The organism is Sphingobium sp. C100, assembly GCF_000508185.1.
Classification (GTDB): domain Bacteria; phylum Pseudomonadota; class Alphaproteobacteria; order Sphingomonadales; family Sphingomonadaceae; genus Sphingobium.
The window spans coordinates 1-54,582 of sequence record NZ_AYOY01000139.1 but is presented as its reverse complement, the minus strand read 5'-3'; the positions used below and the strand labels follow the sequence as shown (position 1 = coordinate 54,582).

Genomic DNA, 54,582 nt, shown 5'->3' with positions numbered 1-54,582 from the left:
CGCCACAGCTTGCGGCGGGCCGCCACGTCCGGCCGATCCTGTTCGGCCGCGCGCAGGGCTTTTTTTGAAAGACAGGCCGAGCCGCCTGGCCGCCTTCCACATCGCGCCGGTGCAGAGCGACACGCCATGTTCCGCCAGCAACCAGCTCTGCGCCTGCGCCAGGGTGATGCCCGGCCGCGAGCGGATATGCGCCCCAAGCGCCAGTTCCTGCTGGGGCGAAAGCTTGCGTGGCGGGCGGCCACGGTTCGAGCTGACACCAGCGTTCCCGGTCAGTCGGCGCCGGATCAGCGCCTTGTAGATATAGGCGATGCTCACCTTGAAGGTCGTGGCCGCCTCCCGCACGGCCATGCCACCATCGACCGCCCCGATCACCCGATCCCGCAAATCCTGCGAATAACTCTGTCCTGATCGCCAACCCATCGCCGCCTCCTTCGTGACGGCTCCCTATGAATCACACGATCAACAAAAAAGGAATCCCCCCACGATTCCGCTCATCATGAAAATGCTCTAACGCTCCCGCATAACCACCCGGAGCACCGCAGAATGTTTGCTTGATTACACTTTGCGGCGCGCCTGCAATTCATTAGCTACAAAATTGTGACACATAGGATGAATCTGTATGGAGATTCTTTGTCTTTTTCTGTAGCTGAATTGCCAGATCATGAGAGCATCGCGCATCCAATATCAGCAATGCCATGGTAGCCGCATTAAATTCTTCCGCATCTTTCGCATTAAGCGCCTTCGTCTCTAGATATGAAACGCCATGAGGTCCAAAGCGGCGGAATGTCTTCGCTACGTCGAGCATCGGCGGACTCGTCCCCTTATAGGTCGCCACATAAAATTCGTATGATTCCGTTAAGTCCATCTCCTGGGATGCTTTTAGTGCTTCGTCGCCATCCATTCCTTTATATTTATATCCGTCGCACGATGACAGGCCGACTAATGCTACTAGAGTCGCCAGAATCAAAACAGCTTGCCGCATGGAGACCCCGCTGCATTATACTTCTTAATTAAGCCAGCGCGATAAGCATTGGCCGCCTTTTCGGCTCCAATGGCATCATGCCAACCTTTTTCCCAGACTTCACCTGGACTGGTGAAGAGCGTCGAAACGGTTTGCCCTACGTATCCGGGTAATGACAAGTTGCCAGCGGTGTAATCATGGACGTGACCAAATTCATGAAACAACGTGAACCAACTCACACCCCCGTCGTAGTCGCCCGAAGGAACAGAAATTCCCGTAGCGCTCCAAGTCGTATAGTTATTTGGGATGTTCCCCCCTCGAATGAGGTTTACTCCGCCCCAATCAACACTGGAATCTGCCCCATTCAAGAAATTCACAACGCATTGTGAAAGCTTTTGGGTTTGTGGTCCGCATGATCCCATGCCGCACCTATTTTGCGGCATTTCTCCGAAGATGGGCCCTTTTACCAAGTTCGCGGGCGGGCGTCGCAAGTTACGGAGAATCGCAGCCAAAGCACCCCGACCGCCAAAATCTTGCTGCCCCGGCAACGGTCCATTATATCCGCCTTTGCCGCTCCCTCCGCCAGTAGAATTGGGTATATCTGTGCCAGCACAGATGTCAGCATTGGCCGGGCATTGTTGCAAGCCAAGTGGATCGGTAAAATTGATGGGGTCATTCCCGACGTAGGCATAAAGGTTCATGTTGCCGGCATATCCGATCGGGTCAGTCTGCATGAACCGTCCCCAACGAGGATCATACATCCGTGTTTTGTAATAATAAAGATTAATATCTGGTAGCCAGATTTGTCCGGTATATTGAATGGCTCCCTCATTACTTGTCTGCGGAGTACCCCATTCGTCATAGCGGTTGATAGCAATGCTTGTACCGGCGCTGTTAGATATCGCGACAACGCTTCCGCGCTCATCGGTATGATACCAGCGCCGATCTATCGTTCCACTCCCCTCGTACCACACCAATGGTTCATCTGTGCCGGGCGCGGAAACATATCGGCGCTGGATCACGTTGGAGCCGTTATACTCCGCCACTAGTGCCATGCCATCATAGGCCCGACGTAATGTCCCGCTGCCGCTACTCTGATAAAGGCGGCCAAGTGGATCATAATTCATAGTGAATCCAGGCGCCGACAGCATATAATTTTCTGAACTGTAGCTGTAGCTCTTGCCGTAACTGACGATCAAATTGCCTCGCTTATCATAATCAGGTGCTGCGCCGCCAGCAGTGGTATACTGGTTCAGAATATTTGCCGTATAGGTGCGTCGGGCGTTATATTGTTGGGTAAATACGTAGCTATCGTTTGACGAAGTGCGGGTGGTTATCTGGCTAGCCGGATTATAGTAGAAGCCTAAAGTCTGATCGTTGGCCGTCCCAGACAAATTCTGCGTCAACGAAGTCAGCTGCGAACCGGGGTTATAACCATAGCTCGTCGATGTGCCATTGCCCCGCACAATTCCCGTCCGCCTCCCCAAATTGTCATAGCCATAGGTCACCAATATGCCGACGCCGCTGGTCGCGCCGTTCTCACGGACCGCCGTCACCGCATTGGTCCAATCCCAGTCATAGTTTACATAAAAGCCATCGGGCCATTCCAAGCGCGTGCGTCGGCTGGCAGCGTCATAGTCATATTTCATTTCGCCCTGCGGTCCAATCTGCTTCCGGTTCCGATTGAGCGCGTCATAAGTAAAAGACAGAGCATTGCCGCTCTGTCTTGCTGAAGTCATTCGGCCAAGCAGATCATATTCATATGTGACGTCGAGTTCGCTTCCAGGCAAATTCTTCAATGTCAGGCGGTTCAGATCGTCGTAGCGAAGAGCGATATTTTGACCATCCCGAAGTCGCAGATTTGTGACATTGCCGTTGGGGTCGTAGGTGCGCTGCACATAGTCGGTGGCCGATGTGCAGCCGGTTATTCCGGTGGCCGGATAGCATGTCTTCAACAACCGATCATGTCCATCATATTGGTAGGTCGTCTCGTTGCCTTTCGCGTCAGAAATCGACGCGAGTTGGCCATTGCCTGTATAATTATTCGTCACCTCATCCCGCTGCAAAGTGGCCGGGAATCCGTTCGCAGTCGTAACGCCATAGGCGCTTTGCAACACGGAGACGCGCCCCACAGCATCATACCATGTCCGAGAAATCCGATCCGGGACGGAAGGCGGCGTGGTAGGCTGTTCACAAGCAGCTGAGATAGATGTCGGAAGCGAGTTCCAGGCGCTGCTGGTCATCCGATCGGCGGTACACATCAGTCTCCCGACACTGTCATAACTGAACTGACGGACAGAATAGGGCTGGCCTCCGGCGGCGTATGTCTGCTTGATGAGATCGGCGCCGGGATTGTAATCGAGTGTCACCTCGTCCAGGGGCGAGAAACCAGACCAGTCGCTCGCCGTTTGCCCTTCTGTGGTGCCGGACTCGACTTTCGACACCAATCCGTTGGTGCCATAAGTGTATCGCATTGCTCTGTAGAGCAACGTGCCCACGCCATCGGGATCCGGACCAACTTGGCCGATGCGCCGTTGCGCGACATCATAGAAAAAGCGAGTCGTATCGGCACTTCCAGCCAGGGGGCCGTTCACCTCCATAATATTGCCCGCAACATCGTAAGCAAAGCTGGTGGATGCCGAGATGCTGCTATCACCCGCAGATGAAGTCGCGGATACCAGCGCCAAATTATTGGCTGTGCCCGCCGTCTGAGGACCATAATTCATGGTTGTCCTACTCTCGGTCGCGCTCCCAACACAGGAGGGCGCGCTCCCGGTGGAACAGGAGGAAATGGATGTGAGCATACTGATCGAATGGCCCGACGGCGAAATCGTACCTCCAGTGTTCCAATAGGCCTGATAGCTAGTGTAGTCGTAACGCGTCTGTGGAAACCCAGCGCTCGTGGCAGGTTCGGGTAGGGTCACACTCTTTACTTGACCCGTTATATCGTCATATTCATAAAGAGTCTTTTTGAGGTTCGCATCCTTTGACCAGATCGGTTTGTTACATTTCACGACCGATGTGCACGTGTCCTCAAAATCCCACTCTGTGACGATATCTGGTGGAGTTCCGGGCGTTTTTGATATGGCTCGCCGCTCGGTCAGGTTGCCTCGTGCGTCGTAGGTGAATTCTACTGCATTCTGTTCTGGGAAAGTTACCTTCTTAAGCAGTCCTGTGTCATAATACTCATAAGATGTTAAATTATTGGACGAATTTAAAACAGATTGCGGACTCAAGCGTGTGGCAATGTAATTAAAAGTAGTCTTATTATTCGATGGATCGTAAATCTCTGTCTTCGTCGTAGAAGATCCACTGAAAGTCCTGTCAAAGCGCCACTTCCGATCACTTTGGTCCATCTGCTCGGTGACCCGGCCGCTAAGATAGGTGTTGGTATAAGCGGGCGACTGCCCGGAGAGAGCCGTCGATACCAGATTCTGCACCGACCAAGTCAGATTGAATGTCAGCCCGCCCTTGGAAACCGTATCCAACCGGAGCAACGAAGTTTCGGATCTGTTAGTGTAGGCATAGTTTACCGAAGGGAGTGTGCCGGTCGTGCACCCTTCGCTTGAATTGCCGATGCAGGCGCTGTTGAATGCAGAAACCGAAGCGATCGTTACCTTCTTGGTGTACTGGATGGTTGGATCGCCGCCAGCGGTACCTCCTGCAGGCGAGAGATAAGAAAAGTTCAAACCGTTCCCGTAGCTGTCTATAACCCTTGCGAGGCGCCTTTGCGCAGGCCAACCGCCTGATTTATTGTAGGCCACCTCATAGCTGTAGGTTAGAATATTGCCGTTAGGTCGTTTGACTGTAGAAATCAGCAGGCACGTCCCCATGCCGCACCAGTTTGATGACGCCTTCGTGAAGTTATATTCGATGCCGTCAGCCGTAGCGAAAATGAAACCAGTATCACTTTCGACAAGGGACGAGCCATCCGCATAAAATGGCACGAAAGAGCCCGACACCCTGTTGAACGGATACCATTCGCCAGCAATCTGCACGGACATACCCTGTCCTCGGCACAATGGGTAGCCTGTCCCTGGCTGATTATTATAGTTAGCACCCCAACAATTTACAAAAATTGATTGCGAAGAATGAAAGTCACCAACGTTTACAGCTTCGGCATCAGGTCGCAGACCACTTCGATAAACTCTTGAAAATACTAGAGGATCATCGCTTGCTCCAATAGAAATGTCCTGCACGGTTTCTGCGAAATACCCCCGGTTCAGATCGACGCCTCGGAAATTGCTATCATAGCGCCCGTCAGGATCTTGAGCGATCTGCGCGGACGTGGCAGCAGGAAATGATAGGGCTGCAAGCAAGGCAAGCGGAGAAATCGCCGCTTGCAAAGGCTGTTTTGCAGCATGTCCACATACAGACATGAAATTATCCCCTAATTTTTTAATATTTCAAATGTAAAATTTCCGAAGCACTAGTCGTCCAAGATCGGAATGACCGTCAACCCATTGATCGGGACCACGACCACTTTGCTGGTCGATCCCGTCACCCGATAGGTGGTGCGGTTGTCGGCAGCGTCGTAGGTGGTGCTCATCTGCACGCCATTGTTGGCAGTGCCGGTCGTGCTGGCCTGCACCAGCCTTCCCAATGCATCATAGGTGTAGGTGGTCGTGCTGGCGGCCTGGACACTGGCTGGTGTCAGCGCCACAAGCGCCCACGATAATCTGTTCGCGATCTTCATCGGCGCTCTCCCCAGGTTCAAGGCTGCTGCTTTTGCCACACATAGGAAATGGTGCAGCCCGACGACCCTTCCACGATCCTGATGCGCTCGAGCTTGCCGGCGGCTGCCGTAAGGGAGGTCAGCAACGTCGCGTAAATCCAGTCGGAATTCGTGTCGCTGCGGAGCAGGGTCATATATTCCGAATTGAGCGGAGTGCAGTCGAGCGGGGCAAGGCTGTCGGAAATTTGCACATAAACCTTACCCTCCGTGCCCGCCCAGAGACGGGTTATGGTCACATTGCCACAGGCATTGGTCCCGCAGGCCGCCCATGCTGGAGAAGAGAGACCGGCAAGAAAAGCGCAAGCAATTCGACGAAGCTTCATCTCATCCTCCGATACTGTGGCAGGCAGGCGCGACGGATCGCGTCCTGCCAAACAAGGCAAGACAGTTCAGCTCATCTTTCGCTTTCGAAAGATGATATCCATTATTGTTGCGATCCTGTTATGCCTGAACGATGACCGGTAAAATCCTACATTGCAACCCAATAATTGGCGCCGATTTGGTCATGCCGGAGTCCTGATCCGGTTATCATTCCATTAACTCGATTCGGTTATCGCCCATGGCGCATCGATCTCGCGTCAATGGACCCGTCGATCGCCAGCTCACCCAGGCTTGGTATGCAGGATGATATTTCATCCAATATTACAAGCAGCGTTCAATCCATTATCGGACCAGAATCCATGCTTGTTTTCGCTTTCCTACACCTCCCTTATTTGCCATCCTGATATTCATCGGCCACTTTATGACCGAGGCCCGCTGGACGTCGTGGCGATCGAAACGGACAGCGTCGCTCCAACCGCCGACATGATATGCTTGCTTGTGTTTTTCGATCATTGTCCTTGGACCAGCTGCATTGCCGTGATGGACGACTGGTGGGTGCAAGGCAGATTTCAGCCATTTTTCTGAACAGGAAGTCGAGATGAAGAAACTGTTATGCTCTGTCGCCTGCGCATTTCTTTTTACCTCGCCCGCCTGGGCCGTGATCGACGCTAACAGGACCATCTCCAGAGTCGGCGTCCAGAACACAAATAGCACCGCCTATGTGCAGTTCACCGTCGCTCCCAGTGGCGGTTGTAATTATGACATTCTCTATGTCTCGCTGACGACCGATGCGGGGCGCGCCAATTATGCCTTGCTTTTGACCGCGCAAGCCAATCGAAGCACCATAAAAAGGGTCGATTACAGCGTCTCCAGCGGAACCTGCACCATCAATCTGATCGAGATTTGACGGAAATGGGGGGCAGCACCCCTCAGCCTGTTTCCGCGCCCACTGCGACAGTGCAATTCACCGGCTCTTTTGCCTTGGCGGCCGCCTTTTCGCATGCCGCGATCGTTTCGCGATTGCCCCGCCGCATCTGCGCAGCGGCAACGATCGCCTGCCACGCTTGCGGGTCTCCAGCCCGCATGAGGCGGATACCCGCTTCCCATAAGGACGGCTCGCCCAGGGTGCGGCGCGCGACCCGCTCTGGCCAGAGCCAGCCTTGCGGCCCGATGCCTGCGGCCCAACCGGGATAGATGAGCCACAGCAGCGATAGGACGAGCGCAGTGCCGCCGATCGCTTGAAGAAGGCGCCAGCGCTGTTGCTCCTTGCTCCGGACGGCGCCGATCGCATTTGTCAGGTCCGCATGTGTCTGGCGATGAAGCTGCTGCGATATCCTGATCGTCGCCTGGTCCGTTTCGCGAGCCTGGTTTGCCGCTTGCCTCATCTGTTCGGCCATGCCCCGCGGCGTCAGCTTCAAGGCAGGGGCATCGGCCAGTTTCCCGACCTCTCCCGCCAGCCTGGCGAGAACCTCACCCATGCTGGCGAGCGTCGAGCCATAATCGGGTATCTCGATATCCTGCTTCTCGATGGCGACATGCTCAACCGCGCGCGTCAATAGGACCATGCGCCGCTCGATGCGATCCTCGATCCCGGCAATGCGCGCCTCGAGCCGCGCGAATGCCTCGGCCGCCGCGTCGGGCGGTGGTTCCTGTTCGTTCAAGAGATCCTGTTCGTCGTCCATCGCGTCATGCTCCATGTCAGTGGCTGATCCCCATGCCGCGTCCAGGGGTGCGGCCATGGTCGAAGGGAATGGAATCGGCGAGCTGGCGCGACAGGGTGCGGCTGATCTCGCGACTAATCTCCAGGCCAAGTTCGCGGCTGCGCCCGCCCAGCACCGATTCAAGCTGGGGGTCGCGTTCCAGGCTCTTGGCCATGCCGGCCATATCCTGCGCTACGCGCTTTGCGCCGCGATGGTCGCCATCGCGCAGCATCTCCTCTCGATGGCGCTGCAATTGCTGCCAGCCCTCGACGAACCGGTCGGCGCGTTGGAAGGGATCGATGCGGATGTCCGTCTCCCGCTGCATCGCGCGCAGCGCTGCCTGGCTGCGCCCTTCCGCCGCCTCGCGCACCAGCTCTGGCTGACGCTGGAAGGCCGCGCCAAGATCGGTGGACGCCTCGGGACGGACCGCATCGAGCGACGCCCCGGCGCGCGCCAGCGCCTCGCGCTGGTGCGGCATGGGAACCATGCCCTGCGCGCGGGCCTCTCGCATCTCGTCCAGCGCCGTCGCATAGCGCTCCACCGCGCCGCGCAGACCGCCTGTGCGGATCGGCTGCCGATCCGGGATCGGGTCATGGCTTTGGGGCGCCAGGTCGGCGCGAGGGATGGGCCGGAAACCGGCAAATAGGCCCTGATCACGATCGGGCTGCGCCTTCGGGCGGAAATTGTCGAACATCCCGCGCGCTTTTCCGGGCAGCTTGCGGACCATCTCGGCAATCCGGTCCCCAAAGCTGATCCCGCGCCGTTCGGCGAATGCCTGGGCAAGATCACGCCGGTCATAGTCGCTTGCCATATCCTTGGCGCGCGCGCGGCTGAGCGTGCGGACAAGCCTGCCCTGATCGCGAAAATCGTCCCGGCCATAATGGAGCGCCAGGCCGTCGCGATGACGGGACAGCCCGACATAGGCGCCATGGCGGTCCATGCCGGGGGTGGCGAGGACATGCGTCCTGCCCACGGTCATGCCCTGCGCCTTGTGTATGGTGGCCGCATAGCCATGATCGACATGGGCATAGTCCTTCGTGTCGAAGGCGACGGAGCGGCCGTCATCGGTCCTGACGGCGATATGGTCCGGGCTGACCTTCTCGACGGTGCCCAAGGTGCCGTTCTTCACCTCGAGACTGCGCTCGTTCCTCAGGAACATGATGCGGTCACCGGGCGCGAACAGCCGGTCACCGCGCTCCACCCTCACGCGCATGTCCTCGCCAAGCGCATCGCTCGCCCGCATCCGGTCGCGGGCCGCTTCGTTGAGTGCGCGCACCTCGTCATTGGTGTGCGTGAGAATGATCCGCGATTGATCGGGCGCGGCGATGCGTTCGCGGTCCCATCGCTCGACAAGATCGCTGCGCGCCTGTTCCCGCATCTCGGCCGCGTGAACCATGCCGCGCGCGTCATAGGCCCCGATCGCCTCGCCGGTGCGGCCGGTCGCCAGGTGCCGGGTGGCCTCGCGCTGCCAGTCCTCCTGCTGGCGGCGCACCTGTGTGATCTCGACGCCGCCATGCCGCTCATGGATCGCGCGGAACGCCGCGCCCGCCTCGATCGCCTGCAACTGTTGCGGATCGCCGACCAGCACGACCTTTGCGCCGGCGTGGGCGGCGTGGGACAGAACGCGCTCCATCTGGCGTGTGCCGACCATGCCCGCCTCATCGATCACCAGCACGTCGCGGGCGGTCAGAAGATCGCGCCCCTGCGCCCAGCCATGTTCAAGTGCAGCGATGGTCCGCGAGGCGATGCCCGAACCATTTTCCAGCCCCTCCGCCGCGATCCCCGACAATGCCGCGCCGCGCACCTTGAACCCGGCATTCTCCCACGCCTCACGCGCCACGCCAAGCATCGCGCTCTTGCCGGTGCCCGCATAGCCCACCACCACGCCCAAGCCGCGCTCGCCCGTCACATGATCCAACGCCGCGCGCTGCTCGCCCGTCAACGCAAGCCCGCCCGCTTCCGCGCGGGCAAGGGCGGCGGCGCGGTCCTTCTCGTCCACGCGATGCCGTTCGCTTGTCGCCATCAACTCCGATGCTTGGTTTAACCGCTGTTCGGTCTCGATCATGTTGCGGCTGGTGAACCGATCCTCGCCGCGCCCGTCCTTGCCCAGCGCGACAAGTTCGGGAGACGCGCGAACGGCGCTCATCGCCTGGTCGAACTGCTCCTTTCCGTCCGTGTGGCGATGGACGAACATCGCCATGTCGCGGCGCGTGAATGTAGCCTGTTGGTGAGTGATCGCATTGAGCGCCACGGACGGGTCGGCAATGATGCGCTCGCCGTTGCGCTGGGCGAGAGCGCAGTGATCCTCGATGCGTTCGGACTCAAGCCCGCGCTCGCCCATCCGCGACGCTGCGGGGCCGACCTTGTCCTGCGGCTCAAGCCCGATCCCCTGCGCCTCAAGGCTGCGGTGATCGATCTGCGCGTCGATGTCGAGTTCGGCCAGGCGCTGATTGACATGCTCCGCCCAACGTTCGCGCCATTGCTCGACACGTTCGGTCCGGTTCCAGTCGCGTACTTTCGCCCCGAAGCCAGCGGTGCCATCTTCGCGCTGCACAACCTCCCGCATGGTGAGCATGACATGGGCATGGGGCTTGGCCATGCCGTCCGCGCCGATATCCCAATGCACATTGAGATCCGCGATCATGCCGCGATCCACGAATTCTCGTGACGTGAAGTCGCGGGCGAGCTCAATGCCCTGCGCCTGGGTCATCTCGCGCGGGATGGAAAACTCCACCTCGCGGACAAGCTGCGCATCCTTGCGCTTCTCGCATCCCTCGACCTCGTTCCAGAGCTTTTCGCGATCGGAGAAGCGTTCGGGCGCGCCTTCGGGCAGGAGGATTTCCGAATGGACGACGCCCGACTTGTTCGTGAAGTCGTGATCACGATCGATCCGTTCGTCATGCAGCCGCTCGCCCGCGCGATAGGCGGCCGCCGCCACGGCGCTGCGGCCGGAGGCGCGGCTGATGACCTGGACGGAGAAATGGAAGATCGCCATGACGATCATCCATCTACTGCAACAACGTGCACGTCGTAACGACGTATAAGCGCGCCCTTCTCGAAAATTTCTCGGACGGGACTAGGCGGTGTCAGGCTGTCCCGGCGACTCTACTGCGCGGTGGGTGAGATCATCTTATCATAGCGCCATCGTCACTCAATGGAGACTTTGCGATGCGAAAGCCCCGCGATTTTGATTCGGAACTCAAAGCCCTGGCCGACAAGGCCAAGGCGCTCAAGGAACGGCGTGTGAGGCAGCTTGGCGAACTGGTGACCGCTACCGGGGCCGACGCGCTCGACGCCGATCTGCTGGCCGGGGCGTTGCTTCATGCCGCGACGGTGAAGGACGCCGCCACAAAGGAGGGTTGGCGCAAGACGGGCGCGGCCTTCTTTCTGGGCAAGGGCGACAAGCCTGCGAGCGGACCTGCTGGCCAGCAGAGCGGCGCTCTTCCGCAGGGCGGCGGCGCGGCATCGGCTTGAGGCTCGGAAGGCGCGAACCGACATGCGGGACTGGGCCGTTGCACGCCGCGAACGCACGCGGCACCTGATCGAACTGGGCGGCCTCGTCATTAAGGCGGGACTGGTCGATCTGACCGACGATGACCGCGCTACGCTCTACGGCGCGTTCCTCACGGTTGCCGACAGACTGCGCGGAGAGGAACGCGCCAACGCGCTTGCCCTCTGGAAGCGTAAGGGCAAGCGGGCGTTTGAAGCGGAACTGGACGGCAGTTAGCGCGAAACTGACAAGCGCACATTGCCGCCCGGTTCTGCCTGATACTCGACCATCGCCGCTATTGGTGGGCTGTTCTTGTCGCAATAGCGCACGGTGATGAAGTCTTCTCGGATAGCGGGACACAGACCGGAACCATAGAGAATGTCTGCCAGCGCGTCGAAGGTCGTCGCCTTGGCGCGATAGGCTCCGGTCCACCGCACGGTCCAAATATCTTCATTGGCCTCGACCCGGTAGCCCGCCCTCTGCGCAACGTCCATGACCGCGCCCAGCACCGTGTCCGCGCGCACATCGAAGTCCAGGACGGCGGAGAGGTCGGCGGGTTCGGAGCGGACGGCCTGCGCGGACTTTACCCGCCATAGCGTTGCCTCGGCCCCCGCCATGAAGAAGCACAGGCAGACAATCGCCAAGGGCAGATGGTCAACCCAGTCCCTGCACCTGTCGGAGCGCCAAAACCGGCGAACGGAAACGAGCGGATTCCATCGGCCCTGTTGCGGGGCAACTCGTCGCACGATCCGCCATGTCCGTTGCAGCATATTGGCGCGGCAAGCAGGCTGGGAAAGCGCCACCGCCGTTGTCGGTCCTGCGGGCGGCGGAAGCATCGGCGCTGATAGGCTTGCGGCGAGCGAAGCTTGATGATCTGCGACCGCGCACGCCGCACGTTCCGCCAGTATCTCCACCCGCGCGAACGCCCATGCCAGTTCCTCGTTCGAAATACGGTAGGATCGCCCATAGCGCGCTTCGACATAGGCGCGGCGGATACAGCCGAATGCGCGCCGCTCGAAGCGGCTATCTCGCGGCCATGCCGAATGCAGGTGTGGGTCCAGCGCTTCCGCCCCCTCGCGCAGTTCATCCAACGCATGGGTGCGCGGGGCGTGGAGGCTGATGGATCGCAAGACGCACAGATAGAAATGTTCGCACGCCTGATGCAGCATCATCGCCGCCATCGGCGCATCGCCTCGGTCCCGATAGAAAGCCGCGCCTGCCAGAAATCCGGTTCCGCGCTCATGCCACCTGATGAACTCCGCCACCCCCCGAATAGCCCGTTCCCGCACCGGAAGGCGGCGCGGCTCACTCAGCCGCAATCCCTCCATCTGGTAAAGCGCGATTCCCTGCTCGGCGATAGTGACGAAATGCGGGACGCCTTCGACAAGAGCGCCGTTGACCCCCTCAAGGCTTTCCACCGCCAGCCGCACCGGGCGGGTAATTTCGCCATGCTCCCACGCGCGGCGGAGCCGATCACGCACCAGCCGCCAGTCGCGTTCGCTGCGGGCAAGGCGGGAATAGTTGACGATCGCCAGCAGGCGGAACGCTTCCCCCGCCGCGATCTCATCCCAATCTTTCTCGGCGTGGGGGCCGTGCAGGATCAGGGTGAGGACGCGGCCCGCCCTGAAATGTTCTGAGCATCGGCCCTTGGTCGTTTCTTCGAACGCCTCGAACAGGATCGTGGTGACATGGAGAAGCTCGTCCCGGATCAGCGCGGGCAGATGATCTGCATCGGTGCGCAGCATCATGATCGCGCCTCCTGCGGGCGGCGTTGGCAACCCCTCGGGCGCGGGTGGCCAGTCACGTCATGGACGCGGTCCACCAAGGCACGCACAAGGGGCGTAATCATGGCGGGAATGAAGCCGCCCGTGCGGGGCCGGTCTTCCTCCCAATCATGATAATGATAGCCCCATTTCCAGTAGGGCGAGAGGACTGTCGCCAACCGCGCCATGTCAGGGCAGTCATGGCCAAAGCCGCAAGCATTGGAGTAGGCAAGCGCCTTGGCGATGTCCTGTTTGATGTGGCTGGCGTTCCACGTATCGGCAAAGCCCATGTCCAGCAGATAGGCGCACAGGGCCTGCTGAGTCACGAAACCGGCCTGATGCAGCGCTTCCTTTGCATGTCGCGGATCGGCTAGGAAATCTGCTTCGAGCGTGGTCATCCACCGTTCGGCGTTGTGATAGCGGAAGCGGCTTAGGCTTCGCCCCTCCTTCGTCCGAGCAAGCGTCGCGCGTTCGTCTTCATAGCGTTGGTGAAGCGCCGCCAGTGCGCCCTCCCAGGGCGAGGCAATTGCCGACGCGGCAACTGGCGCGATGGTCAATGCGCGCAGCAGGGCGCGGCGCGACGTGGCGATCTTCGAATCACCCAAGAGAGAATCGGATAAAGTCATGGGCCTGCCTTCCTCACTTCACTGTCACGGCCGCACCAAAATGCGTTCGCAGCACTAAGCGGCACCGCTTATAACATAAAAGGAAAGCAATATTCAATAACCGGCACCGGTTACTCTGGTTCTGATTGAACGGGTGTCACACGCGGTTACGACGCAATTATGGGAAGGCCACCGCTCAACGTGAAATCAACCAACATCCGATTGCCCGAAGGTCTCGGCGAGCGGATTGATAAGCTGGTCGGGCGGCAGCGCCGCGCAGCCTTCATTCGGGAAGTGCTGGAACGGGAAGTCGAGCGGCGCGAGAACCAGCAGGGTAAGGCTGGCTAATTAGGCGGCCACTAATCCCTGACCAAAATCCGAAACGGCCCTGGTCGAACACTCGGCGATGGCGAGTTTCCGTCACAAAGATTTACTGGACCACCGCGAACGTGTGAGGTTTATGGCCGAAACGTCTGTCAGGCGGCAATGCGCCCCTTGTCGCCGCTCGATGGGATTTCCGGGTCGCCTAGAAGCGGACGTTCCCGAACATACGATTTTGTCCAGCTGTCGACAGCCCGTGGGCCATTTGCGACGGTCTGTTTGTGATAAGAAAATTACAAAGCCGCCATTGATCGAAATTTGGACCAAAGCAAACTTTGACACGCAAACGATCGTGCCAATCGCCGAACATCGCATAGACGCAACCGTCGCATCGCCAGATAATACTAAATCGCAAAGACGAAAGTTGCGATATCACCGGACGAAATGCTGATTGGGAAAACACAAAAAAAAAAGGCGACGCCGGAGCATCGCCCTTATCTGGTGCGTACTGACACTTGTTAACTGCCAGACCGCGATCTCTGAGTGCCTCATCTGGCGCATCTGAAGATCACGGTCAAGCCAGAAGCGCGATCCTGATCATTATGGGGACGAATTGATCTTGACCGCGATCGCCGAGCCTGACCCTCTGTAATTCTACTTAAGGGCGGAATGACATGACAGCACGTACACACAAAATCTGGCGGCTGGGCGCCGATCTTGGGGCGAACTCATTGGGCTGGGCGGCCATCGAACTGAGCGCGCCCGTCGATGGCAAACCGATCGCCATCCTCCACGCCGGATCGCGTATTTTCAGCGATGGCCGCGATCCCAAGTCTGGCGCATCACTCGCGGTGGATCGACGCGATGCGCGGGCGATGCGGCGGCGGCGGGACCGGTTGCAGCAGCGGCAAAGGGCGCTGATCAAATATCTGATCGCTGACGGGCTGTTCCCGGCGGACGAGAACGAGCGCAAGGCCATGGCCACGATCGATCCCTATGCGGTGCGCGCAAGGGCGCTGGACGAGGCGCTGACCCTGCCGGAAGTGGGCCGGGCGCTATTCCATCTTAACCAGCGGCGCGGCTTCAAATCGAACCGCAAGGCCGACCGCAAGGCGGATGAAGATGCGGGCAAAATCGCCATCGGCATCGACCGAACCCGCGACGCCATTCGCCAGGCCGAAGAGGAAGCGGGCGCGGAACCGGGCAGCTGGACCTATGGCAAATGGCTGTATGAGCGCCGCGCCAGCGCGACCGACGCAAATGCCATCCCCAGCGTGCGTACCCGGTTGCGCCCGGAAACGGATGAGCATGCCAAGGGTGACGGCTATGACTTCTATCCCGGCCGCGCGCTGATGGAGGCGGAGTTTGCCGCCATCTGGGAAGCGCAGGCCGCCCATCACCCCGATGCGCTGACCAATGAGGTCCATGACCGGCTGCACGAGATCATTTTCTACCAGCGCCCGCTCAAAGCACCGCAGATCGGCGTGTGCACGCTGATCAGGGGCGACCAGCGCCTGCCCAAGGCCCATCCCCTGTTTCAGAAACGTCGCCTGCTAGAAGAACTCAACGCACTGACGATCGTGCGGCCCGGCGAAATGGCGCAGCGGTTGACGCGGGAGGAACGGGACACCCTGTTCCTGAAACTCAAGGACAAGGCAAAGGTGAGTTTTGTGAGCCTGCGCAAGACGCTGAAGCTCGATCCTGACGCGCGCTTCAACAAGGAAAGCGAGAACCGCAGCGACCTGAAAGGCGACGAAGTTGCCGCCGCGATGGGTGCCAAGACGCGCTTCGGTAATCGCTGGGTGCATCTGTCGATCGAGGAACAATGGGACGTCATCGCGCGGCTGGAAGAGGTAGAGAGCGATGCCGAGGATGCTGCGTGCCGCGCGTGGCTGGCCGCTACCTTTGACCTGACGCCCGAACAGATCCGCGCCGTCACCAATGCGCCCTTGCCACCGGGCTATAGCCGGTTTGGCAAGGTTGCGACCCAGCGGTTGATCGACGCGTTGCGCGATGGTGAGAAGGACGGGCGCGTGCTCGTCTACAGCGAAGCGGTAGCGGCAGCGGGCCTTGGCCATCACAGCGATCTGCGCACCGGCGAGATTTTCGAGGATGCGCAGGGTCGCCCGCAACTCCCCTATTATGGCGTCGCGCTAGAACGGCACATCATGCCGGGCACCGGCAACCCGGACCATTCGGATGAAATGCGGATCGGTCGCCTGACCAATCCCACCGTGCATATCGGGCTGAACCAGCTACGCCGGATCGTAAACACCCTGATCCGCGCCTATGGCCCGCCCGCCGAAATCGCCATTGAACTGGCCCGCGAACTCAAGTTGACCGACGATGACAAGAAGCGGATCAACAAGGAGAATAATGAGAACCGGCTTGCCGCGGAGAAGCGTTCGGAAAAGCTGCTTACCATTGGCAGGCCTGATACCGGCGCGAACCGCGCCCTGCTGAAATTATGGGAGGAGCTTAATCCCGCCAATGTGCTGGACCGGCGCTGCATCTATACCGGCACGCAGATTTCCGTCGACATGCTGTTTTCCGCCGCCGTCGAGGTCGATCATATACTGCCCTTCACCGCGACGCTGGACGACAGCAATGGCAACAAGATCGTCTGTATGCGCGAAGCCAATCGTACGAAACGCAAACAATCGCCCTATGAGGCATGGGGGCATACCGATCGTTGGGAAGAAATCGCCGCCCGCGCCGCGCAACTGCCGCGTAACAAACGCTGGCGTTTCGAGCCGGACGCGATGGAGAAGTTCAAGGATGAAAGCGGTTTTCAGGCGCGCCATCTGGTCGACACCCAATATCTCGCCCGGCTGTCGCGTGAATATCTGGAAACGCTTTACCCCGGAAGCGGCGAAGGCAGCAGCCACATTTGGGTTTCGCCGGGGCGACTGACCGAGATGGTGCGGCGCAAGCTGGGTCTGAACGACCTTTTGCCCGACCATAATTTTGGCGGCGGCGCGGATCAGGCAAAGAACCGGCTGGATCACCGCCACCACGCCATCGACGCCGTGGTTGTCGCGATCGTTGATCGATCGATGCTGACCGAAATTTCCAGAGTCTCCGGCCTGGAAGGCGCGGAAGGCCGTGAGCGGATCATCATCCCGCCGCCATGGGATGAATTTCGCAACGATCTGCGCACCGCCGTCAACGCCATTACGGTCAGCCACCGTACCGACCATGGCACTATATCCAAGGCAGGGCTGCCAAAAGGGAAGGACGCCACCGCCGGGCGGCTACACAATGACACCGCTTATGGCTTTACCGGCGAAACGGACGCCAAGGGCAACAGCATCGTCGTGCGTCGCGTGCCGCTGGCAAGCTTCAAGAAGCTGGCCGACCTCGACCGTATCCGTGACACAGACCTGAAAGCCGCGCTGTATCAGCATCTTGAAGGGCTCGAGGGCAAAGCGTTCGAAAAGGCCGTGATGGATTTCCCGAATCTGGAATGGCACCCCTTTGGCAACGTGCGTCGCGTGCGCGTCACGGAAGTCCTATCCGTCATCCCGATTAGCGACCAGAATGGACGCATCTATAAGGGATATAAAGGCGATTCCAATTATCGGTACGATGTGTGGGAATTGCCTGGAGGCAAATGGGAGGCGGAAGTGGTTTCGACATTCGACGCACATCAGCCCGATTGGGTGTCAAAAATTCGCTCCCGAAGCCCTACCGCTCGCAAGGTTTTGAGCTTGCAACAAAACGATCTGATCGCGGTTGAACGAGCCCATGAAACGCGTGAACTCATGCGCGTCGTGAAATTTCGCCAGAATGGAGAGATTACCTTCGCACCGCCACAGGAAGCGGGTAGCCTGAAGCGTCGCGACGCCACTCCTAACGAAGATGATCCGTTCAAATATTTTGCGGTGGCCGCAAGTAGCCTTCAAAAGGCAAAGGCCCGTCAGGTTCGCATCGATGAATTAGGCCGCGTTCTCGACCCCGGCTTCCCCGCCCGCACGGCCCGTCGCAAGACGCGCAAATCGACCTGACGGCAAGGCGGGGCGAAACAGATGGACCGGATCGTCGATATTGCCACAAACGGTCGTCATCTGTCTGTATCTCGCGGCTTCCTGATCGTATCGCAGGAGCGCGAGGAAGTGGGCCGGGTACCGCTGGATGATGTCGCCGCAGTGATCGTCCATGCTCATGGCACTACATGGTCCACCAACCTGATCGTGGCGCTGGCGCAGCGTGGTGCGGTGATGCTGGTCTGCGGCAGCAACCATGCCCCGGTCGCCGTCTGCCTTCCGCTGGATGGGCATCATGCCCAGAACAGCCGGATGCGTGCGCAATGGGAAGCGGGCAAGCCGCTGTCCAAACAATTGTGGCGCCGGCTCGTCATTGCCAAGATCCGCTGGCAGGCGGCGGTGTTGGAAGCCAACGGCCTGTCCTCTTCCGCCTTCGACCTGCTCGCCCGACGCGTGGGATCGGGCGATCCCGACAATGTCGAGGCGCAGGCAGCGCGGCGTTACTGGCCACTGCTGATGGGAGAAGGTTTTCGGCGCGACCGGGATGCCAACGACATCAACGCCCTGCTCAACTATGGATATACGGTGATGCGTTCATTATGCGCGCGCGCCGTGGTCGCATCCGGCCTGCATCCCTCCATCGGGGTGCATCATGCCAACCGGACCAACGCATTCGCCTTGGCTGACGACCTGATCGAACCCTTCCGTCCGCTGGTCGATGCGCTGGCCTTGCGCTTGGTCGCGGGCGGAATTGAAACGGTCACGCCCGAAGCCAAGCGCGCCTTTGCCCGATTAATCGCACTCGACCTGCCCGGCGCGGAGGGCACGACCACCGTAGCAGGGGCCGCCAATCGGACTGCGCAAAGCTTGGCCCGCGCATTTCAGAGTGGCCAAGCCGCCGACCTCGTCCTTCCCACACCCCCGTCCGCGCTGGAATTGGCCGGACTCGATTCGTTGCTCACATGAGCGCAACCCAATTGAGCGGATACCGGCTGATGTGGATTTTCGTCATGTTCGACCTGCCTGTGGGCACCAAGGAACAATCGCGTGCCGCGACGAAATTTCGGGAGTTTCTTTTGGACGAAGGTTTTGAAAAAAGTCAGTTTTCTGTCTATGCTCGGTTCTGTAACGGCAAGGAACAATTTGAAACCTATATGCGCCGGGTCGAACGGCACCTGCCTGATCGCGGCGACATTCACATCCTCAGTTTCACGGACCGCCAATATGAGAATATCGTACGATTTTCTGGGCAGAGCCGACGGCGGCAACGCAAAAACCCGGATCAACTCGCGCTATTCTAGCGACTGGCGCTGCTTTTTTAGCGATAGATCAGCAGATATTACATTGTTTTTCAATGCGATACCCGCTGATCTATCATAACCGCTCAGAGATCGCGGTCCAGCGGCAACTTCTTGAACGCTATGTCACCGGCCCCGACGATCATAACCGCTCAGAGATCGCGGTCCAGCGGCAACGAACCACTCCTCCACCTGCTGGACGGCTCGATCATAACCGCTCAGAGATCGCGGTCCAGCGGCAACGCTGCGCCTTGTTGAGCGTGCCGACCAATATCATAACCGCTCAGAGATCGCGGTCCAGCGGCAACCCTGCGCCATGCGGTGCAGCGCGCGCAGCCATCATAACCGCTCAGAGATCGCGGTCCAGCGGCAACACGACAAGCTCATGAATGATGCGCGCGCCGATCATAACCGCTCAGAGATCGCGTTCCAGCGGCAACTCAACGCGCTGCTGGAAGCTGGCTGCAGCAATCACAACCGCTCAGAGATCGCGGTCCAGCGGCAACTCAACGCGCTGCTGGAAGCTGGTTGCAGCAATCATAACCGCTCAGAGATCGCGGTCCAGCGGCAACTCAGCTCGTCGCCGCTGCCCTGGGTCCATTATCATAACCGCTCAGAGATCGCGGTCCAGCGGCAACAGCGCTTGCCCGTGATCCGCGCGCCTTCTGATCATAACCGCTCAGAGATCGCGGTCCAGCGGCAACTATGGCTGCGAAGCCGACATTGCCGAGCGAATCATAACCGCTCAGAGATCGCGGTCCAGCGGCAAAGCTGCGGATCGCGGACGAACGCTGCGCCGTAGCATAGCCGCTAAGATATTGCGGCAATCAATAGCTGCCCGTCTGCACCTGACATCGGAATTTTGGTTGCTGAATGTCTCATGAGGGTTGATAATCGAAAGGCACCTGAATGGCAGCTATCTTGGCGTAAGCGCTCCGAACCGGACATTCCGCAATCGGCCATTGCGCGACAATCAGAAGATGGCGTCCGGCAAAGCTGGAGGCGTGAATTTTTGCAGAATGCACCGCGAATTTCCACGGAGGTCGCTCGAAAAGGAACCCGGAGGCGTAAACGTCGCCGGGTCCATCACGATCAAACCGTCTGCGCCAAGGGCCGTTGCTCGTCGTCGCAAGCCTGGGTTTCGCTATCAAGCAAATGGGAAATGTCATTCCACCGCTCGGTGCTTCCGACGCCGCCCCGGTCCGTATAACTGGAAGGCGGGAATGCCATCCAGCGCGGCACCCAGCTATCTGCTTTGGCGCGTCCGCCCGTTCCCGCAAGACAATCGCGCACAATCTGGCGTTGCACCTTGACGCTCTCCCCGGCATTGGCCGTTGCCACGGCATCGCCCGCGACCTCCGCGACAATACGGCCGATCACTTGCTTGTCGCGGATGCTATCGAGCAGCGCATCATCGGCCTGCCAGACCGCCGCCACATCAACCGTGAGCAATGCGCCAAGCAACTCGACTATCGCGCTTCCTGCCGTCAGCGTCTCGCCCATCACGATCGAGAGGATCGACAGCACCGCCTCATCGGGCAGTTTCAGCAGATGGACGGACAGTCCCGACAGGCCATCGTCGCCCGCATAGCCACCCGTGACGGTAGGCGTTTCGGGATCGAACCCCAGCAATGCCAGAACCTCCCGCCGTCCGGCGTCAAACATCGCTTCCGAAACACAGACCTCCACGCTCTCGGCGATGGCGTCCGTGTTGGCGCGCTGCTTCTCCACGTCCACCCGCCACATCGGCGAACCGACAATGGCATGAGCCACCATCAGGCGTAGCGCCATAGCAGGCTGTGAGAGCAGGGAAGCGCGCACAGCGGCATGACGGTGCAGATCGACATAGTTCTGGATCGGCGCGCTGATCTCCGGGCGCACCGGCTTGATCGCAGTTTCGCCTTTCTGTTGCCTCTGGGCTTCCTTCGTGGTCAGATACCCCTCATGGAAGGTGACTTCGCCGCGATGGCTGATGGCGACATGGACCCGTCCGCCTTTCTTCTTGGAGCAGCGCTCATGCTCCCATGTGTGGAAATACGCGCCGCGTTCCATGACGACGACCTCCGGCCATCCTGCCTCGCGATAGCTTGCGGCTCGTTCCTCGACCGCCGCCATCTGTGCCGTCCAGAAATCAGAGGGACATGCAAAATAGCTGTCCTCGCCAAACAGGTCGGAGACGATCTCGCCGGAATAGCTGGTGAGGTCGAATAGCGCGACCTTGGTAGAAATGGCCGAGCCGCCCATCAGCCATAATTTGAGATTCTGACCCATAGGTACATGATCGTTCTCGCTGTCAAGCAGAGCCAACCAGTCCCGCTGTTGCCTCTTAGTGGCGAAGGTCAGGTGCCGCACGGTGACGGCATCGATCCTCTCGGCCCGATAGAGATTGCGGATGCGGGGCAGGAGATTGCCCAACGCCAGCGTGCGCTTCACCTGCAATGTCGTCAGACCAAAGGTAAGGGAAATGTCCTCCACATTGCGCCCTTCGCGCACCAATCGGGTGAAGGTTTCGCACTGGGTCATTTCGTCGGCATCAAGCCGGGCGATATTCTCGATCAGCGACGCTTCCAGCGCTGCTGCATCGTCTCCGGCTTCCATGACGGCGCAGGGGAGCGGATCGATGCCGTCATTCTCCTGTGCCACGGCCAGTGCCGCATGATAGCGACGCTTGCCCGCCACGATCTCATAGGTGGTCGGTGATCCATTCTGCCGCACGATCAGCGGCACGAGGATGCCCCGTGCCCGGACGGACGGCAGGATATTGGTGAGGTCCGGTGTCTTCTTCACGCCCCGCATGTTGGTGGGCGAAACCGAGAGGCAGGCGATATCGATGTGCTTGAGTTCCATGTCTTTTACTCCTTGCCAAAACACCGGCCCCGAAATGCGGGGTGGGCGGCAAGAGCGACCGGAAGGCACGTCGGCAGAGGCGGGCTGCACCCGCAAAGGCTGGAACGAAGAGGAAGACCCGGCATGGCCGGGTTGCAGCCCGCCGCGACGCGCCTAGAGGGTAGCGACGCCCACACCGCTTGTCGGAGCCGTGCCAACCTCATCGCGCCCGGCGCGATGGCCGTCGGGAACGGCGGAGCCGATCCTTTGCGTCAGCTGGGCTAATCGGATCGCGCGCAACTGATAGGCTGCGACCTGGTCCGATTAGAAGGAGATCAGTCATGAGCTTGTTCGTTGGCTTGGATATTTCGCTCAAGAAAACGTCGATCTGTATTCTCGATGCCCAAGGTGTTTCCATTTTCCAGGGGACGGCGCTGTCAGAGCCTGCGGCGATCATGGAGAAGCTTAGCCGATGGCGTGAAGACATCGTGCTCGTGGGCATTGAAGCGTGTCCCCTCTCGGAGTGGCTGCACGCGGCGCTGACGACGTCGGGCTACGATGCGCGCTGCCTGGAGACGCGCCATACGCAGCGGTTTCTATCGACCCGGCCAAACAAGACTGATCGCAACGACGCGCATGGCATCGCGACCATGCTGCGACTTGGGCACTTCAAACCAGTCCATGTAAAGAGTCGGGAAGCGCAGCTACTGCGCGCCCTTCTGACTGGCCGGCGCCAGGTGATGGACGCAATGCTGAGGATAGAAAACACGATCCGTGGCCTGCTTCGGGTGCAGGGGATGAAAATCGGCGTCGTCCATCGCAACCGCTACAGCGAGCGGGTCATGGTATTATGCGAAGATGATCCTGCGGTGCTCGTGGCAGTTGCGCCTCTGCTAGCTGCTCGCGATACCATGCGCGACCAGCTGAGAAAGCTGGATTTGAGTGTCGCCAGGCAAGCACGGCATGATCCGATCTGCGCGTTGTTCATGAGCATTCCGGGCATAGGGCCGATCACGGCGTTGGCCTATAAGGCGACGATTGACGATCCTCAGCGCTTTGCAAAATCGAAATCAGTCCCAGCCCATTTAGGGCTTACGCCAAAGGTCTATCAGTCGGGCGAGATCGATAGGTCCGGTCGGATATCAAAATCAGGCGATCATCTGCTTCGGCACCTTCTGACGAAAGCTGCAGCCTCGATGTTGATGCGCACATCGAAATGGTGCGCACTTAAACATTGGGGCGTAAAGCTCGCCGGCAAAATCGGGATGGGCAAAGCGGTTGTCGCCGTCGCACGCAAGATGGCGATCATCATGCATGCGATGTGGTTGACAGGTGAAGTTTTCAGATTTGGATCGGGAGAACCCGTTCCAAATACCCCCTGATCGTCAGGGGACATGCTGCCCGCCTGATGACGAGGGGCAAGGTCAGTCCGTCACGATCGGTGTGCCGGCTTCTTTGAAGAAGCCTGAGCACGACGTCAGCTTGGACGACCGCTTCTCTTCGAGACCCAACATGGAGCTGCCCTGAGGCAGACTCCGGACAGAAGCGCGACACAGACGGTGACAGCCCATATGGACCTTACGCCGCTTACCACGGCGCTATTCTGCGCGCCTTAACTGCGCCATCCCATTGTTATAGCTTCAGAAAATACTTGCACTTGACGAAAGCGATCCGATTACAGAAGCGATCGTCACGCCGAAGGTGACGAGACGGCGCACAGCGGCGGCTCGGTGGAGCGCAGCGGAATAGAGCGCGGCCCGTGCGGAACGCGCGGGGGCGCCCACCAGCCGGTGTCTTCATTCTGTCTGCAGAAACCAGACGCTGAAATGCACAAAGCGGCGTGCAAATGCTCAACCGGCACTCCAATGCCCACGCCCTTGCGAGGCGGGATCGTTTGAGGCAGATTGAGTCGCGACGGGCAGGCCATCGAAAAGGACGATGGATATGCTAAATACATCATAGCTCAGACGATCTGCGGGGACCGTCGAGCGTAAAAAGCGTGGCAATCAGGCAACAGCGCCTGAGAAAACGCGCGTGGGCAATGAGGCTGGTAAGTTCCCGCCAATTCCCTCTACGTCCGCCGGTGTCCCTCACCGTCCCTCTACAGCACTACGAGGTATATCCGTGCGGCCTGACAGGCTGCAATGGACGTCTTGTCTTGCGCGGAAACTCCGCCAATTCTGGCTTGAGGGGGCTTTGGCAACGCATGACTTGAAAGCTCTCTTATGCCGAACACCGATCGTATCATTCGCCTGAAAACCGTTCTCGACCGCACCGGCCTCTCCCGGTCCACCATCTATCGCAAGATCGCGGAAGGGACATTCCCCCGGCAAGTGCCGATCAGCATCCATGGCGCTGGCTGGCACGAGTCCGCCGTCAATCGCTGGGTCGCCGATCCCGCCGCTTACCGGGCGGACAACGACAATCCTCCAGCGCTTGGGAAGTCCGGCCATGGAAAAGGGTGATAACGCCGCGCCGCCCAATCGCCTGATCGCCGCCAACGATAACGGGCCTGTCACGGAGCCGCCCAGCGTGGACATGGACGCAGCGCTGATCCGCATCGCGGAGGCTATCGGCCGCCATATTGCGCGCCAGCATATTCGCGCGTGCAACGCCGCCAATGACAATGAACCGAAAGCAACAGAATGATGGAGTCGTTGACATCAACGCTATTCGATGGCATATAATCCATCATGGAGGCGGAACCGTTGCTCAACGAACGGCACCAGCTTGATGCGAAGTCCTTTGTAGAGCTTCGTATCTGGCGGGTGCCGCTACCGGTGAAGGGATCGATGCACGATCTCAAATATGCCCTCGCCTATGTCGTCGATGATGTCTGCGTGCTGCGCTATGACAATGAGGCGGGCAAGGGCGATCACCGGCATGTCGGGGGAAGTGAAACGGCCTATGCCTTCACGACGCCCGCCGCATTGCTGGCGGACTTCTGGAAGGACGTGGACCAATGGAGGCCAGAATGAACATCGTGACGCTCTCCGTCGCCAGCCGCGACGATGTGACGCGCCGTGCGCTTGCCGCTTTCGAGGGTGAGGCCCAGGGTGCGCATCATAGCTTCGCCAGTCCCGATCTGCTGTGGCAGACGCTCACCCGCAAGCGCTGGGATTTGATCCAGGCGATGACCGGGCAAGGTGTGATGTCGATCCGTGAAGCCGCGCGGCGCGTGGGCCGGGATATGAAGGCGGTGCATGGCGACGTGCAGGCGCTCATCAAGGCTGGTGTGATCCATAAGGAAGGGCGCGGCATCGTCTTCCCCTATGATGGCGTCCATGTCGATTTCATGCTGACCAGGGCCGCCTGACCGCGAAACGGATCGCAGGAGCTTTTCTCATGACCCGCATTGCCCTTTATGCCCGTTACTCCTCGGACCAGCAGAGCGCCGCGTCGATCGAGGATCAACTGCGCATCTGCCGCGAGCATGCCGAGCGTGAGGGCTGGCATGTCGTCCACAGCTATCAGGATGCCGCAGTCTCGGGTGCGAGCATGATCCTGCGTCCGGGCATCCAGTCGCTGGTGCAGGACGCGCAAGCGGGTCAGTTCGATATCGTTGTTGCCGAAGCGCTCGACCGCGTGTCGCGCGATCAGGCGGATGTGGCCACGCTCTACAAGCATCTCCAGTTCGCGCGCGTGCCGCTGGTGACGCTGGCCGAAGGCGAGATCAGCGAACTTCACGTGGGTCTCAAAGGCACGATGAACGCTCTGTTCCTCAAGGACCTGGCGAAGAAGACCCATCGCGGGCAGCGCGGGCGGGTGGAGAAGGGCTTTTCGGCAGGACCGGTGGGTTATGGCTATCGGACGGTGCGGCGGCTTTCCAGCGAAGGTGAACTGGTGCGCGGCGAATGTCGGATCGAGCCGTCAGAGGCGCCCATTGTGGAGCGCATCTTCCGCGAGTACGCGGCGGGCAAAAGCCCGCGCGCCATCGCGCGTGACCTGAACCGGGACGGCATTCCCGGTCCATCCGGCCGCCCTTGGAGCGATACGACCATACGCGGCAAGCCCAAGCTGGGCATCGGCATACTCCACAACGAGATGTATGTCGGCGTACGGGTCTGGAATCGCAAGCAGGCGGTCAAGGACCCGCGCACGGGACGCGCCGTGCGCCGTCCCAATCCCGAATCCGAATGGGTCCGGAGCGGAGTTCCCGTTCTGCGAATCGTCAGTGACGATATCTGGCAGGCGGTGAAGCGGCGACGAGATGTGCTGGTCGAGCAGTATAAGCCGATGATCGATGGCCTTCATGCGGCGCAGGCGAGCCGGATGCACCGTGCCCGTCGTCCCGTCACTCTACTGTCGGGCCTTGTCGAATGCGGCGTTTGTGGCGGCACCGTCGGCTTGGCGGTCAACGGGCGCTTTGGCTGTATCAATCACCATCGCCGCCATACCTGCGCCAACAACCGCACCATTCGCCGCGAAGCGCTGGAAGAGCGGGCGCTTGCGGGTCTGCGCGAACGGCTGGTGTCGCCAGAGAAGGTGCAGGCGGCGGTCGCCGCTTACGCCGAACATATCAACAGGGAGAACCGCGAACAGCGGGTGCAGATCGAAGCCGACCATCGCGCGCTGGACAAGATCAAGCGCGCCATTGCCGGGATCATGACAGCAATCGAGGATGGGCTATACCAGCCCACGATGAAGGCCCGCATGGCGGAACTGGAGCGGCAGAAGACCGAAATCGCTGCCCGCATGGCGTTGGTCCCGCCCGTCGTTCCGGCGGTCCATCCCGGTATCGCCGAAATCTACCGGCGCGAAATTGAGCGGTTCACCCGAACGCTCGAAGACCCGCAAACCCGGCTCGACGCCTCCGACGCCATTCGTTCGCTCATTCACCGCATCGTCCTGCATCCCGGCGAAAAGCGGGGCGAAATCCATGCCACGCTACATGGTGCCCTCATGGGCATCCTCGACTTTGCAAAGGAGGCCCCTCGTCCTGAAGCCGTTGTTACGACAAAGGTGGCTCAGGGTTCGCTGGAGTGACGGCAGTGGTGACGGCGCACCCCGCTCGACAGCCCGTCTCCGCTCGTTTCCAGACCTCCCGAATCTGTCCATGCCGCCTAGCAATCGAGCCGATGCGCCATTAGGCGTTGAGGGATGAGCAATGAGCCGATTGCCGCGGGCGCGAGTCCCCGTTCTTCCCGGACGCTGGGCCTGGCCGCCTGCGTCGCACTGGTCATGGGCAACATGATCGGATCGGGCGTATTCCTGCTCCCGGCCAGCCTTGCCCCGTTCGGCTGGGACGCGGTGGCGGGATGGGTGTTCACCATCGCCGGGTCGCTGGTGCTCGCCTTCGTCATCGCGCGGCTGACCGTGGCCATGCCTGACGTCAGCGCGTCGCAAATGGTCGCGCGCGCCTATGGACCGCTGGCGGGCTTCGCGATCGGCTGGATCTACTGGATCTCGATCATCATCACCAATGTCACCATCGCGGTGGCGGCGACCGCAAACCTGAGCAGCATCGTGCCAATGCTGGCCCGACCGGGGGTGGGTGCGCTCTGTTCCGTCGCCTTTTTGTGGATGATGACGGGCATCAACCTGATCGGCGCGCGCGCGGCCGGCCTGACGCAGATCGGCACGACAATCATCAAGCTGATCCCGATCATCGTCGTGCTGGTCCTGCTGGTATTGATCGTCGGCAACGGCGAGGCGGAGGTCGCCCCCTTCCCGGCGCAGGGCCTGACCGGCGCGGGCATCACCGCGTCGGCGGCCTTGACCTTATGGGCGTTGCTGGGGTTCGAATCCGCCTCTGTCGCGGCCGACAAGGTGCGCGATCCGGCGCGCACCATCCCCCGCGCGACCTTGATCGGCACGGCGGCGACGGGCTTCATCTATCTGTTCGTCTGTTCCGGCATCGCCCTGACTCTGCCAGCGGCCGAAACCCAGACGGGATCACCCTTCGGCGCGTTCGTCAGCCATTATTGGTCGGCCGGCCCGGCTGGCTTCGTCGCCATCTTCGTGGTGGTCAGCTGCCTCGGCGCGCTGAACGGCTGGACGCTATTGCAGGGCGAAGTGCCGCTGGCGATGGCGCGCGGGGGCGAACTGCCCCGCTGGCTGGCAGGCACGGACGCCAGGGGGACGCCGCGGCGCGGCCTGATCCTGTCCACCATGCTGGCGAGCCTGTTGCTGGTCGCCAACAGCCTTGAGGGACTGGTGGCACTGTTCACGGCGATGGCGCTGTTGGCGACATCGGCGACGCTGTGGCTCTATGTCGGCTTCGCGCTGGCGAGCCTGCGTTTCCGGCTGGCGGCGCCGGCCGCGATCATCGGCCTCGGCTATGCGCTTTGGACGCTGTGGGGCGCAGGCCTGGTAGCGAGCGGCTCCAGCCTCCTGCTGATGGCCGCGGGCCTGCCCTTCTACTGGTGGGCGCGGCGGGGACGCCTATGATCCCGTCCTTGCTTGGCTACGCTCGCAAGGCCGAAGGAGGAAAGGTCACTCCCCCCATAATTCCTTGAGCTTTGAGAAGAAGCCCGTCGTTTGCGGGCACTCCTCGCCGGTTTCGGTCTCGCGAAAGGCTTCGAGCAATTCCTTCTGCCGAGCGGAGAGGCGGGTCGGCGTTTCGACATCGACCTGGATGACGAGATCGCCCTGCCCGCGCCCGTTCAGCACCGGCATACCCGCGCCGCGCTGGCGGATCTGCTTGCCGGACTGGATGCCGACGGGAATCTTGATCTCGTGCCGGCTGCCGTCGAGGCCCGGCACTTCGATACTCCCGCCGAGCGCCGCCGTCGTGAAGCTGACCGGCGCGCGGCAGAACAGGGTCGTGCCATCCCGTTCGAACAGCGAATGGCGCTTCACATGCAGGAAGATGTAGAGATCGCCCGCTGGCGCACCACGCGCGCCAGCCTCGCCCTCGCCCGAAAGGCGGATGCGGGTGCCTTCGTCCACGCCGGCGGGAATATTGACCGACAGCGATTTGGGTTTGTCCACCCGCCCCTCGCCCCGGCAGGCGCGACAGGGGCGTTCGATCACCTGGCCAGCGCCATGGCAGGACGGGCACGTGCGTTCGACCACGAAAAAGCCCTGCTGCGCCCGGACCTGACCATGGCCGCCGCAGGTGGCGCAGCTTTTGACGCCCGTGCCCGGCTCCGCGCCGGACCCGTCGCAACTGTCGCACGCGGCCGAAACCTCGATCTCAATCTCGGTCTGCTTGCCATGATAGGCTTCGTCCAGCGTGATTTCGAGGTCGTAGCGCAGGTCCGCGCCGCGGCGCTGCTGCTGGCGTCCAGCGCCGCCGAAACCGGCCTGGCCAAAGATCGTCTCGAAAATATCGCCCAGATCGGAAAAGCCGCCCGCCCCACCCTGAAAGCCGCCGCCACCGCCGCCGCCATTTTGGTGCTGGGTGTAAGCGGCATGGCCGAAACGGTCATAGGCCGCGCGCTTCTGCGGGTCTTTCAGGCACTCATAGGCTTGCGACACGGCCTTGAACTTGGCCTCGCTGTCGGAACAGCCGCCGGTCCGGTCCGGGTGATATTTCATCGCGAGCTTGCGATAGGCGCTCTTGATGGCCGCCCCGTCCGCCGTGCGATCGATTTCGAGCAGCGAATAATAGTCGATTTCGGTAGTCATATTGCCCCCGACGGCATCCCACCGTCATTCATGGCCGCGCCGGAATGACGGTGGGCGCGCATCAGCTTACGCCTTGTTGTCGTCCACTTCGGAGAATTCGGCATCGACGACATCGTCGTCGGCCTTGGGCGCATCAGCGCCCGGAGCAGCCGCTGCCGCCTGCTCCTTCTCATAGATCGCCTGGCCCAGCTTCATCGCGACGGTCGCGAGTTCCTGCGCCTTGGTCTGCATGGCTTCGGCGTCGCCAGCCTCGATCGCGCTCTTGGTCGCGGCGATGGCGGTTTCGATTTCGCCCTTCAGGCCCGCATCGACCTTGTCGCCATGTTCGGCCAGTTGCGCCTCGGTGGTGTGGACCAGGCTTTCCGCGTTGTTCTTCGCCTCGGCCGCCTCGCGGCGCTTCTTGTCCTCTTCGGCGAAGCGTTCGGCATCCTTGACCATCTGGTCGATGTCGGAGTCGCTGAGACCGCCCGACGCCTGGATGCGGATCTGCTGTTCCTTGCCGGTGCCCTTGTCCTTGGCGGACACGTTGACCAGACCGTTGGCGTCGATGTCGAACGTGACTTCGATCTGCGGCACGCCCCGCGGGGCGGGCGGGATGCCGACCAGGTCGAACTGGCCGAGGATCTTGTTGTCAGCCGCCATTTCGCGCTCGCCCTGGAACACGCGAATCGTGACCGCCTGCTGATTGTCGTCGGCGGTCGAATAGACCTGCGACTTCTTGGCGGGGATGGTGGTGTTACGGTCGATCATGCGCGTGAACACGCCGCCCAGCGTTTCGATGCCCAGGCTCAGCGGCGTGACGTCGAGCAGCAGCACGTCCTTGACGTCGCCCTGGAGCACGCCAGCCTGGATCGCCGCACCCATGGCGACGACTTCGTCCGGGTTCACGCCGGTATGCGGTTCCTTGCCGAAAAATTCCTTCACGGCCTCGCGCACCTTGGGCATCCGCGTCATGCCGCCGACCAGCACCACTTCGCTGATGTCGCTCGCCGAGACGCCCGCGTCGGCCATGGCCTTCTTGCAGGGTTCCATCGTGCGCTTGATGAGGTCGGCAACCAGACGCTCCAGATCGGAACGGGTCACGGTCTTCACCAGATGCTTGGGACCATTTTGGTCGGCGGTGATGAAGGGCAGGTTGACTTCGGTGGTCTGCGCCGAGGACAGTTCGATCTTCGCCTTTTCGGCGGCTTCCTTCAGCCGCTGAAGCGCCAGCTTGTCCTTGGTGAGGTCGATGCCTTCCGCCTTCTGGAAGTCGGCCGCCAGATATTCCACCACCTTCGCGTCGAAATCCTCGCCGCCCAGGAAGGTGTCGCCGTTGGTCGATTTCACTTCGAACACGCCATCGCCAATCTCCAGGATGGAGATGTCGAAGGTGCCGCCGCCAAGGTCATAAACCGCGATCGTCTTGCCGTCCTGCTTGTCCAGCCCATAAGCAAGGGCGGCCGCGGTCGGCTCGTTGATGATGCGCAGCACTTCCAGGCCCGCAATCTGGCCGGCGTCCTTGGTCGCCTGACGCTGGGCGTCGTTGAAATAGGCCGGAACGGTGATGACCGCCTGCGTCACGGTTTCGCCGAGATAACTCTCTGCGGTTTCCTTCATCTTCTGAAGGATGAAGGCCGAAATCTGCGACGGGCTGTAATCCTCGCCGCCCGCCTTGACCCAGGCGTCGCCGTTCGGACCCTTGGCGATGTCATAGGGAACAAGTTCCATGTCCTTCTTGGTCATGGGATCGTCGAAGCGGCGGCCGATCAGGCGCTTCACCGCGAAAATCGTATTGTCCGGGTTGGTGACCGCCTGGCGCTTGGCCGGCTGACCGATCAGACGCTCGCCATCCTTGGCGAAGGCGACGATGGAAGGCGTGGTCCGCGCCCCTTCCGCATTTTCGATGACCTTGGGCTTGCCGCCGTCCATTACAGCGATGCAGCTGTTGGTGGTGCCCAGGTCAATACCAATAACTTTTGCCATTTCTTCCTCTTTTAACCCCAAATCATATTCAGCGGTTGAAGGCCCCATACCTCACGAAAGCGCCAAGGCAAGGCCGGTTTGCATGGGGGATATAATGGTGCTTTCGCTTGGCACAAGGCGTTGGGGCGATTACCTAGGTCATCGACCGGAAACGAGACAGTCATGGAGCTTGTCATGCGCGCGCCCTTCCTCCTTGCAGTTCTTGCCGCGCCGTTGGCCCTAGCGGCCTGCGGCGACCCCGCGCCGACCTATATCGATCAGGCCTGGGTGCGCCTGTCGCCCAACAAGGATACGCCCTCGGCCGGTTATTTCGTCGCCCATGGCGGCGACGCAGGCACGCAATTGCGCGGCGTGCTGACTGACTATGCGCTGAAGGTGGAGATGCACGAAAGCGTCGAAAAGGACGGTATGATGACGATGCAGCCGATCGACAGCGTCGACATCCCGGCCAAGGGCACCGTCGCCTTCGCGCCGGGCGGCAAGCATCTGATGCTGTGGGGCGTCAACGACACGGCGATCAATCGCGGCAAGATGCAATTGACCTTCCTGCTCGCCAATGGCGACCGGTTGCTGGTCGATGCCGTGATCCGCAAGCCCGAGGGTGGCGCCGCGCCGGCGCCTCATGCCGCGGATAACGGCGCCCATTGACCAGCCGCAGCCTGACGCCGGGCGAGATCGCGCTTGCCCGATCCATGTTCGGGCCGGCGATCGATTACAGGCATGTCCGGGCGCATAATCGCAAATGGTGGCTGCTCCAGCCCAAAGGCGTGACCATGGCGCCGGACGGCGACCTGTGGTTTCACCCGGAAGGCGGTATGTTCTGCGCCGATTTCTGCGACACGCCGATGGAGCATCAGGGCCATTTTATTCATGAAATGACGCATGTGTGGCAGGCGCAGCGGTCGGGCAAATATTGGCTGCCGCTGATGCGCCACCCCTTTTGCCGCTATGGCTATGACATCGTGCCGGGCAAGCCGTTCGATCGCTATGGCATCGAGCAGCAGGCGGAGATTGTGAAGCACGCTTTCTATCTGCGGCGCGGGCGCCGGATTGAGGGTAAGCCGGGGCTGGAGGTGTATGAGGGGCTGCTGCCCTTTGGTTGAAGCGATTACCCAAATCGGGTAATATGCCGTCATGAGCAAATCCACTTCTGTCGCACTGAGCGACCATTTCCGGGCCTTCGCCGAGCGCAAGGTGGCCGAGGGCCGGTTCGGATCGACCAGCGAGGTCGTCCGTGCAGGCTTGCGGCTGCTGGAAATGGAGGAGGAGAAACTGGAAAGCCTGCGGGCGGCGCTGATCGAGGGCGAAGAAAGCGGCGTTCTTCCTGATTTTGACACACGCGCATGGATTGATCGCCGGTTTCCTGACGCGTGACCGTTGCCGTCAGTTTCGCCACTGCTGCAGAGCGCGATCTGGCTGAAATTTCGACTTATACCGAAGCGGAGTGGGGCGCGTCGCAAGCCAAGGCCTATCTGCTTGCGATTGCCGATGCAATCGATCGGATCGCTGCTTTTCCCGGCATTGGTAGTCCAATCAACGATGTTCGCAGCGGATACCGCAAGTTTCGCGTGGAAAGTCACAATTTATATTATCGCCATCGCGGGACTGGGATCGAAATAGTCCGCATCCTGCATCAACGCGCGGACCACTCGCCAAAATTGTAATGAAAGAGGGCGGACCTTTCGGCCCGCCCTTCCTAAATCCCCAACAGATGATCGAGAATCAAACTTCACCTGCGAAAATGATCGTCACCCATATTGAGACGATCAAGGCACTCAGAAAATATTGGGTTCTGTGCCATAACTGAAGTGATTCCAGAACAATATTTCGCTTAATATACCCGCGCCTTGGGCTGGATATATTCCGCGTCGTCGGTGAGCGTATAGTCGTGGACCGGGCGGTAATCGAGGCTGACCTTGCCGCCCGTGCCGCCCCAGCCGTCGAACCAGCTGACAGTGTGCTTCATCCAGTTTGCGTCGTCGCGGTTCGGGAAATCCTCATGCGCGTGGGCGCCGCGGCTTTCCTTGCGATTTTCGGCGCTGACCATAGTGCAGACGGCCGAGGACATGAGATTGTCCAGTTCCAGCGTCTCAATTAGGTCGGTGTTCCAGATCAGCGAGCGGTCGGAGACGGAGACATCCTCAAGCCGCTTGTTGACCTGCGCCATTTTCTCGACGCCTTCGGCCAGCAATGCGCTGTCGCGGAACACGGCGGCGTGCTTCTGCATCGTGTGCTGCATTTCCAGACGGATCTGCGCGGTCGGCGAGCCGCCCTTGGCGTTGCGATATTTGTCGAGGCGGGCGAGCGCCAGATCGGCCGAATCGGCGGGCAGCGGCTTGTGGCTGCCATTGGGCTTCAGATTGTCCTTGAGGTGCAGGCCGGTGGCGCGGCCGAACACGACAAGGTCGATCAGGCTGTTGGAACCGAGGCGGTTGGCGCCATGGACCGAAACGCAGGCCGCTTCGCCGACGGCATAGAGGCCGGGCACCACGACTTCGGGATCGTCGCCGACCTTCGTCACCACCTGGCCATGATAGTTACAGGGGATGCCGCCCATATTGTAATGGACGGTCGGCGTCACGGGCAGCGGCTGGCGGGTCAGGTCGACGCCCGCGAAGATCTTCCCGCTTTCGGTGATGCCGGGCAGGCGCTCGGCCAGCACCTTGGGATCGATATGGTCGAGGTGCAGGAAGATATGGTCCTTGTTGGGACCAACGCCGCGCCCTTCGCGCATTTCCAGCGCCATCGAACGCGACACGACGTCGCGCGACGCCAGATCCTTCGCCGAGGGGGCATAGCGCTCCATGAAGCGCTCGCCTTCGGAATTGGTCAGATAACCACCCTCGCCGCGTGCGCCTTCGGTGATGAGCACGCCCGCGCCGTAGATGCCGGTCGGGTGGAACTGCACGAACTCCAGATCCTGGAGCGGCAGGCCAGCGCGCAGCACCATGCCGCCGCCGTCGCCGGTGCAGCTATGCGCCGAGGTGGCGGAGAAATAGGCGCGGCCATAGCCGCCCGTCGCCAGCACGACCGCATGGCTGCGGAAGCGATGGATCGAGCCGTCTTCCATGCAGAGCGCGATGACGCCGCGGCATTCGCCATTTTCCATGATGAGGTCGATGGCGAAATATTCGATATAGAAGTCCGCATCATATTTCAGGCTCTGCTGATAGAGCGCGTGAAGCATGGCGTGGCCGGTGCGGTCGGCGGCGGCGCAGGTGCGCTGCACCGGCGGGCCGGCGCCCATATTCTGCATATGGCCGCCGAAGGGACGCTGATAGATCGTCCCATTCTCGTTACGGCTGAACGGCACGCCGGCATGTTCCAGCTCGATGACGGCGGCAGGCGCTTCGCGCACCATATATTCGATCGCATCCTGGTCGCCCAGCCAGTCCGACCCCTTGACGGTGTCGTACATGTGCCAGGTCCAGTGGTCGGGCGAGTTGTTGCCGAGCGAAGCGGCGATGCCGCCCTGCGCCGCGACCGTGTGCGACCGGGTCGGGAACAGCTTGGTGATGCAGGCGGTCTTGAGGCCCGCTTCGGCGCTGCCCATGGTCGCGCGCAGGCCCGAACCGCCAGCGCCCACGACGACAGTATCGTAGGTGTGATCGATGATCTTGTAGGCGTCGCTCATTACTTGACGATCCCCGTGAAGGCGATCTTGGCGATCGCGAAGATGCCGGCGGCCGCGCCGCCAATGGCGTAGAAGTTCAGCAGCAGGACGGAGAAGAAGCTGAGGCCCTTGTCATGCACATAGTCCTCCAACATCGTCTGCATCCCCAACCGCAGATGATAGAAGATGCTGACCAGCATCAGCATCATCGGCACCGCGACAAACGGGTTGGCGATCCAGTTGACCACGCTTTCATAGTCGAGGCCCGGCAGGCTCAGCAGGCTGAAAAGCAGCCACAGAACCAGCAGCAGATTGCCGACGGCGGTGTAGCGCTGCGCCAGCCAGTGATGCGCGCCTTGCTTTGCGGAGCCGAGGCCGCGGACGCGACCGATACCAGTACCCGTGCCCATCAGAGCGCCTTTCCGAAGATGTAGAGCCACATGAAGCCGGTCAGCAGCAGCGCCACGATGAAGGTCGCGATCGACCAGCTTTTGTTGGCCTTGAGCTCATAGCCGGCGCCGATGTCGAGCACGAAGTGCCGCAGGCCCGAGCAGAGATGCTGGAAAAAGAACCAGGACAGGCCGATCATGACGAGATAGCCGATCGGCGACGTGGCGCACTTGACGAACAAGGCATAGGCGTCCGAGCCGATGGCGGCGGCCATCAGCCACCAGAGGAGGCCGAGCGCCCCGACCGTGGCGAGGCCGTTGCCGGTCACGCGGTGGATGATGGAAACGGCCATATGCGGCCCCCATTTCCAGATCGTCAAATGCGGCGAGAGCGGCCGGCTGGTGGTGCGCGCCATGTCTACCCTTGTCCCTAGATACTTGTCCTCGTGTCCCGTCCCCTTAAGAGCGAAGCGCCAAGAGGGCAAGCAGCGGAAGGGCGCGATTTGTCGCTCATGTCCGGCGCCAATCATAAGAAGTGATTAACCAAAGGCCGCTAGGGTCGTGTCGTTGAACGCTCATCCGATTAGCAGGGGCCAATCATCCATGCCGTCCGTCGTTTCCACCGCCGCCCAGAATCCAGACCTTATGGCGGAAGTTGATCCCAGCGGCACGGTCGCGCGCGACGCGCGCGAAATCGGCACGCTGATCGAACAGGATATCGACAAGGTCGCCGCGACCTTCTTTGATTCCTACATGCGGGACACCGGCCTGCAAAGCCGGTTGAGCACACCGGTCGTCGAGCGGATTCGCTTGGAAACGCAGGCCTATATCGAACAGAAGCTGCTGCATTTCCAGGAAGGCCGCTGGGCCAATTCGGCCGCCAATTGCGTGCGCCATGCCCGCAAGCATGGCGTGTCCGTGCGCGCGGTGCTGACCGCCGTGGGCGCCGCGAACGAGCGGATCATGGACCTGATCTGGGAACGGTGCGGCGGGGACGAGATACGCTGCCGCCGGTTGCAGCGCACCATGCTCCAGATCGCGATGTTCGATTCGGGGCTGATGAGCAATGTGCTGGCCAATGACCAGGCCGAGGCGCAGCGCGCGGAGCGGCAGCGCTATGGATTATTGTTCGAACAGCGCATCATGGGCGAAATCGACGGCGCCACCAAATTGGGCGAATCGCTGCGCGAACAGGCCAAGGACGCGTCCGCCGCGACGCGCGGGATGCTGGGCAAGGCATCGGAAGTCGCCGCCGCCGCGGAACAGTCGGCGCTGGCGATGCGCGAGGCGGCCCGCACCTCCGCCGGCCTGATTCGCGCGATCGAGGATGCCCGCACCGAAGTCGAAGGCGCGGCAGACGTTGCCCAGCGGGCCGCGCGCCAGTCCGGCGACGCGGTAAGCATGTCGGCGACCCTGTCCGAACATGCCAAATCGATCGAATCGATCCTAGGCCTGATCCGGGACATTGCGGGGCAGACTAATTTGCTGGCGCTCAACGCCACCATCGAGGCTGCGCGCGCGGGCGATGCCGGGCGTGGATTCGCGGTCGTGGCGCAGGAGGTGAAGAGCCTGGCCAACCAGACCGCCCGCGCCACCGACGAAATCGCCGGCAAGATCGCCGACATTCAGAATTCCACGCGCCAGTCGGTCGAAACCAACGAGCGCATCCGCGATACTGTGGGCGAGGTGCAGTCGAGCGCCGAGCGTATCCGCCACGCCATGGATGCGCAGGCGCAGACCGTGACGATGATTACCGCGGCGGTCGATGAAACCGCCCTGGCGGCCGATTCCATGTCGACCACCATTTCGGCGATCCGCCAGGACACCGAGATCGTGGCATCCGAAATCGACCAGCTCGAACGCGGCTTCGTCAGCGTCGAGGGCAAGCTGGCCGGCCTGCGTAACGCATCGTCGGACTTTGGTCGTCAGGTAGCCTGACGCTTTCCCTGCTTCCGGCGCTTTCCCTGTTCCCGGCGCTGGCCCTGTTCCCGGTACTGGCCCTGTTCCCCCTACTGGTCTAAGGCGGCGACATGAACGATGTCGCCGCACCAGCCGCACAGAGCTGGAAAGTCACCCTGCCCTGCACGCGGGCCGAAGCCGAAGCGCTGGATGGCGAAATCGCCGCTTTCGCCATGATGGACAAGCCGCCGGTGCTGATGACCGGCGAGGCTTCGCCGGACGATGAGGAGCGATGGCAGCTCGACGCCTATTTCGAAGGCAAGCCGAGCGCCGCTGCGATCAAGCTGCTCAAGACTCTGGTGCCCAGCGCCACGAGGATAAAGCCGGTCGTCGAGCCATTGCCTGACGAGGATTGGGTCACAATCAGCCAACAGGGGCTGGACGCCGTCACGGCCGGGCGGTTCCATGTCCGCAACCTGGCCAGCGACCCCGAACAGCCGGGCCATATCAACCTGCTGATCGAGGCGAGCCGCGCCTTTGGCACTGGACAGCATGAAACCACCGCCGGCTGCCTGATGATGCTGGACCGGATGCGGCGCGTGGGAATGCGGGCGCGCAACGTCGCCGATATCGGCACCGGCACCGGCCTGCTTGCCTTCGCCGCGCTTCACCTTTGGCCCCATGCCCATGCGATCGCGTCCGACATCGATCCGGTCGCGGTGGAGATCAGCGCCGACAATGCCCGCGCCAACCATGTGCCGCTGGGCAACGGACCGGGGCAGTTGGCGCTCGTCACCGCCGCCGGCGCCGACCATCCCGCGCTGATCGGGCGAGCGCCCTACGACCTGCTTATCGCCAATATCCTGGCCGGGCCGCTGATCGAACTGGCGCCAGCGCTCTGCGGCCTGGTCGAGGATGGCGGGACGATCATCCTCGCAGGCCTTCTCAACGAACAGGCCGACGCCGTACTGGCGGCCTATCGCGCGCAGGGAATGCGCTTGGCCGAGCGAAGCGACCGCGGCAGCTGGCCCACGCTGCGCCTGCGCAAGCGCCCCACCATCGGCTGGAGACGCCCCCGCCGCCTGCCCTTCGCCGCGCGTGGCGAGGCACCCGGTTTCGGCAGCATCTGAACTTCACCCCGGAGACGATCATGAGCATCACCCGCACCGTCATCATCCAGGACATGGCCGGCCAACCATTCGAGCATGTGGCGGTGCGCGATGCCGCCGCCGGTCCCCGCCCAGGCATCCTGCTGTGCCCCAATGTGCTGGGCACAAAGGAAGCCGACTTTGCCTATGCGGAAAAGGTTGCTGCGCTGGGATATAGCGTGCTGGTCGCCGATCTGTTCGGCCAGGGCAAGCGCACCACCCGCGCCGATGACGATGCGGCGCGCTATATGAACGAGTTGAGGGCGGATCGCGCCCTGCTGCGCGCGCGGGTGAACGCCGCCCATGACTTGCTGAAGGGGCTGGATGCGGTCGATCCGGCGCGGACGGCGGCGATCGGCTTCTGCTTCGGTGGACTGTGTATCCTCGACCTCGCCCGCAGCGGCGCGGACATCGCTGGCGGTGTCAGCTTCCATGGCGTTTACGAGGCGCCGCCCTTCCCCAATGCGGCGATCACGGCAAAGCTGCTGATCTGCCATGGATGGGACGACACCATCGCCCCGCCGGACGCCACCGTCGCGCTGGCCAAGGAGTTGACCGAGGCCGGCTGCGACTGGCAGATTCACGCTTATGGCGGGACGGGTCATGCCTTCACCGACGAATCGGCCGACATGCCGGAAAGAGGCCTGGCCTATAGCCCGGCCGCCGACCGGCGCAGCTTCAAGGCGATGGTGGATTTTCTGGGCGAATTGTTCGGCTAGACCCCATATCCCGGCTGGCCGACGTCAAATCTCGTCGATCATTTCCGCCAGCACCGCCAGGCAGTCCTTGGCGAGTTGCATGGACCGCGCCGGCGACCAGCCATAGTCGGCGTCGGGCAGATCGTCATTGTCCTTGAACGGCATTTCCAGGGTCATCGCCACCGCGCCGAAGCGTTCGGCGAGCTGGTTGGTGGACATGGACAGATTCGCCCTGCCCGCAGCCGCGACCGGATAGCCCAGCCGCGTCTGGAAGTCCGGCGTCCGCGCCGCAAGCGTGTCGCGATAGCGGTGATAGAGTTGCGACTGGCGCTCCGTGATTGACGGAATTCCTTCAAATCCGGCGATGAATACGGCGGGAATCGCCTCGTCGCCATGCACGTCCATGGCGAAATCAACGCCGGTTTCGTCCATCGCGTTGCGGACCAGCAGCACTTCGGGGCTCCTGTCCGCGGTCGGCTGATGCCATTCGCGATTGAGGTTCACGCCCGCCGCATTGGTGCGCAGATGGCCGCGCCGGCTGCCGTCCGGGTTCATGTTCGGGACGAGATGGATCGTCGCCTTCTGCCGCAGCAGGCGCGCGACGGCATCTTCCTCGTCGCACAGGCGCTCCAGCGCGCCCTCCATCCACCATTCGGCCATCGATTCGCCGGGATGCTGGCGGGCATAGAGCCAGAGTTGCTTCGGCCCGTCACCCATGGTCAGCAGGTCCATCGGCTGGCCGTCCAGGGTGAGCCCCAGTTCGCGATGGACGACGCCCGACTGGCTCGCCGCCCAGGCGATCAGGTCATGGTGGCGCTCCATCGAATAGGGCGCGAAATAGGCGATCCAGACCGCATTGCTGTCCGGCGTCAGGCGGATGGTCAGCGTGTCGTCGGCATAGCTGGTGTCGGCCAGATACCAGTTTTCGCGATCCTCGCTCATCCGCGCGCTGTAGCCCGGCCAGCCGTCCGGATAGGCTGATCCCCCGCCATTGACGATCGCCAGTTCCACGTCCCGGCCAGCCGCATTTGCGACCCGGAAGTGGAACCATTGATAAAAGTCGCTCTGGTGATCCGTCACGATTTCCAGTTCGGCGCGAACGCCGGCGGGAGCATCGGTGATGGAGAGGACGCGAATATTGCCGCTGTCAAAGCCGCTGGAAATGGAGATGGTCATTTGACGGTTATAGTGCGCCCCGATTCACCGGGATAGCCCCCGATCAGCGCCGCCGCGAGCTTTTGCGCGGCAAGGCCGGGCTGAGCGGCGGGCGTGCCCTGTTTCGCTCCCGTCGCCGCGCGGCCTTCCCAGATCGTCGTCGAATCGGACCGGCGACGCAGTTGCACCTGCAATTCGGTGGTTACGATATCCTTCGGCTTGCCCGACAGGTTGATGCCGACGCCTACGCCCAGCCCCGAATAGCCGCCGCTGCCGATGCCGCCGCCTACTCCGACGCTCACGGGTTTGCCGCTGCGGTCAACGCCGCTCGGGCGGAAGCTGCGGCGAAAGCTGACCAACGCGACATAATCGCTGGCGCCGCCGGTGGGCGCCGGGGAAAAGCCGACCAGCTGCCATTCCTGCTGCACGGCGGCGGCATAGGTGCGAAATTCCAGGCTGATGTCAGGGTTGCCAGGCATTTCCTCCACCGCGATCGAACCCGCGCGAGGGGGATTGTCGATATGGAAGCGCGTTACCTCCACCGGCGGCACGGCCGTCGCACAGGCGGCAAGAGGCAGGGCAAGGCAGGCGGCGAGCATGAGGTGTTTCGACATGGGTTCACTCCAACGGGCATTTGCCGATACACGGCGCGGAGGGCATAAACCCCTCCAACGCGTGAAGCCATGAAGTTGCTGCATGGGGGATGAACAAGGGCAAAAACCGGCTCGTCACCCTTGACTTTAAGCCGCTGCGCCCATAGGGGCTGCGCTTCGATTTTCCGACCAAAACCAGATTCATCAAAGGCCGACTGCCATGAAGATCCGCAACTCGCTCAAGTCGCTCAAGGGCCGCCACCGGGACAACCGCGTGATCCGTCGTCGCGGCCGCACCTACGTCATCAACAAGACCAACCGCCGCTTCAAGGCCCGCCAGGGCTAAGCGACGGCCGCGGCTTCCTGCGGGAGGCGGCGGTTTTTGATCTTGTATCGCGATCAGCGCCCGGTCATTGGCCGGGCGCTTTTCTTCGTCTGCGTGATGCCGGCGGAATGCGGCGATTGGGCTATCGACACCCAACCCAACGCCTTCATTCGCTCCGAGTGAATGAAAGCGTTGGGTGGATCGAATCAGCCCTCGTCCCGGCCCTTCAACTCGTCGCCGCGGATCGCGGCGACATGAAGCACGTTGGTCGATCCCGGCGTCCCGAAGGGGACACCGGCCAGCACGACGATCTTGCCGCCTTTTTCGACCATCCCATGCCGCAGCGCCATGCGCCGGGCCTTGCCGATCATTTCCTCGAAATTGCCGATATCCTTGGTGCGCACCGCATGGACGCCCCAGGTCAGCCCCAGCCGCCGTGCCGTGTCGGTGCGCGGCGTCAGCGCCAGGATCGGCGCTGAAGGCCGCTCGCGCGCCACACGGCGCACGGTGCTGCCGGACGAGGTGAAGCAGGTGATGCAGCTGGCCCCGAGCACGTTAACGATGCCGCCAGCCCCTTCGGCCAGGGCGTCGGCGGTGGTGGGATCGGGCAGCGTCTCGGTATAATGGAGCCGGCCGAAATAGCCCGGATCACGCTCCACGCTATGCGCGATGCTGTCCATCATCGCCACCGCCTCGACCGGCCAGTCGCCCGCCGCCGTTTCGGCCGACAACATGATGGCGTCGGCGCCGTCATAGACCGCCGTCGCCACGTCCGACACTTCCGCGCGGGTGGGAGTCGGCGCCTTGATCATCGATTCGAGCATCTGCGTCGCCACCACCACGGGGCGACCCAGCCGCCGGGCCGTCGCGACAATCTGCTTCTGGAGCGGCGGCACCGATTGCGGCGGCAACTCGACGCCCAGATCGCCGCGCGCGACCATCACGCCATCGGCCATCTCCACGATCTCCTCCAGCCGCTGCACCGCCGAGGGCTTTTCGATCTTGGCCATCAATGCGCCATGGCCACCCATCAGCTTGCGCGCCTCGGCCAGATCCTCGGGCCGCTGCACGAAGCTCAGGGCGATCCAGTCGCAGCCCTGTTCGATCGCGAAGCTCAGGTCGCGCCGATCCTTGTCGGTCAGCGCCGGCACAGGCACGACGACGTCGGGCACGTTCACACCCTTGCGGTTGGACAATGTCCCGCCGACCTCGACGACGGTGTCGATCCGGTCCTCGCTCACCCCCTTCACCCGCAGCACCAGCTTGCCGTCATCAAGCAGCAGCCGGGTTTCAGGGACGAGCGCGGCATAGATTTCGGGATGGGGCAGGTTGACCCGCCGCGCGTCGCCGGGCGTTTCATCCCGGTCCAGCACGAAAGCCGCGCCCTTCTCCAATATGGCGAGCCCTTTGTCAAAGACGCCGACGCGCAGCTTTGGCCCCTGAAGATCGCCCAGGATCGTGGTCGGCCGGTTATATTCCTTTTCCAGCGCACGGATGGCCGCGATGCGCGCGGCATGATCCTCATGCGCGCCGTGGCTCATATTGATGCGGAAGGCATCGGCCCCGGCGACGAACAGCGCCCGGATCATCTCCGGCGTGTCGCTTGCAGGCCCCAGCGTCGCCAGGATACGCACCTTGCGGGAACGGGGCGGTAGTTGTGTCATGTCTTCTCCTGACCGTCATGATCGCGCCTGAGCCTTGCCAGAGCGTCGTTATGGGTTATCCGTGCTGCACGACAGGATGATGTAGATCAGCGAAAGGATCGCCGATGGCCGACACCATACTCACGGATGCGGTGGCTGCAACCGCCTTCCGCCGCCTGGTAGCGCATTTGCAGCACAGGACCGACGTCCAGAATATCGACCTGATGGGAATGGCGGGTTTCTGCCGCAACTGCCTGGCCGACTGGATTGCAGAAGCCGACGGCGCCCTCTCCAAGGAAGACGCGCGGACGATCATCCACGGGATGCCGCCGGCGCAATGGAAGGCGCAGCACCAAAGCGACGCGACACCGGAGCAGATTGCAAGAATGAAGGAGAGTGTGGCGAAGAACGCCGACAGCCATTAGAGGCGTCCGCTTCCACGATTCACATTTCACGCTTGCACGGAGATTCCCATGAGCGAACCCAATGTCGCCGCCGATCAGCTACGCCTGTTCATCGAACGCATCGAACGGCTGGAAGAAGAGAAAAAGGGTATCGGCGACGATATCAAGGACGTCTATCTGGAGGCCAAGGCCAACGGCTATGACGGCAAGATCATGCGTCAGATCGTCCGCCTGCGGAAGATGCAGCCGCATGACCGCCAGGAAATGGAAGCCATCCTCCAGACCTATCTGTCCGCCCTGGGGATGGAATAACCCGCAGCAGGAGAAGCGCCCATGTCCGAGATCATCGTCAGCACCACGCCCACGCTGGAGGGGCGGCCCGCGCAACATTATCTCGGCATCGTCACCGGCGAGGTGATCGTGGGCGCCAATCTGTTCCGCGACCTGTTCGCCAGCGTCCGCGACATCGTGGGCGGGCGATCGGGCGCCTATGAGGATGTGCTCCAGCGCGCGCGGGAGCAGGCCATCGGCGAAATGCGGATGCGTGCCGCGACGCTGGGCGCCAACGCCGTGGTCGGGTTGGATCTCGATTATGAGGTCATCGGCAGCAATGGTTCCATGTTGATGGTCTCTGCTTCGGGCACCGCCATCGTCACCTGAATGTTGCGGGATCGGGGTGCGCTCGCTAGAGAGCGCGCTTCGGCTCACACAGAAAATATCGGGAGACAGGCCGTGGCCGGCCATTCCAAATTCAAGAACATCATGCATCGCAAGGGTGCGCAGGACAAGAAACGCTCGTCCATGTTCTCCAAGCTCAGCCGCGAAATCACCGTCGCTGCCAAGATGGGGATGCCCGACCCAGACATGAATCCGCGCCTGCGCCTGGCCGTCAACGCCGCCAAGGCGCAGTCCATGCCCAAGGACAATATCCAGCGCGCGATCGACAAGGCGATCGGTGGCGACACCGAAAATTATGAAGAGATCCGCTATGAGGGCTATGGTCCCGGCGGCGTCGCCATCATCGTCGAGGCGCTGACCGACAACCGCAACCGCACCGCCACAAACATCCGCACCGCTTTTTCCAAAAATGGCGGCAATCTGGGTGCTTCGGGCGCGGTGAGCCATGGTTTCGACCGTCTGGGCCTGATCACCTACCCGGCGAGCGCCGGGGACGCCGACGCGGTGTTCGAAGCGGCGCTGGAAGCGGGCGCGGACGATGTGTCCTCGAACGAGGACGAGCATGAGATCTGGACTGCGATGGATGCGCTCCACGAAGTCGCCAAGGCGCTGGAAGCCACGCTGGGCGAGGCGGACGGCGCCAAGCTGGCCTGGAAGCCGCAGACGACCGTCGAAGTCGATGAGAGCAATGCCGGCACGCTGATGAAGCTGGTCGACACGCTGGAAGATGATGACGACGTCCAGACCGTCTGGGGCAATTATGAAGTGTCCGACGAGGTGATGGAGAAGCTGGGCTGACATGCCCCGATCGCCATCATGATACTCCTGGGCCTCGACCCCGGCCTGGGCACCACCGGCTGGGGCGTCATCGCCGCTGACGGCAATCGGTTGACCCATGTCGGCAACGGCCAGATCAAGACGGATGCGGGCATGGCGCTGGCGACCCGCCTGCTGGCGCTTGATCTCGCGCTGACGGACCTGATCCTGGAACATCGGCCCGATGGCGCCGCGGTCGAGGAAGTGTTCGTGAACGTGAACCCGCAATCGACGCTGAAGCTGGGCCAGGCCCGCGGCGTGGTGCTGCTCGCGGCGTCCCGTTCGGGCATGGAAGTGGGCGAATATGCCGCCCGCCTGGTCAAGAAATCCGTGGTCGGCGTGGGCAATGCGTCGAAGGATCAGGTCCATGCCATGGTGTCGCGCCTGATGCCGGGCGCAAAGATCGCCGGACCGGATGCGGCCGACGCGCTCGCCGTGGCGATCACCCACGCTCATCATCTGGCCAGCGCGCGACGCATTCCGCGCGCATGAAAAAAGGGGCGGATCGGTCCGCCCCTTTTTGCCACATTTAGAATGGCCCGCCTATTGCCAGTCGAATGACAGCGGCGCTTCGCGGAAGGCGAAGCGGTCGAGATGGTCGGCGACCACCTGCTTGAACCGCTCGATATCGGCGTCTGCGTTAGGCTCCAGCGTGACGATCAAGGCGTCGGGCTGGGCCGCCATGCGGATCGGTCCCATCGGAAAGGCGATTTCGCCCTGCTCAGGATCGAAATTCGTCTCGAACTTGTGGCTCCAATGTTTGCAAAGCTGCTGAAGATAGCGGCTCGCATGGGTGGTGGGCACGGTCGCGGTCAGGGTCATGCTCAAAACCTCTCAATCTTGCCGGCAGCCTCGTCGATCAGGGCGGCGACATCGAACATGGTCTGGTTATCCGCCCCTTCCTTTTCAAGCCGGTGCTGGACGGCGAAGCGCAGATTATGCATGGCGCGCCGTACCGGGGCGGGATCGACCCGATCGGCCTTCGACGCCAGCGCGGCGAGCCGGGCGAGCGCCAGGTCGAGCGCGGCCTGCCGCTCTTCGATCTGCGCCTTGCCGGCATCGGTGATGGCGAACTTCTTGCGGCTGCCTTCGCCGGGCTGTTCGGCGATCAGGTCCGTTTCCGCCAGCAGGGTCAAGGTAGGATAGACGACGCCGGGACTGGGGACATAGACCTCACCCGAAAGCGCCTCGATCGCGCGGATCAGTTCATAGCCGTGGCGCGGTTCGTCCGCGATCAGCTTCAGCAGGATCAGGCGCAGCGTTTCATTGTCGAACAGCCGTCGCCGTCCGCCGCCGCGTCCGCCCCGGCCACCGCCACGCGGGCCGTCTTCGCCGAAGGGATCGCCGCCGAAGGGACCGCGTCCGCCGCGATGACCGCCAAAGCCGACAGCGAAAGCGACAGCTTCACGACGATGATGAGAGGGACCGCCCTGGCGGCCGTGGGAGGGATGGGAGAATCGCATCATTTGCTCTTTCATATGTTTCATGATGCTTTGCGATATATCTTAAAAAGCGTACCCGTCAAGAGTTACGACATATCTTAATTGTATCAAAATATCTTAAAGCGCCGCGAAATCGATCGCGGCGTGGCGGTCCAGCATCCGCGAATGATCCTCCAGCGGATATTTGAGGCCGCTGGCACAGTTGAACAGCACGGCCCGGTCGTCACGGCCGATCAGCCCCTTTTCCAGCGCCTGGCTGTAGGCGGCGAGCGTCGCCCCGCCTTCCGGGCAGAGCAACAGGCCATCGTCGCGCGCCACGTCGCGCACCGCCGCGGCAATGGCAGCGTCAGATACGGCCAGCGCCGCGCCGCCACTTTCCCGCACCGCGCGCAGGATCAGGAAATCGCCGACCGCGCGCGGGACACGGATGCCCATGGCGATGGTGTGCGCATCCTCCCAGCGCTCGGCAAATTCGACGCCCGCGTTGAACGCGCGGACCATGGGCGCGCACCCCTCGGCCTGCACCGCGAACATCCTGGGCCGCTTCGATCCGATGAAGCCGATCTTCTCCAACTCATCAAAGGCCTTCCACATGCCGATCAGGCCGGTGCCGCCGCCGGTGGGATAAAAGATCGCATCGGGCAGATCCCAACCGAGTTGTTCGGCCAGTTCGAGGCCCATCGTCTTCTTGCCCTCGATCCGATAGGGTTCCTTGAGCGTGGAGAAATCGAACCAGCCGCGCTGTTTCGCGCCCTCGCCCACGATCGCGCCGCAATCGTCGATCAGGCCGTTGACGCGATAGACGCGCGCGCCCTGCGCCGCGATCTCCCGCACATTCACTTCGGGCGTATCGGCAGGGCAGAAGATGATCGCCCGCATGCCCGCCACGGCCGCATAGGCGGCCAGAGCAGCGCCTGCATTGCCGTTGGTCGGCATGGCGACCTCGGTCACGCCCAGTTCCCTGGCCATGGAGACCGCCATGACCAGCCCGCGCGCCTTGAAGGAAGCGGTGGGCAGGCGGCCCTCATCCTTGGCGAGGAGATGCGCCCCGCCAAACCGTGCGGCGGTGCGCGGCAGCGGAATGAGCGGCGTCGCCTGCTCGCCCAGGCTCACGATGTTGGCGGTGCGCCGCACCGGCAGAAGCTCCCGCCAGCGCCACAGGTCCATGGGCCGCGCGGCCAGCGCCTCCCTGGTCAGCGCCGCGCGCACGCCGTCGAGGTCGTAGCGCACCAGCAGCGGCTTCCCCGCCGCCGACAACCCATGCAGCCGATCCGCCTCATAACGCTCGCCCGTCAACGAACATTCAAGGTGGGTGACAAAAGTCGGGCGCTCGGCGGTGAGGTTGAGGTCGTGGATCAAAGGAATCTCCGTTCGAGCCGAGCCTATCGAAGCCCCGCCCTTTTCTTCAGGAAACGGGCGCCCTTCAAAGCCGCTTGCGGCGTTGTGGAGGGCAGACTTCGACAGGTTCAGGGCGAACGGGACGAACAACCGGCGCGATTATTCCGGCTGCTTGGCCACGCTCACCATGGCGGGGCGCAGCAGGCGGTCCTTGATCATATAGCCGGCCTGCATTTCGACCAGGATGGTGCCCGGTTCGGCGTCGGCCGAGGGGACTTCCATCATCGCCTGATGCTTGTTGGGGTCGAGCGGCTGGCCGACCGATTCGAGCTTGGTGATGCCGTTGCGGCTGAACACGCTTTCCAACTCGCGGCCAGTGGCTTCCAGACCGACGACCAGGCTCTTGCCCTTTTCATCCTCGCGCAGTTCGGCGGGGATGGCCGCCAGCGCGCGGCTCAGATTGTCGGCGATCGACAACATGTCGCGGGCAAAGGCGGTCGCGGCATAGGCGCGCGCATCGGCCAGTTCCTTTTCCAGCCGGCGGCGCACATTCTGCGTATCGGCATGGGCGTAGAGGATGTCCTGTTTGGCGGTGGCGAGTTCAGCCTCCAGCGCGGCGATCCTGTCCGCGGTGGCATCGCCCGCAGGCGCCGCATCTTCGGGCAGCGCATCCACGACTTCGGTGTTTTCCAGATTCTGATTATCTTCGCTCATCTCATCAATCTCGACAGCGTCTGTGCAGTGAAGTCCACCATGGGGATCACCCGCGCATAGTTCAAGCGCGTGGGACCGATCACGCCGACCACGCCGACGACCCGGCCATCCGCGCCACGGTAGGGAGCGGCTATGACGGAAGAACCCGACAGGGAAAAGAGCTTGTTTTCCGAACCGATGAAGATTTTCGTCGCGCTGCCCGCCAGGGCGCCGTGCAACAGGTCCATGATTTCCTGCTTGCCCTCAAGCTGTTCCAGCAATTGCCGCGCCCGTTCGAGGTCGGCGGCCGTCCCGTCGTCGAGCAGGCGCGACTGGCCGCGCACGATCAGCACCGGCCGGTCGTCGGCGTCATGCGACCAGGTGGCGATGCCGCGCGCCACAAGGTCGCGCGCCGCCCGGTCGAGCGCGCCGCGCTCCGCCTCCATTTCGCGCGCCAGCGCCTCGCCCGCTTCCCGCAAGGTCAGACCGGCGAAGCGTGCGGACATGAAATTGGCCGCCTCGTTCAACATGACCGGACTGATCCCGTCCGGCAGGTCGAGCACGCGGTTTTCCACCGATCCATCCTGCCCCACCAGCACGGCCAGCGCCTGCCGGGCGTTGAGCGGCACGAAGCCGAACTGACGCAGCACCGGCTCCCGCTTGGGCACCATGACGATGCCGGCGCAGGCGGACAGGCCCGACAGGGTGGCGGTAGCGGCCGACAGGGCTTCCTCGATCGGACCGCTTTCGGCGATTCCCGCCTCGATCGCCCGGCGCTCCTCGGCAGACGGTTCGGCAGCCTGCATCATGCCGTCGACGAACAGGCGCAGCCCCGTCTCGGTCGGCATCCGCCCGGCCGAGGTATGCGGCGCCGCGAGCAGGCCCAATTCCTCCAGATCCTGCATGACATTGCGGATCGAGGCGGGCGACAGGCTCAAGGACGCGATCTTGCTGATCGTGCGCGAGCCAACGGGCAGACCCGTGCCGAGATAGCTTTCCACCACCAGGCGGAAAACGTCGCGGGCGCGATCATTAAGTTCGGAGATCGGGATAACCGACATGGTCCTCATCTAGGCAATGGAGTGAAGAGGCTCAAGATGGATCAAGGGGTCAGCGCCTTGGGATTGAGCATGGGTTCGACGTCCAGGATGCGGGGGACCGCCGCGATCGCCACGCGCAGCCTGCCATAACGCGCATCCATGCAGCCGGACTGATATTCCAGCCGCGTCGTCGCCTGGCCCGGTCGCGTCCATTCAACGACATAGCCGGGCATGTCCGTGGCGAAGCGTTCGCAATTTTTGCCATGAGCAATGGTCTTCGTGGTGCCAGCCGCCGGCCGGTGCGGGGCCAGCGTGGCGACGAGCCGGCGATATTGCGCCTGGGTCAGGGTGAAGCGGGTCGCCCCCGGCACGGAGGTGTTGCGTTCCGGCTCCAGCAGGCCCGACCCGTCTGGCGACACCTGCACCGTATAGGTCGGGCAGGCGCCGAAACAGCGCCCGGCGGTAAAGCGGATCACATCGCCCGGCAGTCGGGGCGGCTCCAGCCCGTCCTGCTGCGCCGCGCAGCCCGCCAGCGCCATGAGTCCGACCGCGATCATGTTTTTTATCTTCATATCCCCTCATATCGTCCAATTCGCGCGCTGGACACTGGCAAGAAGCGTGTTCGGGCGCTAAGCGCCGTCGCCTGACCGTTTCGGAGAAAATATTATGCGTCCTTCCGGCCGCGCGCCCGACCAGATGCGCGACATCACCATGGAACCCGGCTTCACCATCCATGCCGAGGGGAGCTGCCTCGTCAGCTTCGGCGACACGCGCGTGCTTTGCACCGCTTCGGTCGAGGAAAAAGTGCCGCCATTCCTGCGCGGCAAGGGCCAGGGCTGGGTCACGGCCGAATATGGGATGCTGCCCCGCGCCACCCACACGCGCGGCAGCCGCGAGGCGGCCAAGGGCAAGCAGTCGGGCCGCACCCAGGAAATCCAGCGGCTGATCGGCCGATCGCTGCGCACGGTCGTCGACATGAAGAAGCTGGGCGAGCGCCAGATCGTGATCGATTGCGACGTGATCCAGGCCGATGGCGGCACGCGCACGGCGGCGATCTCGGGCAGTTGGGTGGCGCTTCGCATCGCGGTGGACAAACTGCTGGCGTCGGGCGCGCTCAGCGAAGACCCGATCATCCAGAAGGTCGCCGCGATCAGCTGCGGCATTTACGAAGGCACGCCGGTGCTCGACCTCGACTATGCCGAGGACAGCAATGCCGAGACCGACGCCAACCTGATCCTGACCGGTGACGGCAAATTCGCCGAAGTGCAGGCGACAGCCGAAGGCGCGGCCTATGACGAGGAGGAGCTGCTTCGGCTGCTGCGCCTCGCCCGCATCGGCTGCGCGAAGATTTTCGCGGCGCAGGACGTCGCAACGGGGCGTTGAAGTAGAAAACGGGTGCTCCTGCGAAAGCAGGAGTCCAGGGTTCGAGGCGCCGGGCATGGGGCGCACCGGGTTTCTGCTTTCGCAGGAATACAAGACGGGTAGGAATGACATGAGCGACCAATTCGGACAGGAACAGGCGATCCGCAAGCTGGCGCCGGGCAAGCTGGTGATTGCCAGCCATAATCCCGGCAAGGTGCGGGAAATCGCCGCTCTGCTCGGCCCCTATGGGATCGAGCCGGTTTCCGCCGCGGCGCTCGACCTGCCTGAACCGGAGGAAACCGGCACGACCTTCATCGCCAATGCGGAATTGAAGGCGATGCAGGCGGCCGACCTGTCCGGCCTGCCCGCGCTCGCCGACGACAGCGGGCTATGCGTCGAGGCGCTGGGCGGCGATCCGGGGCTGTTTTCGGCGCGCTGGGCCGGTCCGGAGAAGGATTTCGGGCTGGCCATGCGCAAAGTGTGGGACGGGATCGAGGCCAAGGGGCCGGATGCGGGGCATGACGCGCATTTCATCTGCGCCCTCGCCCTCGCCTGGCCGGACGGCCATGTCGAAGCGTTCGAGGGGCGGGTCGACGGCATATTGGTATGGCCGCCGCGCGGCGACAAAGGGTTTGGCTATGACCCGATGTTCCAGCCGCTGGGCCATGACATCAGCTTCGGCGAGATGGACCCGGACGCCAAGCACGCCATGAGCCATCGCGCCGACGCCTTCGCGCAGCTGGTGAAAGCGGTGTTTTAACGCCCGCCGGGCGCCAGCACGGCCGAGTCGGCATCCAGCGGTCCTTGGCCAAAGACATTGCCGGCCGGGAAATAGCGGCAGACCAGATAGTCGAACTGCGCGCCCTCTCCCAGGGCGCAGCCGACCTTGTGCGTGCCGCGCCAGATCATCTGGGTATAGTGGCCGACATCCTGCCAGCGGCCGGTCGTGCTGATGTCGGGCAGTTTGCCGCTGCGGCGCAGCAGCCGCTTTTCATTGAGAAAGCCGCCGATCATGGCGACATATTCATAGAGGCCGCGCGTCCCCATCCAGAGATTTTCGCCGCTGGGGGTGGAGCGGTTGGCGCGGTTCGAATGGGCAAAGACGCCGGTTCGCGCCATCGTCCGGGCGTAGCGCTGCGCGTCGGCAGCCAGGGTCTCGTCCCATTGCAGCGGCGCCAGCCCGAGCGATTCGCGTTCCCCATTATGCAGGTCGAGCACGACGTTCCGCAGCAGCCCGTCATCACGCCGGGCATCGTCCATCCCGTAAAGGGCAGAGGCTGACCGGGCCTGCACGCTCGCCGTCCCGGCGGTCATCATCAACGCCGCAGCGCCTGCCGGTAGCAGCGCGCGACAAATCCGTCTAAGGCCCGCCCCGTCCATGTCGATCAATCATCCCCGCAACCCTTCGGCGCCTGCCGCTCCCCTGGCCCTATATGTGCATTGGCCCTTTTGCGTATCCAAATGTCCCTATTGCGATTTTAACAGTCATGTGCGCGACGGGATCGATACGGACGCCTGGCGCACCGCGCTGCTCAAGGACATGGCGCATGAGGCGGCACTGACCGCGGGACGGCCATTGGCGTCGATCTTCTTCGGCGGCGGCACGCCTTCGCTGATGCCGCCCGCGCTGGTCGCGGACCTGATCGCTGCGGCCGACCGCCATTGGGGGCTGGCGCCGGAGACCGAAATCACGCTGGAGGCCAATCCCAATTCGGTCGAGGCCGCGCGTTTTGCCGATCTGGTCGCCGCAGGGGTCAACCGCGTGTCGCTGGGCCTTCAGGCGCTCGACAATGAAGCGCTTCATTTTCTGGGCCGCGCCCATGATGTGGATGAAGGACTGGCCGCGCTCGCCACCGCCCAGCGCGTGTTCGACCGGGTCAGTTTCGACCTCATCTACGCGCGGCCGGGCCAGAGCGAGGCGGAATGGGCGGCGGAACTGGCCAGCGCCCTGTCCTTTGGCACCGGGCATCTGTCGCTCTATCAGTTGACGATCGAACCGGGCACGCGCTTCGCCACGTTGGTAGCGCAAGGCAAGTTGACGCCCGCCGACCCCGATCATGGCGCGACGCTCTATGAACGGACCCAGGCAATGACCGGCGCGGCGGGGATTCCCGCCTATGAGATCAGCAACCATGCGCGGCCGGGGCAGGAGAGCCGGCATAACCTGACTTACTGGCGCTATGGCGACTATATCGGCATCGGTCCCGGCGCGCATGGCCGCCGGACCGGCATGGCGACGCAGCGCCACAAGAAGCCGGAAAACTGGATGGGCGCGGTGGCGCGCAACGGCCATGGCACACAGAGCGAGGATGTGCTGGCGGGCGAGGACAAGGCGCGCGAGGCGCTGCTGATGGGCCTGCGGCTCGCCGAGGGCATCGACCTGGAGCATATCGCCGCCCGGTCAGGGATCGGCGTCACACAACTGGTGGATGAACGCACCGTCGACCAGTTGATCGACATCGGATTGCTGCACCGGCGGGATATGCGGCTTCAGGTTTCGGCGGCGGGCATGTTGCTGCTCGACGCGATCCTGCCGGAAATCGTTACCGTGTGACGAATCCAGCGCAGGCGGCGCGGCGCGACGACGGTCGAGAAACGCCTTGAGCGGGGCGCGTTAGACGCCCGCGATGACGAAATGGACCTTGGAGACGCGTCCGCACTGCAATTCGCCTCAGGGCTGCTCGGTCGTTTCGCCCTGCGGCGAAGGCACCGCATCCTTGCTGGTCATGGCGACGGCGGGCGGGCCTTTCTGGATTGCGGCGGCCAGCTGGCCTACGGGCGCGCAGTCGGCCTTGCAGAGCTTCTGCGCTTGCGCCAGCACTTCCTTCGCCCGCGCGACCGCGCCCTTTTCCATCATCGCCTCGCCCTGCCCGGCCAGCGCCGCGACATCGGTGGGATCGAGCAGCAGCGCTTCCTTGTAGAGGCGGATCGCCTTGCCCTGGAGACCCTGGGCGCGGGCGACTTCCGCCAGTTCGACATAGGCCACGCGATTGCGCGGATCGACTGCCAGCGCGCTTTCCAGCGCATCGGTCGCACCTTGCAGATTACCCGCCTTGCGCGCCGTTTCACCCGCCTTTTGCCATTCGATCGACTGGGGGCTGATCTGATTGTCCGGCCGTTGGCTAAGCCCCATGCTGGACACGGTGGTCAGCACGGCGGCCAGGGCGATCGAGGCGGGGGTGAAACGCATTAACTTCTCCAGCCATGTTTCAGGCAATGATTCCGGACCCAGGTCCAAGCGGCAAGTGTCGCGATTTTCCGCGCCTTTGTCCATGGTCTGTTTCACATACCCCGCCTGAGCCGCGCGAAATAGAAACCGTCGCTGCCGTCATGTCCCGGCGTCAGCAACAGTCCCGCGCCATGAGGCCGACCGACCGGGCCTTCGATCGGTTCCGCCGTCCAGCCGGCTTGCCGCGCCAGGAAAGCTTCGATCTGATCGCGCCCTTCCCGATCGGTCAGCGCGCAGGTCGCGTAGAGTAGCACACCGCCCGGCGCCAGCAAGGGCGCGGCGAAATCGAGGATACGCGCCTGTTCCGATACCAGCCGATCAAGCCGCGCGGGTGTCAGTCGCCAACGTGCTTCGGGATTGCGGCGCCAGGTGCCGGTGCCCGAACAGGGCGCATCGACCAGCACGATATCGACTTGCCCGACGAGGGGCGCCAGCCCACGCGCCTCATGGTTCTGGTCCAGCAACATTGCCTCGATGAAGCCGGCGCCCGCGCGCGCCGCGCGTGGCTCCAGCCGGGCGAGGCGCGTGCGGATCGTGTCGGCCGCGATCAGCCTGCCCTGCCCCGCCATGGCGG

At 62.3% G+C, this 54,582-nt stretch carries 56 protein-coding genes, 1 pseudogene and 1 CRISPR repeat array; of the genes and pseudogenes, 30 read left to right on the top strand and 27 right to left on the bottom strand.

Going from position 1 to position 54,582, the window contains the following annotated elements:
* From C100_RS0124585 to C100_RS34785, 5 genes are all read right to left on the bottom strand, one after another.
* Window positions 1–420: helix-turn-helix domain-containing protein (locus tag C100_RS0124585; protein ID WP_024019670.1), on the bottom strand; the 420-nt coding region annotated here is incomplete at its 3' end.
* Between the two features lie 163 nt (window positions 421–583).
* A complete protein-coding gene (locus C100_RS0124580; RefSeq protein ID WP_152536451.1) occupies window positions 584–982 on the bottom strand; it encodes a hypothetical protein in 399 nt (132 codons plus the stop codon).
* Entirely contained in the window at window positions 964–5,340 is a 4,377-nt protein-coding gene (locus tag C100_RS47880) for an RHS repeat domain-containing protein (RefSeq protein ID WP_084625368.1), read from the bottom strand. Before C100_RS47880 ends, C100_RS0124580 begins: the two co-directional genes overlap by 19 nt.
* Before the next feature lie 50 nt (window positions 5,341–5,390).
* Window positions 5,391–5,678, bottom strand: coding sequence for a hypothetical protein (locus C100_RS48990; protein WP_200866559.1), 288 nt, complete (start codon window positions 5,676–5,678; stop codon window positions 5,391–5,393).
* Entirely contained in the window at window positions 5,675–5,932 is a 258-nt protein-coding gene (locus C100_RS34785; RefSeq protein ID WP_024019666.1) for a hypothetical protein, read from the bottom strand. The genes C100_RS48990 and C100_RS34785 overlap by 4 nt, the downstream gene beginning before the upstream one ends.
* A gap of 683 nt (window positions 5,933–6,615) precedes the next feature.
* On the opposite strand from C100_RS34785, the gene C100_RS34775 reads away from it, so the two are divergent.
* Window positions 6,616–6,924, top strand: a complete 309-nt coding sequence (locus tag C100_RS34775) for a hypothetical protein (RefSeq protein ID WP_024019664.1) — start codon at window positions 6,616–6,618, stop codon at window positions 6,922–6,924.
* A gap of 22 nt (window positions 6,925–6,946) precedes the next feature.
* Here the strand turns inward: C100_RS34775 and C100_RS34770 are convergent, their stop codons facing one another.
* On the bottom strand, window positions 6,947–7,699 hold the full coding sequence (locus tag C100_RS34770; protein ID WP_031309334.1) for a DUF6118 family protein: 753 nt from the start codon (window positions 7,697–7,699) through the stop codon (window positions 6,947–6,949).
* A 16-nt stretch (window positions 7,700–7,715) separates the two neighbouring features.
* Window positions 7,716–10,712: a Ti-type conjugative transfer relaxase TraA gene (gene traA / locus C100_RS34765; protein WP_031309333.1), complete on the bottom strand. Its 2,997-nt coding sequence runs from the start codon at window positions 10,710–10,712 to the stop codon at window positions 7,716–7,718.
* A gap of 173 nt (window positions 10,713–10,885) precedes the next feature.
* On the opposite strand from traA, the gene traD reads away from it, so the two are divergent.
* A complete protein-coding gene (gene traD, locus C100_RS34760; protein ID WP_024019661.1) occupies window positions 10,886–11,191 on the top strand; it encodes a conjugal transfer protein TraD in 306 nt (101 codons plus the stop codon).
* Window positions 11,192–11,213: 22 nt separating this feature from the next.
* The gene (locus tag C100_RS34755; protein ID WP_024019660.1) at window positions 11,214–11,444 is read left to right on the top strand and encodes a conjugal transfer protein TraD; all 231 of its coding nucleotides are present in this window, start codon (window positions 11,214–11,216) and stop codon (window positions 11,442–11,444) included.
* Here C100_RS34755 and C100_RS34750 read toward each other — a convergent pair.
* Together C100_RS34750 and C100_RS34745 are read right to left on the bottom strand one after the other, a co-directional pair.
* The gene (locus C100_RS34750; RefSeq protein WP_024019659.1) at window positions 11,441–12,955 is read right to left on the bottom strand and encodes a HEPN domain-containing protein; all 1,515 of its coding nucleotides are present in this window, start codon (window positions 12,953–12,955) and stop codon (window positions 11,441–11,443) included. The two genes, C100_RS34755 and C100_RS34750, sit on opposite strands and share 4 nt — an antisense overlap.
* The gene (locus C100_RS34745) at window positions 12,952–13,596 is read right to left on the bottom strand and encodes a hypothetical protein (RefSeq protein WP_031309332.1); all 645 of its coding nucleotides are present in this window, start codon (window positions 13,594–13,596) and stop codon (window positions 12,952–12,954) included. The genes C100_RS34750 and C100_RS34745 overlap by 4 nt, the downstream gene beginning before the upstream one ends.
* Window positions 13,597–13,776: 180 nt before the next feature.
* Here C100_RS34745 and C100_RS48755 point away from each other — a divergent pair, with 180 nt between their 5' ends.
* The 4 genes from C100_RS48755 to cas2 all read left to right on the top strand — a co-directional run bounded on the left by C100_RS48755 (window position 13,777) and on the right by cas2 (window position 19,183).
* A complete protein-coding gene (locus C100_RS48755; RefSeq protein ID WP_024019657.1) occupies window positions 13,777–13,923 on the top strand; it encodes a hypothetical protein in 147 nt (48 codons plus the stop codon).
* Between the two features lie 647 nt (window positions 13,924–14,570).
* The gene (gene cas9 / locus C100_RS34740; RefSeq protein ID WP_024019656.1) at window positions 14,571–17,903 is read left to right on the top strand and encodes a type II CRISPR RNA-guided endonuclease Cas9; all 3,333 of its coding nucleotides are present in this window, start codon (window positions 14,571–14,573) and stop codon (window positions 17,901–17,903) included.
* A gap of 21 nt (window positions 17,904–17,924) precedes the next feature.
* A complete protein-coding gene (cas1, locus tag C100_RS34735) occupies window positions 17,925–18,848 on the top strand; it encodes a type II CRISPR-associated endonuclease Cas1 (RefSeq protein WP_024019655.1) in 924 nt (307 codons plus the stop codon).
* Entirely contained in the window at window positions 18,845–19,183 is a 339-nt protein-coding gene (cas2, locus tag C100_RS34730; RefSeq protein ID WP_024019654.1) for a CRISPR-associated endonuclease Cas2, read from the top strand. The genes cas1 and cas2 overlap by 4 nt, the downstream gene beginning before the upstream one ends.
* A 72-nt stretch (window positions 19,184–19,255) precedes the next feature.
* Window positions 19,256–19,950: direct repeats of the CRISPR family, unit length 36 nt; unit sequence ATCATAACCGCTCAGAGATCGCGGTCCAGCGGCAAC.
* A 322-nt stretch (window positions 19,951–20,272) separates the two neighbouring features.
* On the opposite strand, the gene C100_RS34725 is transcribed toward cas2, so the two are convergent.
* Entirely contained in the window at window positions 20,273–22,027 is a 1,755-nt protein-coding gene (locus tag C100_RS34725; protein ID WP_024019653.1) for a ParB/RepB/Spo0J family partition protein, read from the bottom strand.
* 320 nt (window positions 22,028–22,347) lie between these two features.
* On the opposite strand from C100_RS34725, the gene C100_RS34720 reads away from it, so the two are divergent.
* The 7 genes from C100_RS34720 to C100_RS34690 all read left to right on the top strand — a co-directional run bounded on the left by C100_RS34720 (window position 22,348) and on the right by C100_RS34690 (window position 28,396).
* On the top strand, window positions 22,348–23,388 hold the full coding sequence (locus C100_RS34720; protein WP_037530255.1) for an IS110 family transposase: 1,041 nt from the start codon (window positions 22,348–22,350) through the stop codon (window positions 23,386–23,388).
* Window positions 23,389–24,231: 843 nt separating this feature from the next.
* Window positions 24,232–24,471: a helix-turn-helix transcriptional regulator gene (locus C100_RS34715; protein ID WP_024019651.1), complete on the top strand. Its 240-nt coding sequence runs from the start codon at window positions 24,232–24,234 to the stop codon at window positions 24,469–24,471.
* On the top strand, window positions 24,458–24,655 hold the full coding sequence (locus tag C100_RS34710; RefSeq protein WP_024019650.1) for a hypothetical protein: 198 nt from the start codon (window positions 24,458–24,460) through the stop codon (window positions 24,653–24,655). Before C100_RS34715 ends, C100_RS34710 begins: the two co-directional genes overlap by 14 nt.
* Before the next feature lie 44 nt (window positions 24,656–24,699).
* Window positions 24,700–24,984, top strand: coding sequence for a toxin-antitoxin system TumE family protein (locus C100_RS34705; RefSeq protein WP_024019649.1), 285 nt, complete (start codon window positions 24,700–24,702; stop codon window positions 24,982–24,984).
* The gene (locus C100_RS34700) at window positions 24,981–25,322 is read left to right on the top strand and encodes an HVO_A0114 family putative DNA-binding protein (RefSeq protein ID WP_024019648.1); all 342 of its coding nucleotides are present in this window, start codon (window positions 24,981–24,983) and stop codon (window positions 25,320–25,322) included. Before C100_RS34705 ends, C100_RS34700 begins: the two co-directional genes overlap by 4 nt.
* Window positions 25,323–25,351: 29 nt before the next feature.
* Complete coding sequence (locus C100_RS34695; protein WP_024019647.1) at window positions 25,352–26,992, top strand: recombinase family protein; 1,641 nt, start codon at window positions 25,352–25,354, stop codon at window positions 26,990–26,992.
* A 114-nt stretch (window positions 26,993–27,106) separates the two neighbouring features.
* On the top strand, window positions 27,107–28,396 hold the full coding sequence (locus C100_RS34690) for an amino acid permease (RefSeq protein WP_024019646.1): 1,290 nt from the start codon (window positions 27,107–27,109) through the stop codon (window positions 28,394–28,396).
* A gap of 45 nt (window positions 28,397–28,441) precedes the next feature.
* Here the strand turns inward: C100_RS34690 and dnaJ are convergent, their stop codons facing one another.
* The gene (dnaJ, locus tag C100_RS34685; protein ID WP_024019645.1) at window positions 28,442–29,578 is read right to left on the bottom strand and encodes a molecular chaperone DnaJ; all 1,137 of its coding nucleotides are present in this window, start codon (window positions 29,576–29,578) and stop codon (window positions 28,442–28,444) included.
* A 66-nt stretch (window positions 29,579–29,644) separates the two neighbouring features.
* Entirely contained in the window at window positions 29,645–31,543 is a 1,899-nt protein-coding gene (gene dnaK, locus C100_RS34680) for a molecular chaperone DnaK (RefSeq protein WP_024019644.1), read from the bottom strand.
* A 174-nt stretch (window positions 31,544–31,717) separates the two neighbouring features.
* Here dnaK and C100_RS34675 point away from each other — a divergent pair, with 174 nt between their 5' ends.
* Genes C100_RS34675 through C100_RS34660 form a run of 4 tightly spaced genes read left to right on the top strand, consistent with a single transcriptional unit; the run spans window position 31,718 to window position 33,207 of the window.
* Window positions 31,718–32,191, top strand: a complete 474-nt coding sequence (locus tag C100_RS34675) for a copper chaperone PCu(A)C (RefSeq protein ID WP_031309330.1) — start codon at window positions 31,718–31,720, stop codon at window positions 32,189–32,191.
* Entirely contained in the window at window positions 32,188–32,646 is a 459-nt protein-coding gene (locus C100_RS34670) for a hypothetical protein (protein ID WP_024019642.1), read from the top strand. The genes C100_RS34675 and C100_RS34670 overlap by 4 nt, the downstream gene beginning before the upstream one ends.
* Before the next feature lie 31 nt (window positions 32,647–32,677).
* Window positions 32,678–32,917, top strand: coding sequence for a type II toxin-antitoxin system ParD family antitoxin (locus C100_RS34665; RefSeq protein ID WP_024019641.1), 240 nt, complete (start codon window positions 32,678–32,680; stop codon window positions 32,915–32,917).
* On the top strand, window positions 32,914–33,207 hold the full coding sequence (locus C100_RS34660) for a type II toxin-antitoxin system RelE/ParE family toxin (RefSeq protein WP_024019640.1): 294 nt from the start codon (window positions 32,914–32,916) through the stop codon (window positions 33,205–33,207). Before C100_RS34665 ends, C100_RS34660 begins: the two co-directional genes overlap by 4 nt.
* Before the next feature lie 167 nt (window positions 33,208–33,374).
* On the opposite strand, the gene sdhA is transcribed toward C100_RS34660, so the two are convergent.
* Genes sdhA through sdhC form a run of 3 tightly spaced genes read right to left on the bottom strand, consistent with a single transcriptional unit; the run spans window position 33,375 to window position 35,961 of the window.
* Window positions 33,375–35,177 (bottom strand): succinate dehydrogenase flavoprotein subunit, encoded by a 1,803-nt coding sequence (gene sdhA, locus C100_RS34655; RefSeq protein WP_024019639.1) that lies wholly within the window; start codon window positions 35,175–35,177, stop codon window positions 33,375–33,377.
* Entirely contained in the window at window positions 35,177–35,566 is a 390-nt protein-coding gene (gene sdhD / locus C100_RS34650) for a succinate dehydrogenase, hydrophobic membrane anchor protein (RefSeq protein ID WP_024019638.1), read from the bottom strand. The genes sdhA and sdhD overlap by 1 nt, the downstream gene beginning before the upstream one ends.
* The gene (gene sdhC, locus C100_RS34645) at window positions 35,566–35,961 is read right to left on the bottom strand and encodes a succinate dehydrogenase, cytochrome b556 subunit (RefSeq protein ID WP_024019637.1); all 396 of its coding nucleotides are present in this window, start codon (window positions 35,959–35,961) and stop codon (window positions 35,566–35,568) included. The genes sdhD and sdhC overlap by 1 nt, the downstream gene beginning before the upstream one ends.
* A 187-nt stretch (window positions 35,962–36,148) precedes the next feature.
* On the opposite strand from sdhC, the gene C100_RS34640 reads away from it, so the two are divergent.
* The 3 genes from C100_RS34640 to C100_RS34630 all read left to right on the top strand — a co-directional run bounded on the left by C100_RS34640 (window position 36,149) and on the right by C100_RS34630 (window position 39,311).
* On the top strand, window positions 36,149–37,483 hold the full coding sequence (locus C100_RS34640; protein ID WP_024019636.1) for a methyl-accepting chemotaxis protein: 1,335 nt from the start codon (window positions 36,149–36,151) through the stop codon (window positions 37,481–37,483).
* A 92-nt stretch (window positions 37,484–37,575) separates the two neighbouring features.
* Window positions 37,576–38,574, top strand: a complete 999-nt coding sequence (locus tag C100_RS34635; protein WP_024019635.1) for a 50S ribosomal protein L11 methyltransferase — start codon at window positions 37,576–37,578, stop codon at window positions 38,572–38,574.
* 20 nt (window positions 38,575–38,594) lie between these two features.
* Window positions 38,595–39,311, top strand: a complete 717-nt coding sequence (locus tag C100_RS34630) for a dienelactone hydrolase family protein (protein WP_024019634.1) — start codon at window positions 38,595–38,597, stop codon at window positions 39,309–39,311.
* 24 nt (window positions 39,312–39,335) lie between these two features.
* On the opposite strand, the gene C100_RS34625 is transcribed toward C100_RS34630, so the two are convergent.
* Window positions 39,336–40,466 (bottom strand): M14 family metallopeptidase, encoded by a 1,131-nt coding sequence (locus C100_RS34625; RefSeq protein ID WP_024019633.1) that lies wholly within the window; start codon window positions 40,464–40,466, stop codon window positions 39,336–39,338.
* Window positions 40,463–41,059: a hypothetical protein gene (locus tag C100_RS34620; protein WP_024019632.1), complete on the bottom strand. Its 597-nt coding sequence runs from the start codon at window positions 41,057–41,059 to the stop codon at window positions 40,463–40,465. The genes C100_RS34625 and C100_RS34620 overlap by 4 nt, the downstream gene beginning before the upstream one ends.
* A 199-nt stretch (window positions 41,060–41,258) precedes the next feature.
* Between C100_RS34620 and ykgO the strand changes: the two genes are divergently transcribed.
* Window positions 41,259–41,384 carry a type B 50S ribosomal protein L36 gene (ykgO, locus tag C100_RS34615; protein WP_004210176.1) on the top strand — a complete coding sequence of 42 codons (126 nt, stop codon included), beginning with the start codon at window positions 41,259–41,261 and terminating at the stop codon, window positions 41,382–41,384.
* Window positions 41,385–41,569: 185 nt separating this feature from the next.
* On the opposite strand, the gene pyk is transcribed toward ykgO, so the two are convergent.
* Window positions 41,570–43,027, bottom strand: a complete 1,458-nt coding sequence (pyk, locus tag C100_RS34610) for a pyruvate kinase (RefSeq protein WP_024019630.1) — start codon at window positions 43,025–43,027, stop codon at window positions 41,570–41,572.
* Window positions 43,028–43,131: 104 nt separating this feature from the next.
* Here pyk and C100_RS34605 point away from each other — a divergent pair, with 104 nt between their 5' ends.
* The 5 genes from C100_RS34605 (at window position 43,132) to ruvC (ending at window position 45,396) form a co-directional block, all read left to right on the top strand.
* Window positions 43,132–43,431, top strand: coding sequence for a DUF1244 domain-containing protein (locus C100_RS34605; protein ID WP_024019629.1), 300 nt, complete (start codon window positions 43,132–43,134; stop codon window positions 43,429–43,431).
* Between the two features lie 48 nt (window positions 43,432–43,479).
* Entirely contained in the window at window positions 43,480–43,722 is a 243-nt protein-coding gene (locus C100_RS34600; RefSeq protein WP_024019628.1) for a DUF2312 domain-containing protein, read from the top strand.
* Window positions 43,723–43,743: 21 nt separating this feature from the next.
* Window positions 43,744–44,070 (top strand): heavy metal-binding domain-containing protein, encoded by a 327-nt coding sequence (locus C100_RS34595; protein ID WP_024019627.1) that lies wholly within the window; start codon window positions 43,744–43,746, stop codon window positions 44,068–44,070.
* Between the two features lie 72 nt (window positions 44,071–44,142).
* A complete protein-coding gene (locus C100_RS34590) occupies window positions 44,143–44,886 on the top strand; it encodes a YebC/PmpR family DNA-binding transcriptional regulator (RefSeq protein ID WP_024019626.1) in 744 nt (247 codons plus the stop codon).
* 18 nt (window positions 44,887–44,904) lie between these two features.
* The gene (ruvC, locus tag C100_RS34585) at window positions 44,905–45,396 is read left to right on the top strand and encodes a crossover junction endodeoxyribonuclease RuvC (RefSeq protein ID WP_024019625.1); all 492 of its coding nucleotides are present in this window, start codon (window positions 44,905–44,907) and stop codon (window positions 45,394–45,396) included.
* A gap of 51 nt (window positions 45,397–45,447) precedes the next feature.
* Here ruvC and C100_RS34580 read toward each other — a convergent pair whose 3' ends face one another.
* The 6 genes from C100_RS34580 to C100_RS34555 form a co-directional block, all read right to left on the bottom strand.
* Entirely contained in the window at window positions 45,448–45,726 is a 279-nt protein-coding gene (locus C100_RS34580) for a DUF2218 domain-containing protein (protein ID WP_024019624.1), read from the bottom strand.
* A gap of 2 nt (window positions 45,727–45,728) precedes the next feature.
* Window positions 45,729–46,370 (bottom strand): PadR family transcriptional regulator, encoded by a 642-nt coding sequence (locus tag C100_RS34575; RefSeq protein WP_442800313.1) that lies wholly within the window; start codon window positions 46,368–46,370, stop codon window positions 45,729–45,731.
* Window positions 46,371–46,463: 93 nt separating this feature from the next.
* A complete protein-coding gene (locus C100_RS34570) occupies window positions 46,464–47,705 on the bottom strand; it encodes a threonine synthase (protein ID WP_024019622.1) in 1,242 nt (413 codons plus the stop codon).
* 138 nt (window positions 47,706–47,843) lie between these two features.
* Entirely contained in the window at window positions 47,844–48,398 is a 555-nt protein-coding gene (grpE, locus tag C100_RS34565) for a nucleotide exchange factor GrpE (RefSeq protein ID WP_024019621.1), read from the bottom strand.
* On the bottom strand, window positions 48,395–49,438 hold the full coding sequence (gene hrcA, locus C100_RS34560) for a heat-inducible transcriptional repressor HrcA (protein ID WP_024019620.1): 1,044 nt from the start codon (window positions 49,436–49,438) through the stop codon (window positions 48,395–48,397). The genes grpE and hrcA overlap by 4 nt, the downstream gene beginning before the upstream one ends.
* A gap of 41 nt (window positions 49,439–49,479) precedes the next feature.
* Window positions 49,480–49,989 carry a DUF6438 domain-containing protein gene (locus C100_RS34555; RefSeq protein ID WP_024019619.1) on the bottom strand — a complete coding sequence of 170 codons (510 nt, stop codon included), beginning with the start codon at window positions 49,987–49,989 and terminating at the stop codon, window positions 49,480–49,482.
* A gap of 94 nt (window positions 49,990–50,083) precedes the next feature.
* Here C100_RS34555 and rph point away from each other — a divergent pair, with 94 nt between their 5' ends.
* Together rph and rdgB are read left to right on the top strand one after the other, a co-directional pair.
* Window positions 50,084–50,800, top strand: coding sequence for a ribonuclease PH (gene rph, locus C100_RS34550; RefSeq protein WP_024019618.1), 717 nt, complete (start codon window positions 50,084–50,086; stop codon window positions 50,798–50,800).
* Window positions 50,801–50,909: 109 nt separating this feature from the next.
* Complete coding sequence (gene rdgB / locus C100_RS34545; protein ID WP_031309327.1) at window positions 50,910–51,539, top strand: RdgB/HAM1 family non-canonical purine NTP pyrophosphatase; 630 nt, start codon at window positions 50,910–50,912, stop codon at window positions 51,537–51,539.
* Here rdgB and C100_RS34540 read toward each other — a convergent pair.
* The gene (locus tag C100_RS34540; RefSeq protein ID WP_031309326.1) at window positions 51,536–52,093 is read right to left on the bottom strand and encodes a CAP domain-containing protein; all 558 of its coding nucleotides are present in this window, start codon (window positions 52,091–52,093) and stop codon (window positions 51,536–51,538) included. The two genes, rdgB and C100_RS34540, sit on opposite strands and share 4 nt — an antisense overlap.
* A gap of 64 nt (window positions 52,094–52,157) precedes the next feature.
* Between C100_RS34540 and hemW the strand changes: the two genes are divergently transcribed.
* Window positions 52,158–53,333, top strand: a complete 1,176-nt coding sequence (hemW, locus tag C100_RS34535) for a radical SAM family heme chaperone HemW (protein WP_024019615.1) — start codon at window positions 52,158–52,160, stop codon at window positions 53,331–53,333.
* Between the two features lie 117 nt (window positions 53,334–53,450).
* Here hemW and C100_RS34530 read toward each other — a convergent pair whose 3' ends face one another.
* Both C100_RS34530 and C100_RS34525 read right to left on the bottom strand, forming a co-directional pair.
* Complete coding sequence (locus tag C100_RS34530) at window positions 53,451–53,969, bottom strand: tetratricopeptide repeat protein (protein ID WP_031309324.1); 519 nt, start codon at window positions 53,967–53,969, stop codon at window positions 53,451–53,453.
* Window positions 53,970–54,061: 92 nt separating this feature from the next.
* Window positions 54,062–54,582, bottom strand: a pseudogene (locus C100_RS34525) (RsmB/NOP family class I SAM-dependent RNA methyltransferase); the annotation flags it as partial.

Coding starts and splice junctions, on each gene's coding strand:
- C100_RS34580 (WP_024019624.1), bottom strand. CDS start 45,726: ATGACCCTGACCGCGACCGTGCCCACCACCCATGCGAGCCGCTATCTT.
- cas9 (WP_024019656.1), top strand. CDS start 14,571: ATGACAGCACGTACACACAAAATCTGGCGGCTGGGCGCCGATCTTGGG.
- C100_RS34775 (WP_024019664.1), top strand. CDS start 6,616: ATGAAGAAACTGTTATGCTCTGTCGCCTGCGCATTTCTTTTTACCTCG.
- sdhA (WP_024019639.1), bottom strand. CDS start 35,177: ATGAGCGACGCCTACAAGATCATCGATCACACCTACGATACTGTCGTC.
- cas2 (WP_024019654.1), top strand. CDS start 18,845: ATGAGCGCAACCCAATTGAGCGGATACCGGCTGATGTGGATTTTCGTC.
- C100_RS34640 (WP_024019636.1), top strand. CDS start 36,149: ATGCCGTCCGTCGTTTCCACCGCCGCCCAGAATCCAGACCTTATGGCG.
- C100_RS34700 (WP_024019648.1), top strand. CDS start 24,981: ATGAACATCGTGACGCTCTCCGTCGCCAGCCGCGACGATGTGACGCGC.
- C100_RS34625 (WP_024019633.1), bottom strand. CDS start 40,466: ATGACCATCTCCATTTCCAGCGGCTTTGACAGCGGCAATATTCGCGTC.
- C100_RS34630 (WP_024019634.1), top strand. CDS start 38,595: ATGAGCATCACCCGCACCGTCATCATCCAGGACATGGCCGGCCAACCA.
- C100_RS34725 (WP_024019653.1), bottom strand. CDS start 22,027: ATGGAACTCAAGCACATCGATATCGCCTGCCTCTCGGTTTCGCCCACC.
- C100_RS34540 (WP_031309326.1), bottom strand. CDS start 52,093: ATGACCGCCGGGACGGCGAGCGTGCAGGCCCGGTCAGCCTCTGCCCTT.
- grpE (WP_024019621.1), bottom strand. CDS start 48,398: ATGAGCGAAGATAATCAGAATCTGGAAAACACCGAAGTCGTGGATGCG.
- cas1 (WP_024019655.1), top strand. CDS start 17,925: ATGGACCGGATCGTCGATATTGCCACAAACGGTCGTCATCTGTCTGTA.
- rdgB (WP_031309327.1), top strand. CDS start 50,910: ATGAGCGACCAATTCGGACAGGAACAGGCGATCCGCAAGCTGGCGCCG.
- C100_RS34555 (WP_024019619.1), bottom strand. CDS start 49,989: ATGAAGATAAAAAACATGATCGCGGTCGGACTCATGGCGCTGGCGGGC.
- C100_RS34690 (WP_024019646.1), top strand. CDS start 27,107: ATGAGCAATGAGCCGATTGCCGCGGGCGCGAGTCCCCGTTCTTCCCGG.
- C100_RS34710 (WP_024019650.1), top strand. CDS start 24,458: ATGGAAAAGGGTGATAACGCCGCGCCGCCCAATCGCCTGATCGCCGCC.
- C100_RS34595 (WP_024019627.1), top strand. CDS start 43,744: ATGTCCGAGATCATCGTCAGCACCACGCCCACGCTGGAGGGGCGGCCC.
- C100_RS34530 (WP_031309324.1), bottom strand. CDS start 53,969: ATGCGTTTCACCCCCGCCTCGATCGCCCTGGCCGCCGTGCTGACCACC.
- pyk (WP_024019630.1), bottom strand. CDS start 43,027: ATGACACAACTACCGCCCCGTTCCCGCAAGGTGCGTATCCTGGCGACG.
- C100_RS34745 (WP_031309332.1), bottom strand. CDS start 13,596: ATGACTTTATCCGATTCTCTCTTGGGTGATTCGAAGATCGCCACGTCG.
- dnaJ (WP_024019645.1), bottom strand. CDS start 29,578: ATGACTACCGAAATCGACTATTATTCGCTGCTCGAAATCGATCGCACG.
- traA (WP_031309333.1), bottom strand. CDS start 10,712: ATGGCGATCTTCCATTTCTCCGTCCAGGTCATCAGCCGCGCCTCCGGC.
- hemW (WP_024019615.1), top strand. CDS start 52,158: ATGTCGATCAATCATCCCCGCAACCCTTCGGCGCCTGCCGCTCCCCTG.
- hrcA (WP_024019620.1), bottom strand. CDS start 49,438: ATGTCGGTTATCCCGATCTCCGAACTTAATGATCGCGCCCGCGACGTT.
- C100_RS34695 (WP_024019647.1), top strand. CDS start 25,352: ATGACCCGCATTGCCCTTTATGCCCGTTACTCCTCGGACCAGCAGAGC.
- C100_RS34715 (WP_024019651.1), top strand. CDS start 24,232: ATGCCGAACACCGATCGTATCATTCGCCTGAAAACCGTTCTCGACCGC.
- C100_RS34720 (WP_037530255.1), top strand. CDS start 22,348: ATGAGCTTGTTCGTTGGCTTGGATATTTCGCTCAAGAAAACGTCGATC.
- sdhD (WP_024019638.1), bottom strand. CDS start 35,566: ATGGGCACGGGTACTGGTATCGGTCGCGTCCGCGGCCTCGGCTCCGCA.
- C100_RS34575 (WP_442800313.1), bottom strand. CDS start 46,370: ATGATGCGATTCTCCCATCCCTCCCACGGCCGCCAGGGCGGTCCCTCT.
- C100_RS34750 (WP_024019659.1), bottom strand. CDS start 12,955: ATGATGCTGCGCACCGATGCAGATCATCTGCCCGCGCTGATCCGGGAC.
- C100_RS34770 (WP_031309334.1), bottom strand. CDS start 7,699: ATGGACGACGAACAGGATCTCTTGAACGAACAGGAACCACCGCCCGAC.
- sdhC (WP_024019637.1), bottom strand. CDS start 35,961: ATGGCGCGCACCACCAGCCGGCCGCTCTCGCCGCATTTGACGATCTGG.
- C100_RS0124580 (WP_152536451.1), bottom strand. CDS start 982: ATGCGGCAAGCTGTTTTGATTCTGGCGACTCTAGTAGCATTAGTCGGC.
- ykgO (WP_004210176.1), top strand. CDS start 41,259: ATGAAGATCCGCAACTCGCTCAAGTCGCTCAAGGGCCGCCACCGGGAC.
- C100_RS34675 (WP_031309330.1), top strand. CDS start 31,718: ATGCGCGCGCCCTTCCTCCTTGCAGTTCTTGCCGCGCCGTTGGCCCTA.
- C100_RS34635 (WP_024019635.1), top strand. CDS start 37,576: ATGAACGATGTCGCCGCACCAGCCGCACAGAGCTGGAAAGTCACCCTG.
- traD (WP_024019661.1), top strand. CDS start 10,886: ATGCGAAAGCCCCGCGATTTTGATTCGGAACTCAAAGCCCTGGCCGAC.
- C100_RS34705 (WP_024019649.1), top strand. CDS start 24,700: ATGGAGGCGGAACCGTTGCTCAACGAACGGCACCAGCTTGATGCGAAG.
- C100_RS34605 (WP_024019629.1), top strand. CDS start 43,132: ATGGCCGACACCATACTCACGGATGCGGTGGCTGCAACCGCCTTCCGC.
- rph (WP_024019618.1), top strand. CDS start 50,084: ATGCGTCCTTCCGGCCGCGCGCCCGACCAGATGCGCGACATCACCATG.
- C100_RS34600 (WP_024019628.1), top strand. CDS start 43,480: ATGAGCGAACCCAATGTCGCCGCCGATCAGCTACGCCTGTTCATCGAA.
- C100_RS47880 (WP_084625368.1), bottom strand. CDS start 5,340: ATGTCTGTATGTGGACATGCTGCAAAACAGCCTTTGCAAGCGGCGATT.
- ruvC (WP_024019625.1), top strand. CDS start 44,905: ATGATACTCCTGGGCCTCGACCCCGGCCTGGGCACCACCGGCTGGGGC.
- C100_RS34620 (WP_024019632.1), bottom strand. CDS start 41,059: ATGTCGAAACACCTCATGCTCGCCGCCTGCCTTGCCCTGCCTCTTGCC.
- C100_RS34665 (WP_024019641.1), top strand. CDS start 32,678: ATGAGCAAATCCACTTCTGTCGCACTGAGCGACCATTTCCGGGCCTTC.
- C100_RS34755 (WP_024019660.1), top strand. CDS start 11,214: ATGCGGGACTGGGCCGTTGCACGCCGCGAACGCACGCGGCACCTGATC.
- dnaK (WP_024019644.1), bottom strand. CDS start 31,543: ATGGCAAAAGTTATTGGTATTGACCTGGGCACCACCAACAGCTGCATC.